General features: G+C 66.1%; 37 protein-coding genes, 1 tRNA gene and 1 pseudogene (1 of these 39 cut by a window edge). 22 read left to right on the top strand and 17 right to left on the bottom strand.

The genetic code is table 11. From position 1 onward, the window contains the following. Positions 1 to 26: 26 nt before the first annotated feature. On the top strand, positions 27 to 110 hold the full coding sequence (locus tag NGB94_RS03470) for an integrase core domain-containing protein (RefSeq protein WP_418910588.1): 84 nt from the start codon (positions 27 to 29) through the stop codon (positions 108 to 110). Between the two features lie 18 nt (positions 111 to 128). Here NGB94_RS03470 and NGB94_RS03465 read toward each other — a convergent pair whose 3' ends face one another. Genes NGB94_RS03465 through NGB94_RS03455 form a run of 3 tightly spaced genes read right to left on the bottom strand, consistent with a single transcriptional unit; the run spans position 129 to position 1,657 of the window. Then, positions 129 to 1,007 carry an SURF1 family protein gene (locus NGB94_RS03465; protein ID WP_325789104.1) on the bottom strand — a complete coding sequence of 293 codons (879 nt, stop codon included), beginning with the start codon at positions 1,005 to 1,007 and terminating at the stop codon, positions 129 to 131. Continuing rightward, positions 1,008 to 1,265, bottom strand: coding sequence for a hypothetical protein (locus tag NGB94_RS03460; RefSeq protein ID WP_325789103.1), 258 nt, complete (start codon positions 1,263 to 1,265; stop codon positions 1,008 to 1,010). It lies immediately after the preceding gene. Continuing rightward, positions 1,262 to 1,657 (bottom strand): DUF3099 domain-containing protein, encoded by a 396-nt coding sequence (locus NGB94_RS03455; RefSeq protein ID WP_325789102.1) that lies wholly within the window; start codon positions 1,655 to 1,657, stop codon positions 1,262 to 1,264. The genes NGB94_RS03460 and NGB94_RS03455 overlap by 4 nt, the downstream gene beginning before the upstream one ends. A gap of 145 nt (positions 1,658 to 1,802) precedes the next feature. Between NGB94_RS03455 and NGB94_RS03450 the strand changes: the two genes are divergently transcribed. Together NGB94_RS03450 and NGB94_RS03445 are read left to right on the top strand one after the other, a co-directional pair. Continuing rightward, entirely contained in the window at positions 1,803 to 2,531 is a 729-nt protein-coding gene (locus NGB94_RS03450) for a beta-ketoacyl-ACP reductase (RefSeq protein WP_325789101.1), read from the top strand. A gap of 119 nt (positions 2,532 to 2,650) precedes the next feature. Then, on the top strand, positions 2,651 to 3,394 hold the full coding sequence (locus NGB94_RS03445) for an SDR family oxidoreductase (protein WP_325789100.1): 744 nt from the start codon (positions 2,651 to 2,653) through the stop codon (positions 3,392 to 3,394). A gap of 19 nt (positions 3,395 to 3,413) precedes the next feature. Here the strand turns inward: NGB94_RS03445 and serB are convergent, their stop codons facing one another. Continuing rightward, positions 3,414 to 4,328, bottom strand: coding sequence for a phosphoserine phosphatase SerB (gene serB, locus NGB94_RS03440; RefSeq protein ID WP_325789099.1), 915 nt, complete (start codon positions 4,326 to 4,328; stop codon positions 3,414 to 3,416). A 114-nt stretch (positions 4,329 to 4,442) separates the two neighbouring features. Between serB and NGB94_RS03435 the strand changes: the two genes are divergently transcribed. The 7 genes from NGB94_RS03435 to NGB94_RS03405 all read left to right on the top strand — a co-directional run bounded on the left by NGB94_RS03435 (position 4,443) and on the right by NGB94_RS03405 (position 9,790). Then, entirely contained in the window at positions 4,443 to 5,231 is a 789-nt protein-coding gene (locus NGB94_RS03435) for an ABC transporter ATP-binding protein (RefSeq protein ID WP_325789098.1), read from the top strand. Between the two features lie 15 nt (positions 5,232 to 5,246). After that, positions 5,247 to 6,047, top strand: a complete 801-nt coding sequence (locus NGB94_RS03430; protein WP_325789096.1) for a sulfite exporter TauE/SafE family protein — start codon at positions 5,247 to 5,249, stop codon at positions 6,045 to 6,047. Continuing rightward, positions 6,048 to 6,854, top strand: a complete 807-nt coding sequence (locus NGB94_RS03425; RefSeq protein ID WP_325789095.1) for an RNA methyltransferase — start codon at positions 6,048 to 6,050, stop codon at positions 6,852 to 6,854. 89 nt (positions 6,855 to 6,943) lie between these two features. Further along, positions 6,944 to 7,798, top strand: a complete 855-nt coding sequence (locus NGB94_RS03420; protein WP_325789093.1) for a hypothetical protein — start codon at positions 6,944 to 6,946, stop codon at positions 7,796 to 7,798. Between the two features lie 153 nt (positions 7,799 to 7,951). Beyond that, positions 7,952 to 8,209: a type B 50S ribosomal protein L31 gene (locus tag NGB94_RS03415; RefSeq protein WP_055241121.1), complete on the top strand. Its 258-nt coding sequence runs from the start codon at positions 7,952 to 7,954 to the stop codon at positions 8,207 to 8,209. A 131-nt stretch (positions 8,210 to 8,340) separates the two neighbouring features. After that, a complete protein-coding gene (locus NGB94_RS03410; protein WP_325789092.1) occupies positions 8,341 to 9,414 on the top strand; it encodes a lipoyl protein ligase domain-containing protein in 1,074 nt (357 codons plus the stop codon). A gap of 43 nt (positions 9,415 to 9,457) precedes the next feature. Further along, on the top strand, positions 9,458 to 9,790 hold the full coding sequence (locus NGB94_RS03405) for a cupin domain-containing protein (RefSeq protein WP_325789090.1): 333 nt from the start codon (positions 9,458 to 9,460) through the stop codon (positions 9,788 to 9,790). Between the two features lie 59 nt (positions 9,791 to 9,849). Here the strand turns inward: NGB94_RS03405 and pepN are convergent, their stop codons facing one another. From pepN to NGB94_RS03390, 3 genes are all read right to left on the bottom strand, one after another. Then, positions 9,850 to 12,462, bottom strand: a complete 2,613-nt coding sequence (pepN, locus tag NGB94_RS03400; protein ID WP_325789089.1) for an aminopeptidase N — start codon at positions 12,460 to 12,462, stop codon at positions 9,850 to 9,852. A 4-nt stretch (positions 12,463 to 12,466) separates the two neighbouring features. Next, positions 12,467 to 14,143 (bottom strand): hypothetical protein, encoded by a 1,677-nt coding sequence (locus NGB94_RS03395; RefSeq protein WP_325789088.1) that lies wholly within the window; start codon positions 14,141 to 14,143, stop codon positions 12,467 to 12,469. Positions 14,144 to 14,251: 108 nt separating this feature from the next. Then, the gene (locus NGB94_RS03390; protein ID WP_325789087.1) at positions 14,252 to 15,265 is read right to left on the bottom strand and encodes a YeiH family protein; all 1,014 of its coding nucleotides are present in this window, start codon (positions 15,263 to 15,265) and stop codon (positions 14,252 to 14,254) included. A 191-nt stretch (positions 15,266 to 15,456) separates the two neighbouring features. Between NGB94_RS03390 and NGB94_RS03385 the strand changes: the two genes are divergently transcribed. Further along, a complete protein-coding gene (locus NGB94_RS03385) occupies positions 15,457 to 18,180 on the top strand; it encodes a cation-translocating P-type ATPase (RefSeq protein WP_325789086.1) in 2,724 nt (907 codons plus the stop codon). Here the strand turns inward: NGB94_RS03385 and NGB94_RS03380 are convergent. Beyond that, on the bottom strand, positions 18,152 to 19,591 hold the full coding sequence (locus tag NGB94_RS03380) for an SDR family NAD(P)-dependent oxidoreductase (protein WP_325789085.1): 1,440 nt from the start codon (positions 19,589 to 19,591) through the stop codon (positions 18,152 to 18,154). The genes NGB94_RS03385 and NGB94_RS03380 overlap by 29 nt on opposite strands. Positions 19,592 to 19,700: 109 nt before the next feature. Continuing rightward, positions 19,701 to 20,945 (bottom strand): glucose-1-phosphate adenylyltransferase, encoded by a 1,245-nt coding sequence (gene glgC / locus NGB94_RS03375; RefSeq protein WP_325789083.1) that lies wholly within the window; start codon positions 20,943 to 20,945, stop codon positions 19,701 to 19,703. A gap of 115 nt (positions 20,946 to 21,060) precedes the next feature. Between glgC and glgA the strand changes: the two genes are divergently transcribed. Continuing rightward, positions 21,061 to 22,257 carry a glycogen synthase gene (gene glgA, locus NGB94_RS03370; protein ID WP_325789081.1) on the top strand — a complete coding sequence of 399 codons (1,197 nt, stop codon included), beginning with the start codon at positions 21,061 to 21,063 and terminating at the stop codon, positions 22,255 to 22,257. A gap of 76 nt (positions 22,258 to 22,333) precedes the next feature. Here the strand turns inward: glgA and NGB94_RS03365 are convergent, their stop codons facing one another. Together NGB94_RS03365 and NGB94_RS03360 are read right to left on the bottom strand one after the other, a co-directional pair. Then, positions 22,334 to 24,430: an acyl-CoA dehydrogenase gene (locus NGB94_RS03365; RefSeq protein WP_325789080.1), complete on the bottom strand. Its 2,097-nt coding sequence runs from the start codon at positions 24,428 to 24,430 to the stop codon at positions 22,334 to 22,336. A 73-nt stretch (positions 24,431 to 24,503) separates the two neighbouring features. Further along, positions 24,504 to 25,181 carry a TetR/AcrR family transcriptional regulator gene (locus NGB94_RS03360; protein ID WP_325789078.1) on the bottom strand — a complete coding sequence of 226 codons (678 nt, stop codon included), beginning with the start codon at positions 25,179 to 25,181 and terminating at the stop codon, positions 24,504 to 24,506. Between the two features lie 85 nt (positions 25,182 to 25,266). On the opposite strand from NGB94_RS03360, the gene NGB94_RS03355 reads away from it, so the two are divergent. From NGB94_RS03355 to NGB94_RS03340, 4 genes are read left to right on the top strand one after another with little or no spacing between them, the layout of a single operon-like run. After that, positions 25,267 to 26,598 (top strand): acetyl-CoA C-acetyltransferase, encoded by a 1,332-nt coding sequence (locus NGB94_RS03355; RefSeq protein WP_325789077.1) that lies wholly within the window; start codon positions 25,267 to 25,269, stop codon positions 26,596 to 26,598. A 2-nt stretch (positions 26,599 to 26,600) separates the two neighbouring features. Continuing rightward, positions 26,601 to 27,941, top strand: coding sequence for a 3-oxoacyl-ACP reductase (locus NGB94_RS03350; protein WP_325789075.1), 1,341 nt, complete (start codon positions 26,601 to 26,603; stop codon positions 27,939 to 27,941). Next, a complete protein-coding gene (locus NGB94_RS03345; RefSeq protein ID WP_325789074.1) occupies positions 27,938 to 28,858 on the top strand; it encodes a MaoC family dehydratase in 921 nt (306 codons plus the stop codon). Before NGB94_RS03350 ends, NGB94_RS03345 begins: the two co-directional genes overlap by 4 nt. 23 nt (positions 28,859 to 28,881) lie before the next feature. Then, the gene (locus NGB94_RS03340; RefSeq protein WP_325789072.1) at positions 28,882 to 30,117 is read left to right on the top strand and encodes a kynureninase; all 1,236 of its coding nucleotides are present in this window, start codon (positions 28,882 to 28,884) and stop codon (positions 30,115 to 30,117) included. A gap of 12 nt (positions 30,118 to 30,129) precedes the next feature. Here NGB94_RS03340 and NGB94_RS03335 read toward each other — a convergent pair whose 3' ends face one another. From NGB94_RS03335 to NGB94_RS03320, 4 genes are all read right to left on the bottom strand, one after another. Next, positions 30,130 to 30,540 carry a universal stress protein gene (locus NGB94_RS03335; RefSeq protein ID WP_325789070.1) on the bottom strand — a complete coding sequence of 137 codons (411 nt, stop codon included), beginning with the start codon at positions 30,538 to 30,540 and terminating at the stop codon, positions 30,130 to 30,132. Beyond that, positions 30,533 to 32,014 (bottom strand): APC family permease, encoded by a 1,482-nt coding sequence (locus NGB94_RS03330; protein ID WP_418910597.1) that lies wholly within the window; start codon positions 32,012 to 32,014, stop codon positions 30,533 to 30,535. The genes NGB94_RS03335 and NGB94_RS03330 overlap by 8 nt, the downstream gene beginning before the upstream one ends. Positions 32,015 to 32,123: 109 nt before the next feature. Continuing rightward, entirely contained in the window at positions 32,124 to 33,419 is a 1,296-nt protein-coding gene (locus NGB94_RS03325) for a hemolysin family protein (protein WP_325789069.1), read from the bottom strand. 146 nt (positions 33,420 to 33,565) lie between these two features. Beyond that, a tRNA-Leu gene (locus NGB94_RS03320) sits at positions 33,566 to 33,649 on the bottom strand. 199 nt (positions 33,650 to 33,848) lie between these two features. Between NGB94_RS03320 and NGB94_RS03315 the strand changes: the two genes are divergently transcribed. Together NGB94_RS03315 and NGB94_RS03310 are read left to right on the top strand one after the other, a co-directional pair. Further along, the gene (locus NGB94_RS03315; protein ID WP_325789067.1) at positions 33,849 to 35,150 is read left to right on the top strand and encodes a M20/M25/M40 family metallo-hydrolase; all 1,302 of its coding nucleotides are present in this window, start codon (positions 33,849 to 33,851) and stop codon (positions 35,148 to 35,150) included. 49 nt (positions 35,151 to 35,199) lie between these two features. After that, a complete protein-coding gene (locus tag NGB94_RS03310; protein WP_325789065.1) occupies positions 35,200 to 36,351 on the top strand; it encodes an acyl-CoA dehydrogenase family protein in 1,152 nt (383 codons plus the stop codon). A gap of 14 nt (positions 36,352 to 36,365) precedes the next feature. On the opposite strand, the gene NGB94_RS03305 is transcribed toward NGB94_RS03310, so the two are convergent. Then, positions 36,366 to 36,599 (bottom strand): DUF5703 family protein, encoded by a 234-nt coding sequence (locus NGB94_RS03305; protein WP_055242232.1) that lies wholly within the window; start codon positions 36,597 to 36,599, stop codon positions 36,366 to 36,368. A 41-nt stretch (positions 36,600 to 36,640) separates the two neighbouring features. Here NGB94_RS03305 and NGB94_RS03300 point away from each other — a divergent pair. From NGB94_RS03300 to mshC, 3 genes and pseudogenes are all read left to right on the top strand, one after another. After that, positions 36,641 to 36,886 (top strand): annotated as a pseudogene (locus NGB94_RS03300) (hypothetical protein); the annotation flags it as partial. 177 nt (positions 36,887 to 37,063) lie between these two features. Continuing rightward, positions 37,064 to 37,888, top strand: a complete 825-nt coding sequence (locus tag NGB94_RS03295; protein ID WP_325789063.1) for an undecaprenyl-diphosphate phosphatase — start codon at positions 37,064 to 37,066, stop codon at positions 37,886 to 37,888. Positions 37,889 to 37,946: 58 nt separating this feature from the next. Beyond that, positions 37,947 to 39,239 carry a cysteine--1-D-myo-inosityl 2-amino-2-deoxy-alpha-D-glucopyranoside ligase gene (mshC, locus tag NGB94_RS03290; RefSeq protein ID WP_325789062.1) on the top strand — a complete coding sequence of 431 codons (1,293 nt, stop codon included), beginning with the start codon at positions 37,947 to 37,949 and terminating at the stop codon, positions 39,237 to 39,239. A 65-nt stretch (positions 39,240 to 39,304) separates the two neighbouring features. Here mshC and NGB94_RS03285 read toward each other — a convergent pair whose 3' ends face one another. Then, positions 39,305 to 40,186, bottom strand: a complete 882-nt coding sequence (locus NGB94_RS03285; RefSeq protein WP_325789061.1) for a PAC2 family protein — start codon at positions 40,184 to 40,186, stop codon at positions 39,305 to 39,307. Between the two features lie 101 nt (positions 40,187 to 40,287). Here NGB94_RS03285 and NGB94_RS03280 point away from each other — a divergent pair, with 101 nt between their 5' ends. Continuing rightward, positions 40,288 to 40,726, top strand: partial view of an HAD family hydrolase gene (locus tag NGB94_RS03280; protein WP_325789059.1) — the 5' portion only. Its footprint extends 284 nt past the window's final position; only the first 439 of its 723 coding nucleotides appear in the window; its start codon is at positions 40,288 to 40,290; its stop codon lies beyond the right edge, outside the window.

Here is a 40,726-nt window from a genome sequence, read left to right as displayed (position 1 = left end):
ACTCCAACCAAGCCCGCACCGATGCCCTGCAACCGTGGCTAGACTTCTACAACCACCAACGCCCACACAGCAGCCTCGGAGGCAAAGCACCCATCACCCGGTGTAACTAACGTGCTGTCTCAGTACACCTAGTAGCCCTGGGCGTCCAGGATCGCGTCTTCCTCTTCCTCGCCGGTGGGGCCGCGGCGCTTGCGCACCGGCCGCGTCCGGCGCGGGACGGGGGCAGCCGAGTGGACATCGTCGTCGTCCTCCCAGTCTTCATCGTCCTCTTCGCCGGCCTCGATGATGTTCCAGGCTTCCTGCCGCGCCGCGTAGCCAAACCCGACGAAAAAGAGCAGGCCAAACGCATACCACTGCAGGGCGTAGGAGAGGTGCGGGCCTTCGTCCAGCGCCGGTTTCGGTGCGGCTTCGGGCCGGTCGGCGGGTGCCGGGTCCTCACTGTCCATCAGGCCGTAGGCAGCCTGCTCCAGCGGGTACCCCACCTGGTCCTGGTACTCAGCGATGTCGATCGACGCCAGCTGGCCGTCCGGGGCTCCGCGCAGGAGAGTGGGTTCCGCGGGCTTGAGCCGGGCGGTCACCGTCACTTCTCCCTCCGGGGCAGCAGGGACCTCGTCCGGCCAGCCGGCCTCGTTGTCGCCGATCGGCAGCCAGCCGCGGTTCACCACCACGGCGGTGCCGTCTGCGAGCTTCAGGGGAACCAGGACCTCGTAGCCGGGACGCCCGCTCAGCGGACGGTTCCGGACAATCCGCTGGTTCGCTGTGTCATAGGTGCCGGTGAGCTCCACCGGGAGCCATTCGGCCGACGGATCGAATTCCCTGAAGTATCCGGCTGCTTCCTCGAAGGGGACCGGTTCCGCGGAGTAGTTCGCTTCGACCCAGCCGATGTCCTCACGGACCGCGTCGCGGCGCTCAAGCTGCCAGGTGCCCAGGAACGCGCAGACTGCCGCCAGTGCACACACCAGGGCGAACCAGCCCAGCCACCGGCTGGAGAGGAGGAACTTGTACATCTACTGGGTGTCGCTTTCGGTTCCGGCGCCGCCGGGAAGGGGCAGGGTTTCTTTCCACAGGGAGCGGACCTGGAGGTACTCTTCAAGCCAGTCGCGGTGCTCACCGCATGCCAGCCAGACCTTCCGCCGCTCCGGGGTATGGATCTTCGGGTTATTCCACAGCAGCTGCCATGCCGCGTCGGCACGGCAGCCCTTCCGGGAACACCGGGCACGGTCTTCTGGTCCGGCGCCGCCGGATAACTGGTCAAGCAGGTTCATGCGCCCGGCGCCTGCGTTCCGCGGCCGGAGGGGCCGTCGTCGTCAATAATTTCCCCGCTCAGCACCGTGGTGCCGGGGGACTCCGGAGCATCAGTTACATGCGCCTCGAGCTGCTGCGGCGGTGCCGACTCGTAGGGAGAATCCGCGCCCAAGTTCCCGCTGTCGCTTCCTCCGTTGGCGATGACGACGGCGAACCAGGGCAGCACGACGGCGCCCGCCACCACCACCCACAGCATCCAGCCGTGGACGAAGAAGAGCAGGAACAGGCACACCATGCGGATACTCATGGAAACCGTGTACTTGACCATGCGCGCATGCATCTCGTCGGTATGCGCCGAGCGGGCGTCCGTAATCCGGGGAACGGGGACGCCGCGGCGGGATAGCTTTCTCATCCTTGGGTCATCGCAGATTCATCACTGGGTCATCACTCTCCAAACAGATTTCCCTATTGTCTCACTGCTGCCGGTGAACTTGTAGTTGCCTCCCGCGCGGATAGGATCGGAATCTCACGCCCCGCCCAGAACGTAAGGATTTTTTGTGCAGAACGACTCCCAGACCCAGGCCGGCCGCAGTGTCCTCGTCACCGGCGGAAACCGCGGAATAGGCCTGGCCATCGCCAGGACTTTCGTGGAGGCGGGGGACAAGGTGGCCATCACCTACCGCAGCGGCGAAGTCCCGGAAGGGATGCTCGGGGTCAGGGCCGACGTCACGGACATGGCGTCGGTCGACGCCGCGTTCTCCGAAGTGGAAGCCGCGCACGGCCCGGTCGAGGTGCTGGTGGCCAACGCCGGAATCACCCGTGACACGCTGCTGCTGCGCATGAGCGAGGACGATTTCACCGACGTCGTGGACACCAACCTCACCGGAGCCTTCCGGGTGGTCAAGCGCGCTTCGAAGGGAATGCTGAAACTGCGCCGCGGCCGTGTGGTGCTGATTTCCTCCGTGGTTGGCCTGTACGGTTCCCCGGGCCAGGTCAACTACGCCGCATCCAAGGCGGGCCTGGTGGGCATCGCCCGCTCCCTGACCCGTGAACTGGGCTCGCGGAACATCACGGCCAACGTCGTGGCTCCCGGGTTCATCGACACGGACATGACCCGCGCCCTGCCCGAGGACACCCAGAAGAACTACCTGTCATCCATCCCGGCCGGACGCTTCGCCGCCCCTGAGGAGGTCGCGGGCGTTGTGCGCTGGATCGCCGGCCCTGAAGCCGGATACATCTCCGGAGCAGTCATCCCCGTTGACGGCGGACTGGGAATGGGACACTAGCGCGCACGCATGCCGGCGGGGTATTCCTTGGAGGTTTCCACCAAGGCCCGTGCTCGCACCGGCTGGCAGGATGGGAAGCAGAGAGCACATCTTTAGCCAATTTCCACAAAGGAGTACTTATGGGCCAGCTCGAGCACAAAGCGGCAATCGTCACCGGATCATCCCGGGGCATCGGCGCTGAAGTCGCAAAACTGCTCGCCGCCGAAGGCGCAGGCGTGGTGGTGAACTACCGCCAGAAGGCACCGCGTGCCAACAAGGTGGTTGCCGGAATCGAAGCCGCGGGCGGCCGGGCCGTTGCCGTTGGCGCGGACCTGACGTCCCCCGAAGGACCCGCCGCGCTGGTTGACGCAGCCCTCGGCTCGTTCGGCAGCCTGGACGTGCTGGTACTGAACGCCTCAGGCGGAATGGAAACGGGCGTGGAGGAGGACTACGCGCTCAAGCTGAACCGCGACGCACAGGTCAATATGCTCACCGCTGCGGCAGCGCAGATGAAGCCGGGCTCGCGGGTGGTCTTCGTGACCAGCCACCAGGCACACTTCATCAACACCGTTCCCACGATGCCGGAGTACGAGCCGGTGGCCCGCAGCAAGCGCGCCGGAGAGGATGCCCTGCGCGCCCGGATCCCTGAGCTGGAGGAGAAGGGCATCTCGCTCGTCGTGGTCTCCGGCGACATGATCGAAGGCACCGTCACGGCGACCCTGCTGGACCGCGCCAATCCCGGCGCGATCGAAGCACGCCGGGAAGAGGCCGGCCGGCTCTACTCCGTCGAGGAGTTTGCTGCCGAGGTAGCCCGCATGGCCCTTGCCGATGCACCGACCGGCCACACCGAGTACGTGGGCGGCTCGGACTACCTCAGCGCCTAGGAACCGGAACCTCCGGGAGCTACAGCTTCACGAAGTGCTGAACCACGTCCAGGCTGGGCAGGTTCAGCACAGCATCAGCGGCGGCCTGCACTGCCGGCTTGGCATTAAACGCCACGCCCAGTGCGGCCGCCGCCAGCATGTCCAGGTCATTGGCGCCGTCGCCCACCGCGATGGTCTGGTCCAGGCGGATGTCCAGTTCGGCCGCCCATTCCCGCAGTGAGCGGGCCTTGACAGCGCGGTCGACGACCTCGCCGGTAACCTTTCCGGTCAGCACGCCGTCTTCGATCCCCAGCTCATTGGCCCGCGCGAATGTCAGCTCCAGTGCGGAGGCCAGGGGAGCCAGCACCTGGTTGAACCCCCCGGACACCACTGCCACCGCGTGGCCCGCCGTCAGGAAAGCCTTGACCAGGGCTTCGGCACCCTCGGAGAGTTCGATCCGTGTCCCGACCTCGGCGATCACCGATTCAGGCAGTCCGGCAAGGGTCTCTACCCGTGCGTGCAGGCTCTGCGCAAAGTCCAGCTCACCGCGCATCGCTGCCTCGGTTACTGCCGCGACTTCAGCCTCGCGCCCGGCGTGAGCCGCCAGCAGCTCGATGACCTCCTGCTTAATCAGGGTGGAGTCCACGTCCATGACGAGCAGCTTGCGTCCGGGTTCAACCAGCGACGCCGGGACGACGGCGCTCTGCGCCGGAGCCGCACCGCCGTCCAGAGCCGCCGCGGCCGCAGAGGTGACGGCCGTGCGCAGTGCCTGAAGACCGCCGTCGTACGTTACGAACAGTTTCGAAACCACATAGCCGTCCCCCTCGGCGTTCTCCAGCTCAACGATCCGCGCGCCGGTTCCGGCAACGGCCTGCTGGACCTTCCCAAGGTACGCGTCAGCGAGTTCGCGTCCGTAGCTGACAACGCTGTATTCAGGGGAGGTTTCAGGGGACATGCGCGGATTCCGTTCTTCGTGCTGTGTGGGCGGCCGGTCTGGACACGGCAGCGCGGACATGCGGCGGCGTCGCGTTTCGCCAACGCGCCTTTCTTTAGCCTAGTGTCTACTGCTATGAGTGATGTTCTTGAATTTGCCGGAGTAAGTGTCGTCCGGGGCGGAAAAACCCTGTTGGACGGCGTGAACTGGCAGGTGAGGGAAGGCGAACGCTGGGTCATCATGGGACCCAACGGCGCCGGCAAGACTACGCTGCTGCAGATTGCGGGCGGCCGGATGCACCCGACCCGCGGCATGGCCGGAATCCTGGAAGAGGTACTGGGCGCCGTTGACGTGTTCGAACTGCGTCCGCGGATTGGCCTCGCCTCGGCAGCCCTGGCCAACCAGATCCCCGAGCATGAGACCGTCCTCAACGTAGTGCTCACAGCGGCCTACGGCATGACCGGCCGCTGGCGCGAGAAGTACGACAAACTTGATGAGCGCCGTGCCTTCAGGCTGCTGCACGACTGGGGGATGTCCACCTACATCAACCGCAAATTCGCTTCACTGAGCGAAGGCGAACGCAAGCGCGTCCAGATCGCCCGTGCCCTGATGACGGACCCTGAACTGCTGCTGCTGGACGAGCCGGCCGCCGGCCTCGACCTGGCCGGCCGCGAGGACCTGGTCCAGCGCCTGGCCAACCTGGCGGCGGACGAAGAGGCTCCGGCGATCGTGCTGGTAACCCACCATCTTGAAGAAGTCCCCCCGGGATTCACCCACGCACTGCTGATGCGTGACGGCACGGTCGTCGCGGCCGGTGCCATCGACACCGTCTTCACCGAAGAGCACCTGAGCAACGCCTTCGACCTCCCGCTGGCCGTCCAGCGGGATGCCTCCGGCCGCTACAGCGCCACCGCCCGCCGCTAACAGCGACCCGCCCGGATGTTCCTGTCTTCGGCAGGGTGGCTTCATGACGCCCTGGTACTTTTCGCCGGCCTCTGGGCCGGAACCATCAACGCCATTGTGGGCTCCGGCACCCTGGTGACCTTCCCGGTACTCGTTGCTCTGGGGTATGCACCCGTGGCCGCCACCATCAGCAATGCCATGGGCCTGGTAGCCGGCAACATTGCCGGCTCCTGGGGATACCGGCGGGAACTGGCAGGACTCGGCGGCACGCTGCTGCGGCTGCTGCCGGCGTCCATCCTCGGCGGAGTCACGGGCGCCTGGCTGCTGCTGCACCTTCCGGAGGATGTCTTCGGGACGGTGGCTCCGTTCCTGATCGTGGTTGCACTGCTGTTCATCATCTTCCAGCCCAGGCTCCAGTCCTGGGTGCGGGAACGGGCTGCACGGCTTGAGGAAACCGGAGACGTCCGGGAAGGACCCGGCCGGCCCTCGTGGCAGCTGACCGTCCTGATCTTCCTCGCCGGGATCTACGGCGGGTATTTCGTTGCTGCCCAGGGAATCCTGCTGGTGGGCATCCTGGGCATCTTCCTGCACGGAACGCTGCAGAACGCGAACGCTGTTAAAAACATCCTGGTGCTGGGCGTCAACGTCGTGGCTGCGTCGTCCTACCTGCTCTTCGCCTTCGACCGCATCATCTGGCCCGTCGTGGCACTGATCGCCGTCGGCTCGCTCATTGGCGGGTTCATTGGTGCAGCGGTCGGCCGCAGGCTGCCCCCGGTGGCCCTGCGGACCGTGATCGTGCTGCTCGGCCTCGTCGCTCTCTGGATTATGGTTTTCTAAGTGAGCCTTATCCACCTCGAATCCTCCGACGATCCCCGCGTATCGGACTACACCCGGCTGACGGATACCGCCCTGCGCCGCCTCCGTGAACCCGCCGAAGGTATGTACATCGCCGAATCGTCGAAAGTCCTGCGGCGGGCCGTCGACGCAGGACACACCCCGCGGTCCTTCTTCCTGGCGGAGAAATGGCTGCCAGACCTGCAGGACATTCTGGACCGGTTCCAGGAGGTGCCCGCCTACGTAGGAACTCCGGACATCCTTGAGGCCATCACCGGATTCCACCTGCACCGCGGCGCGCTGGCAGCAATGCACCGTCCCGCCCCGCTGGAACTGACCGGCGTGCTGGCAGGTTCACGGCGGATCGCCATCCTTGAAAACATCGTCGACCACACCAACATCGGCGCGATTTTCCGTTCCGCGGCTGCCCTGGGGGTCGACGCCGTCCTGGTCAGCCCGCAGTGCGCGGACCCGCTGTACCGCAGGGCCATCCGAGTCAGCATGGGAACGGTGTTCCAGGTGCCGTGGCTGCGGCTTGAGTCCTGGCCAGGTGCCCTTGCCGACCTCCGGGCCGCCGGGTTCGCTACGGCCGCGCTGGCGCTGGAAGACGATTCGCTGACACTCCAGGAGCTTGGCGCCCGGCGCTTTGACCGGCTCGCGCTGATCCTGGGTACCGAAGGTGACGGACTCTCGCGCAGCACCCTGGCTGAAGTTGACCTGACTGTCCGGATTCCCATGCAGCGCGGGGTCGACTCCCTGAACGTCGCAGCAGCGTCCGCAGTGGCTTTTTGGGAGTGCCGGGTTTTTTAGGCGGTCCCCACGCTTATATCCGAAGCCTGTTGGTGTCACACTGGCCGTGCACGAAGCACTGACGTCTCTCCTGACCCCGGGGGCATTCCATGCCGGCACGCAAGCACGGTTATCCGCGTATGGCCGCGCTCTGCCTTGCCGCGGCGGTCGTGCCCGTCCTCGCAGCATGCGGGCCCACCGCTGACCAGGTCAGCGCCCGGACCGAGGCCAGGACTTCCACCCCCGCACCGCCGGCACCCGTCCCGCAGCAGGCCAAGGTGCGCACGGCCGAGCCCGAGCCCACCGCCACGCCGGAGCCCATGCAGGTCAGCGTCAGCGGGGCGCAGGCCGGGATGGCCGAAAGCGTGCAGGAGGCATGCCAGTTCCTGCTCCGCCGGGATACCGGCGGGTTTGACGGTGCAGGCGACTGCGTCGCCGCCGCCATGGAAGCCGGTACCGGAGCGGAACAGAAGGTGACGACGACGGCGAGCTGGCTTCCGCCGGGGACCTACACCATGCAGTTCCGCACCGCCCCGGCGTTCGCAATGGAACTGCGCAGTGCCGACGGTGAGCTGGAAATCTCCGTCTCGGAGAACGGCAGGACACTGCGCACCGGCGAATCGACGGCCAGCGCGGATGCCTCAGGCGGCGCGGAGGAAACCTACGCCGCGGTGCTGGCCGATGCCGCTGAGCTCACCGCCAATCCGGACCGGCTGCGGGGACTCGTCGAAGGCGCCGGTCCTGCCCGGGTTGAGTACGGAGTGGATTACCTGGGTTCCCCGGCCACCCGGCTCACCGCCGTCGTCGAGCCCCAGAATCCAGGCGACTTTGCCGGGTCCATCGTCCTGACCCTGGATGACCTGTACCGGCCGCTGCTGGTGGACTATTCAGGATCCACCCGCGGCATCTCCACCTCGATCCGCGCGGAGATCAGCAGCTGGGGCAGCGGGGGAGCGCTGCGCTAGGCTGGATGCGCACGGGCCGCTGGAAGGCAGCGTGGCGTACTTTTGCGCATAACCGCCATCCTTGCGCTAAGATTGATTGTTGGCCAATTGGCCTCAAGAGCTTTGAACCCCATTGTGCCTGGCAAAATCCAGTCACCTAGAGAAGGTAATACTGTGAAGTCTGATATCCACCCCACGTACGCGCCGGTAGTCTTCCGTGACCTTGCGTCCGACACCGCGTTCCTGACCAACTCCACGGCGACGTCCTCCAAGACGATCGAGTGGGAAGACGGCAACACCTACCCGCTGATCGAGGTGGAAATCTCCTCCGCTTCGCACCCGTTCTACACGGGCAAGCAGCGCATCATGGACTCCGCCGGCCGCGTGGAGCGCTTCAACGCACGCTTCAAGGGCTTCGGCGGCAAGAAGTAGCCTTAGCGCTACCTTGGCAGCAGCCTAGAATTGAAAGGTCCGTCCGGAATGATCCGGACGGACCTTTCGTTTACGTCCATGACCTAAGCGCGCAGGGCGCAAAGGGAAGAGTTCTTCCGGGAGGATCAGAAATGAGCGAAGCACACGACGGCCGCCGGCACGGGGAATACAAGGTCCCCGGCGGCAAACTGGTCGTGGTGGACCTCGAAGTGAAGGACGGTCTGCTGGATTCAGTCTCCCTGAGCGGGGACTTCTTCCTCGAGCCCGATGACGCGCTGGACGAGATCAATGCTGCATTGACCGGGTTACCGGCGGAGAGCACGGCAGAACAGATTGCCGACGCCGTCCGCACCAGGCTGCGCCCCGACGCTGTGCTGTTCGGCTTCTCGCCCGAGGCCGTTGCCATTACAGTGCGCCGGGCGCTGGCCAAAGCCACCAGCTGGGGCGACCACCAGTGGGAGATCATTCCGCCCACCCCGCTTTCTACCCATATGCACGTGGCAATGGATGAAGTCCTGGCAGAGGAAGTCGCGGCCGGGCGGCGCAACCCGACCCTGCGGTTCTGGGAATGGGAGTCCCCGTCCGTGGTGATCGGCAGCTTCCAGTCGCTGCGCAATGAGGTGGACCCCGACGGCGCCGAACGCCACGGAGTAACGGTTGTCCGCCGGATCAGCGGCGGCGGTGCGATGTTCATGGAGCACGGCAACGCCATCACCTACTCACTCTATGTACCCCAGTCCCTGGTGGACGGACTGAGTTTCGCCGATTCATACCCTTTCTTGGACGCCTGGGTCATGGAGTCCCTCGAGCGCCTGGGCATCAAGGCCTGGTACCAGCCGCTCAACGACATCGCCACGGACCAGGGCAAAATCGGCGGTGCGGCGCAGAAGCGGCTCAGCTCAGGGGCCATGCTGCACCACGTCACCATGTCCTACGACATCGATGCGGACAAGATGGTGCAGGTGCTCCGCATCGGCAAGGAGAAGCTCTCGGACAAAGGCACGCGCAGCGCCAAGAAGCGGGTGGACCCGCTGCGGCGGCAAACGGGCCTGAGCCGGGAGGCAATCCTGGACACCATGATGCAGACTTTTGCCGAGCGCTACGGCGCCCGGACCACGGGCATCTCCGATGCGGAGATGGATCGCGCCCGGGAGAAGGTCGGGTCCAAGTTCGATACTCCGGAGTGGATCAACCGGGTCCCGTAGTTCCCGCTACCTAACCGCCCACGCGGCATCTAGACTTCCCGGCATGGAAAAGAAGTCGCTGACGGCGCTGGTCCGTAACCACCTGGAAACGGCCCGGGAGGCTTCCTCCGGCCGAAGCGCGGCCACAGTCTACGGCGGCCACGAGCACGTAATGCGCCAGACCGTGATTGCCCTTGCCGCCGGGTTCAGCCTGGACGAGCATGAGAACCCCGGCGAAGCCACGATTACCGTACTCAAGGGGCGGATTACACTGCTCTCCGACGGTGAAAGCTGGGAGGGCTCGGCAGGCGACCTGCTCATCGTGCCGCAGGCCCGCCATGCCGTCACCGCCATCGAGGACTCAGCTTTCCTGCTCAGCGTCGCCAAACGGCGGTAGTGCGGCAGTGCGCGGAGGAGCCCGGGCCGGATCCGGCCCGGGCTCCTCCGCAGCAGACGCTAGCGGGCTGCTGCCTGCGCGCGCAGCGCCCGCAGGAGCTGGTCCTGGGCTTCGATGATGATGCGGCGCAGGGCAGCGGGAGCACCGGGGTTGGACTCCAGCCATTCCTGGCTCAGTACAAGTACCGGGTGGTCGGCCGGAACGGTGTGCGGAGCCAGGTCCTGCCCGGACGGATACAGGCCGGCCACCACGCGGGATGCTATTTCGATGCTGCGCGTGGACCATACCGTGTCCAGCGCCGCGAAATAGTCCGGGATGAAGGCGTCGAGAAGCTCATGTCCGCCAATATTGAAGCCTTCAATGGTCGCTGACAGCAGCTCATTCGAGAGTACCGCCGAGTTCACCGCTGCGTCCCAGGCCGCTGCCTTGACGCCTGCGTCGGGCATGGCCGAGGCCGCCACGGTGTAACCGACCCGGCCGGCTGCCGTATTGTCACCGGCGAGTTCGGCCTTGAGTTCTTCCGTGCCGGCCGAACCCGTTCCTGCCAGCGCCTGCCACAGGCGCCAGCGCAGGTCGGTGTCCACGGTCAGCCCGTCGTACGCGACCTCTCCGGTGAGCAGGCCGCGCAGCAGTTCGTTGTGGCTGTCGGTCCGGCGGCCCAGTGCTGCGGCGGCCCTGGCCAGGATCAGCTGGCTGTCGCTGCCCGCGGGGGCGTCGGCCAGCTGGTCCGCCACGGCCGTGAAGAGCTGCTCCCGAAGCGCCCCCCGGATCTCAGCCGGGGCGTAGCGCTCTACGGCAGTCCGTGCATTGTCCAGCAGTACCTGTTTGACGCCGGCACCGGGCTCGGACGGGGCAGTCCGGATCACCAGGCGCAGGTAGTCCCGCGCGGAGAGTACGCCGTCGCGCACGCTGTTCCAGAGTGCCGAGAGGCAGATGGCCCGGGCCAGAGGATCCCGCAGCCGGGGAAGCGATTCAAGCAGGGTGGCCAGCGATGCCGGATCGAACCGGATCTTGGCATAGGTGAGGTCGCCGTCGTTGGGCAGGAGCAGGGCCGGCACCGGCTTTCCGGAAAGTTCGGGAACCTCCGTGCGCCGGCCCGCGACGTCGATCTCCACCGTTCCGGTGCGCTCCAGCCAGCCGTCCGCCGTGAAGTCATAGGATCCCAGCCGGATCCGGTGCGGCCGCGGCATCTGCTCGCCGCTGACCGGGTCGGGGGCGTCCTGCAGCACGGTGACGGAGGCGTAGGTGCCGTCCGCAGCCTTCTCCGCTTCGACCGAAAGCACCGGCACGCCGGCGGTCTCGAGCCACATCCTCGACCACTCGCTCATGTCCCGTCCGGAGGCGTCGCCGAGTGCCTCCAGCAGGTCCCCGAGGGTGGTGTTGCCCCAGGCATGCCGGGCAAAGTACCTGCGGGATGCTTCGATGAACGCTTCAAACCCGACATAGGCGACGAGCTGTTTCAGGACCGAGGCACCCTTGGCGTAGGTAATGCCGTCAAAGTTCTGTTTGGCGGCTTCCAGGTTTGGAATGTCGGCCACGATGGGATGCGTGGTCGGCAGCTGGTCCTGGACGTAGGCCCAGGCTTTGCGGCGGTTCGCGAAACTGATCCAGGAGTTGGTCCAGTCCGTCGCTTCGTCCACGGCAAGCGCTCCCATGTAGTCCGCGAAGGACTCCTTGAGCCACAGGTCGTCCCACCACCGCATGGTCACCAGGTCGCCGAACCACATGTGTGCCATCTCGTGCATGATGGTGTTCGCCCGGGCCTCATACTGGGCTTCGGTGGCCTTGGTCCGGAACACGTACGCCTCGGTGAACGTCACCAGCCCCGGGTTTTCCATGGCTCCCAGGTTGTATTCAGGCACAAAGGCCTGGTCGTACTTTCCAAACGGGTACGGGTAGGCGAACAGCTCGTGGAAATACTGCAGTCCCCGTTTGGTGGTGTCGAAGATATTGTCAGCGTCGAAGTGCTCAGCCAGCGAGGCGCGGCAGTAGGCTGCCAGCGGGACCACAAGGTCATCCCCGTCAGGCAGGGCAGTGCTCCAGGAGTCTTCGGCCTTGAAGTACGGTCCGGCAAGCACGCAGGTGATGTAGGTGGAAATCCGTTGAGTGGGGAGGAAGTCCCAGCGGCTGCGGGTTCCGTCTCCCAGCGGGGTGCGTGCCGCTTCCTGCGCGTTTGAAGCGACTTCCCAGCCGGATGGAGCTGTGACGTGGAAGGTGAAGGAGGCCTTCAGGTCCGGCTGTTCAAAGTTGGCAAAGACGCGCCGCGCGTCGGCCGGCTCGTACTGGGTATAGAGGTAGGTTTGTCCGTCCGCCGGGTCCGTGAAGCGGTGCAGGCCCTCGCCGCTGCGGCTGTACAGGGCGGTCCCCTCAACGCTGACAACGTTCGTTCCGGTGACCAGGTTGTGCAGCATGATCCTGGACCCGGTCACGGTTTCTGCCGGGTCGTAGGCCTTGCCGTTCACGACGACGGCTTCCACGCCGCCGTGGATGAAGTCCAGGAACGTGGAGGCCCCCGACTCGCTGCAGTCGAAGGTTATGGTGCTCCGTGACCGGAAACCCGCAGCGTCAGGATCGGCTGCGCTTCCCAGGTCCAGTTCGACGTCGTAGGAAGCTACTCGCAGGAGGGCAGAGCGGGCGGCTGCTTCGTCGCGGCTCAGGTTTTCGTTAGGCACCAGTTCATTCAACCACTTCCGCTGGTGATGGGGGAGGCGGCGTGTCCCGGCGGCGGTTCCGCCCGGACAGCGGCGGCCGCCGCCGGGCACGCCGCGCAGCGGCAGCCAGTTTCTGCAGCGACAGGCTGCCGAGGACGATGAAGAACGGCAGATAGAGATAGAGGAAACGCGCCCGGCCTTCGGAGAGCAGCAGGAAGACGAACAATCCGAGCAGGGCAATGCGGGCCGTTGCCACTTCCCGGGAATCCAGGGGCGGTCCCCGCAGGAACAGCCCTGCCCCGCAGAGTGCCAGAAGCAGGAACCAGGTGCCCTGCCACAGGCTCATCAGGACTCCGAACCCCGGGCGTCCCGGACCAAAGAACTCCTGGATGCTGCGGCTCAGCGGATCATCTGCGATGAAGTCGCCGGCGGTCATTCTGCCTTCCCCCCAGCTGAAGAAGGACCCGTCACCGGTGATCCAGCGCAGTTTGGCGTTCAGGAAGGCTGCGTAGCCCCAGGGGCCCATGGCCGTGACGCGTTCGCGGTAGGCGTCTGCACCGGCTGCCAGGCGTTCCGCGGGATCCGTGATCTGCAGCGTCTCTGTCCGGTCCTCCTCGTTGTACGAGCCGTAGTAGTCTCCGTTCGGACCCGGGTACTGCTGTGCGCCGACCTTGAGGAAGTGCGTGAAGGGAAGGGCCTGCTGGGCCGGGGAAACGCCATCTGCCGGGACGCCCGAACTGCGGCTCCATGCGCCGGCAGCGGCGTTCGTCCCGGCAAACGCCCCCGCAGCCACCGCCATGGACAGCACGGCAGCCGGCAGGTCCCTGCGCCACGCGGCCCGGCGAACGGACAGCAGGACCACGAGGAACGCTGCCGCCAGCACGATCAGCACGGTGGGCTTGATTCCATAGCCGACGGCTGCCGCGGCACCGGCGGCCGCCCACAGCAGCAGTCCTGCCGGGAGCCTGCGTCCGGCTGACAGGACCAGCAGGCAAAAGATGAGAATGGTGAACGGCAGGGCCGCTGTATCCGAGTAGAAGACTGTCATCCAGGGCGAGAGGACAATCAGGATGATCGACGGCACGAGGGTCAACCTGGCTGCCTGGCGCCCGCCAAGCAATGCGGCGGCAGCATATGTGAGCAGCATCCCGGCAAACAGCAGTCCGGCGTTGAGGTAGGCAACTGACTGACGCAGATCCTCCGAGCCCAGCGCTTCCGCAAATCCCAGGTACTTGCTCAGGAGCAGCATCAGCAGGAGGTTGTTCGGGTTGATTTGGAAATAGGCACGGTCTGCAGCTTCCGGCACACCCTGGTCCGCGAGGCCGTACGCGGAGTAGTAGACTGCCGCAGCGTCCCAGTCCGGGGGGAGGCGGACCGCATCGGCCAGCCTGGCCAGTACGGCGAACACGGCCGCCCAGCCCAGCACTGATGCCAGGACACGCATCCAGCGGCGGGTGAGCAGTCTGTCCAGCAGGTTCAGGAGCCGGGGCACTGCCAGTGTCAGCGCGAGGACCACCGTGCCGGCCAGGACCGCAGCCCAGGTCTCGTAGCGCGTGATGCCGTAGGACGGAACAATGAGGTTGGAGAGAAGCAGCCACAGCACCAGTACGCACCACAGCAGCCCGGCCGTACGGGGCAGAGTGCCGGCTCGTATGGACCGGGTTCCGGTGGTGACTTCCGGGATGAACGCTGCGTGAGCCATGACGCCCCCTTGTGGTCCGCAACGGGTGGATGCCGGGAAAGTCTGAGACTATGCGTGCCCGCGGCGCCCGGCAACGGGGCCGGGCGCTGTTTCGGCGAAGCGGGGCGATCAGGCCGCCGGGACGAGCAGCACGGCCAGCCCCAGGCCGGCCGCCACGATGATAGTCCAGGAGATGAGGGAAGCAGCGGCAGCCCGGCCTCCGGTGCGCATCAGGCTGCGGAGGTTCACCGACGCACCGAGGCCAAAGAGTGCAGCAGCGAAGAGCAGCTCCTGGAACAGCGCTGCAGTTTCCAGCAGACCGGCCGGCAGGAGGCCGGTCGTTCGAAGCGCTACCGCCGCGACGAAGCCCGCGACAAAGAGCGGAACCAGCGGAGGGAACTTTCCGCCCGCGGAATTTCCGGCCCGCCTGCGGTGCTCCAGGCCCGCCAGGGCGCTGACCGGAGCGAGCATCAGCACGCGCACCAGCTTCACGACGACGGCAAGCGCCAGGGCCGCGGTACCGCCGGTCTGCGCTGTCGCAACAACCTGTCCCACATCATGCACGGAGGCGCCGGCAAGGAATCCAAACCTCTCCGGTGACAGTCCCAGTACCGCGCTGAGCAGCGGCAGGACGGCGATCGCAAGGGTCCCGCAGAGTGTGACCATCGCGGCTGGAACCGCAGTCTGTTCCGCCCGGATCCCCCTGGACGCCGCCACCGCTCCGACTGCGGACACCCCGCAGATCGAGAAACCGGCGGCAACGAGGACCGGTTCTTCGCCCGGGAGGCGGAATGCGCGGCACACCAGATAAGTCGCCCCGAATGAAAAACCGACGAGCGCCACTATGAGGACAACCGTCAGCCAGCCAAGACCGGCGATGTCCAGCAGGGAGACCTTCAGGCCCAGGAGGACAATCCCCAGCCGCAGGAATCTCTTGGCCGCAAGTGCAAGCCCGGGCCGCCAGGGACCTGCGGCCAGCCCGGCCGGACCAGGTATGTTTCCGGCTGCCAGGCCAATAACGACGGCCGCGGTCAGTACCGGAACGGCCGGAACCACACGGTGCAGCAGCAGGCAGAACACGACGGCCGCGGCGGCTGCTGCGAGGCCGGGAAGATTGGCACGGAAGGCGGTGGGCGCTGGCATCCTCCCACCTTCGCCGAGAAGCCTCGCCAGCGCCAACTCCGCAGCGCGCCGTTACCGCCCCGGCACCCCGTTGGTAGACTGATGCGGACCAGTTCGCGAGCCGAGCACAGGGGTATCCCATGCAGCATGGCAGCAGCTCCGGGTCCGGAACACCGGCGGCCGGCTCCTCACGTTCCCCGTCGGATTCCCCGGTGCCAGACCCCTGGACCCGTCCCGGCCCGGACGTCGCCAGAGCCCTGGGCACGGATCCGGCGACGGGCCTGAGTGTCTCAGAGGCAGAACGCCGGCTGGAGGCGTACGGGACCAACCAGCTTGCCGGCAAGCCGCCCGTTCCGGCGTGGCGGAAGATTCTGGCCCTGCTTTCGGACCGGCTGATTCTCGTCCTCCTTGCCGCCGCAGTGCTCAGCGCCGTCGTCTCCCGCGAGCTTGAAACGCCGATCGTCATCCTTGCCGTGGTCATCCTGAACACCTGCCTGAACTATGTGCAGGAACGCCGGGCGGAGAACAGCCTGGAGGCGCTCCGGCGGACGGATGTGGGAACCACGCGGGTCCGCCGCGGCGGCGCTGTCTCCACCCTCCCGCGTACGGAGCTGGTGCCGGGGGACATCGTGCTGCTGGAGGCGGGGGACTCGGTACCGGCGGACGGCAGGCTGCTCGAAGCCGTCCGCCTGCAGGCCGCTGAGGCAGCGCTTACCGGAGAGTCGCAGCCGGTCAACAAGGATGCCGCCTCGCTGCAGGCCGCCGATGCCCCGGTGGCTGACCGGCACGGGATGCTCTACATGGGAACAGACATCAGCCGCGGCCGGGCGGTGATGGTGATTACGGGCACGGGCATGGACACCCAGATGGGCAGGATCGCCCATCTGCTCGGCAGCACCCGGGATGAGAAAACCACGCTGCAGCGCAGCATTGACCAGGTCGCAGCCCTGCTGACCTGGATCGCCCTGGGCGTCGTGGCGCTGGTCTTTGTCCTGGGCCTGCTCCGCGGGGAGGACCTGAACACGCTGCTGCTGACCTCCGTATCCCTCGCGGTGGCCACGATCCCGGAAGGCCTGACCGCCGTCGTCGCCTTCACCCTTGCCATGGGAGCCTCCCGGCTGGCCGCACGCGGCGCCATCATCAAGCAGCTCTCCGCTGTGGAGACCCTCGGCGGAACCTCCCAGATCTGCACGGACAAGACCGGCACGCTGACACTGAATGAGATGACCGCCCGCCGGATTCTCTCCGCCTCCGGCCGCAGGTTCCGCGTCACCGGCACCGGCTACGGGGTGGAGGGGAAGATCCTGAGTCCGGACGGCGGGGAGGTGCCCGCACTCACCGAGGCCTATCTGGCCATGGTCCTGTGCAACGACGCATCGGTGGCCGACGGCGTGCTCACCGGCGATCCGACGGAAGGCGCGCTGGTGGTGCTGGCCGAGAAAGCCGGAATAGATGCGGTTGAGGCGCGGGCGGAGCATCCCCGGGTCGCCGAAGTTCCCTTCGACTCCGAATACAAGTACATGGCCACGTTCAATGCGAACGAGCGCATGCCGGACTCGCTCTGGTGCAATGTAAAGGGCGCCCCGGGCATCGTCCTGGACCTCTGCGACCAGATAGCGGGGGAGAGCGGCCCGGAGCCGCTGACACCGGCGCACCGGGAGCTGCTGCTGGGAGAGGTCGAAGCCATTGCCGATGCAGGCCTGCGTACGCTGGCCGTGGCCGGCCGGCCCTTCGGGGCCCTCCCGCCCACGGAACCCGAGCAGCTGCGCCGGGCAGTCTCAGGTCTGGTGCTCTACGCCGTCGTGGGCATCATGGACCCGCCGCGGAAGGAGGCACGCGAAGCCATCGAGGAGGCCCGCGCAGCGGGAATCCAGGTGCACATGATTACCGGCGACCACCTCGTCACCGCTTCCGCGATCGCCAAGGACCTCGGTATTCCAGGAGAGGCTGTGCCAGGTTCCCGGCTGGACACACTCAGCGACGCAGAGCTTCAGGAGCTCGCACCGAAGGTCGGTGTGCTTGCCCGGGTTTCCCCGGAGCACAAGCTTCGCGTGGTGGAGGCGCTGCAGGCTGACGGTTCCGTGGTGGCCATGACCGGTGACGGCGTCAATGATGCTCCGGCACTGAAGCGGGCGGACATTGGAATCGCCATGGGGATCACCGGAACCGATGTGTCCAAGGGTGCCGCCCGGATGATCCTGACCGATGACAACTTCGCCACCATAGTTGCCGCTGTCCGGGAGGGCCGCGGGATCTACGCGAACATCCTCAAGTTCGTCCGGTTCCAGCTGACTACGGCGTGGGGATTCGTGCTGATCTTCCTCGCGGCTGCCACGTTCGGCTTCGCCGGGGGAGCCCCGTTCACGGCCATCCAGATCCTCTGGGTGAACATCATCATGGACGGTCCGCCGGCCCTGGCCCTGGGGGTTGATCCGACCGACCCGCGCGTGATGCAGCAGCCGCCGCGGAAACGCCGGGAGCCCCTGCTCACCGGGCAGCGGCTGGCTGCCCTGTTCGTGTCCGGCGCCGTGATGGCGGCGGGTACCTGCTGGGTACTGCTGCAGGCGCCGTCGCTCTTCCCCGAGTCAGCGGCGGCGAGCGGCAACTTCGCCTCCACGATGGCCTTCACGACGTTCGTTTTCTACCAGGTCTTCAACCTGCTCAATGTCCGCAGCGAAACCTCCTCGGTGTTCTCGCTGCAGACGTTCACCAACCGGGCCGTCTGGTTCTCACTCGGCGCCGTAGTGCTGCTGCAGGTCCTGGTGGTCCAGCTCGGTTTCTTCGAGGACCTCTTCGACACGGTTCCGCTCAGCTCCGACCAGTGGATGCTCTGCCTGGGCGTGGCGGCCACCATCATCGTTGTCTCTGAGCTCAGCAAGGCCGTCGGAGCACTCCGCCGCCGAACCGCTACCAGGGAGAGGGCCGGTAATCCTTGAGGAAGACACCGTGCAGGTCCTCGCCCGCTTCGCCCATCACGATCGGGTCGTAGACGCGGGCTGCGCCGTCCACCAGGTCCAGGGGTGCGTGGAAGCCTTCTTCAGCCAGACGCACCTTGGTGGGGTGCGGGCGTTCGTCGGTGATCCAGCCTGTATCCACGGCCGTCATCAGGATGCCGTCGGTTTCCAGCATTTCCCCGGCACTGGTGCGGGTGAGCATGTTCAGCGAGGCCTTGGCCATATTCGTATGCGGGTGTCCCGGACCCTTGTAGCGGCGGGCGAACTGGCCCTCCATGGCGGAGACGTTCACGATGTACTTGCGCCGGGCCGGGGAGGCCGCCATGGCCGGGCGAAGCCGGTTGACCAGCAGGAACGGAGCAGTGACGTTGCACAGCTGCACTTCGAGCATCTCCAGCGGCTCAACCTGGTCCACTACCTGGGTCCAGGAATTGATCGGGGCCGTGTCCGGGACCAGGCCACCGGCGTCGATCGCTGTGCCGTCGCCCAGTTTCGCCAGGGACGACGAACCCGCCGTCAGCGCCAGGGAGGTGACAGCGTCGCCGGCCAGGACCGGATGTCCGGCGACGGAGCCTGCCAGCGCCGTCGGGTGGGCGTTGTAGGTGTTGCCGAAGGTCACCAGTTCCGGCATGGGCCTGTTCGAGGGCAGCTCTTCGAGCTCGGCGTCCATCAGCGGCTGGTAGGCGTTGGAACTGCGGCGCACGGTCTGCGCAGCGTTGTTGATGAGGATGTCCAGGGGCCCGTCGGCCGCAACGGCGTCGGCCAGGGAGATTACCTGGGCCGGATCCCTCAGGTCGATGCCCACAATCTTGAGCCGGTGCAGCCAGTCCGCGGAGTCTTCCATCGCAGCGAAGCGCCGGGCAGCGTCCTTGGGGAACCGGGTGGTAATGGTGGTGTGGGCGCCGTCGCGCAGCAGCCGCAGCGCAATGTACATGCCGATCTTGGCGCGGCCGCCGGTCAGCAGCGCGCGCCGTCCGGTGAGGTCCGTCCTGGCATCGCGCTTGGCGTGGCTGAATACGGCGCATTCCGGGCACAGCTGATCGTAGAAGGCATCCACCAGGGTGTACGGCTGCTTGCAGATGTAGCAGTTCCGCGGCTTAAGCAGCGTTCCTGCGGACGGACCATGCGCGGAGCTGCGCAGCTGCGCGCCCCTGGTCTCGTCGTCGATGCGGTCCGGAGCACCGGTGGCGGTGCGGGCGACGACGGCGCGGTCCGCCTCAGCGACGGCCTCCCGCTTGGTCACCTTCCGGTGTTTCTTGACGGCCTTGAACATCTTTGCCGTGGCCCGGCGTACGGCCACGTGGTCCGGATGGTCCTCGTCCAGGGCATGGATGGTGGAGAGGACCCGAAGGCAGGTGCTGAGGTCTTCGGGGGTAAGGTCTGTGCTGCTCATCGAGTCGTTTCTGCGGTGGGTCCGCCGGGAGTAGTCACGGCGGAGGGCAAACTGGTGCACCTCGACCTTACCGCTAACCCGCCCGGCTCCCGTTATTGCGCGGCGCGCATCACTGGACCCGGACTGTCTGTCCTTTGCTCAGCACCGTCAGGCCGGACGCCGTGACCGTGTACCCGCGGGCCAGGTCCAGTTCGCGGTTGACGCCGATGGTTGCCCCCGGCGGGATTTCGACGAACTTGTCCACGATCGCGCGCTTGACCACGGCCCCTTCACCGATCCGTACCCCGTCCATGATCACGCTGTCTGTCACGGTGGCGCCGGAGTCCACGTAGACGTCGTGCCCCAGGACGGAACCGCTGACAGTGCCGCCGGAGATAACGGCGCCGTTGGCGACGATCGAATCCACGGCTGTTCCGGGCGCCGCAGTTGAATCCCGCACAAACTTCGCCGGCGGGGAAATGCTCTGCCGGGTGTAGATGGGCCACTGCAGGTTGTACAGGTTGAAGGACGGCACCGGGGAGATCAGGTCCATGTGCGCGTCGTAATAGGAGTCCAGCGTGCCGACGTCCCGCCAGTACCGCTGGTCCCGATCAGTGGCGCCGGGAATGATGTTTTCGGTGAAGTCGTAGACGTTGGCTTCGCCGCGTTCCACGAACCAGGGAATGATGTCTCCGCCCATGTCGTGTTTGGTAATCAGGCGTTCGGCATCGATCCGAAGCGCCTCCACCAGTGCGTCGGTGGTGAAGACGTAGTTGCCCATGGAGGCCAGGAAGCTGCCGGGATCATCGGGCAGCCCCGGGGTGCTGGACGGCTTCTCTACGAACGCCGCTATCTGGCCCGGATCACCCGGATCCGTTTCGATGACGCCGAACTGGTCCGCCATGGCCAGCGGCTGCCGCACCGCGGCTACGCTGCACGGGGCACCGGAGGCGATGTGCGCCTCCACCATCTGGGAGAAGTCCATCCGGTAGACGTGGTCCGCGCCAATGACGACGACGATGTCCGGCCGGGCATCGTCGATCAGGTTCATGGACTGGTACAGGGCGTTGGCGCTTCCCAGGAACCAGCTTTTACCCACCCGCTGCTGCGCCGGAACGGAGGCGACGTAGTTCTGCAGCTGGGTGGAGAGGCGCCAGGTCTCGGAGATGTGCCGGTCCAGGCTGTGCGACTTGTACTGGGTCAGCACCACGATCTGCAGGTAGCCGGAGTTGACCAGGTTGGAGAGGGCAAAGTCGATCAGCCGGTACTTGCCGGCAAAGGGCACCGCTGGTTTGGCCCGGTCAGCGGTCAGCGGCATCAGCCGCTTACCCTCGCCGCCGGCGAGGACGACGGACAGGACTTTCTTCGGTGCCATGTGTCTGCTCCTGACTGCTCCCGCCATGCGGGAAATCTGTTAAGCCGTTCCTGACTGGGAAGCCTGCTGACCAACACACTAGATCACTGCGCGTGATGTGCACTACGTTGATCAAGTGCGAGTAGATATCGTTTCCAAGGAATTCCCCCCGGAGATCTACGGCGGAGCCGGAGTGCACGTCGCGGAACTGAGCCGTGTGCTGGCCAGCCGGGCTGACCTGCGGGTTCACTGTTTCGGCGCGCCTAGGGAGGCTGACTACCACGGCGCCCGGGTGCGTGCGTACCCCGTTCCGGCCGAGCTGGACGGCGCCAATCCCGCCGTCCAGACCCTCGGCACGGACCTGGACATGCTCCAGGGGCTGGAAGGCACGGACCTGATCCATTCGCACACCTGGTACGCCAATATGGCCGGCCATCTGGGTTCACTGCTGTACGGGGTACCCCATGTGCTGAGCGCGCACAGCCTGGAGCCGCTGCGCCCCTGGAAAGCCGAGCAGCTCGGGGGCGGATACGCGCTGTCTTCCTGGGTGGAGAAAACCGCGTACGACGCCGCTTCCGCCATCATTGCCGTGTCCGAAGGGATGCGGAAAGACATTCTGCGCGCTTATCCGGAAGTCACCCCGGGCAAGGTCCGCGTGGTGCACAACGGGATCGACACCGATGCCTGGCACCCGGACCATGATCCGGACGGGGTACGTGCGCTGGGCATCGACCCGGATGCGCCGTCGGTTGTGTTCGTGGGACGGAATACCAGGCAGAAAGGCGTCCCCTATCTGCTCCGGGCAGCCGCCCTGCTGCCGCCGGAGGTCCAGCTTGTCCTCTGCCTGGGTGCAGCGGACACGCCGGAGCTCGCTGCCGAGACTGCAGAACTGATCACGGAACTGTCCCGCTCCCGCACCGGCGTCGTCGTCATTGAGCGGATGCTGCCGCGCGCCGAGCTGATCAAGGTACTCAGCTCTGCCACGGTCTTTGCCTGCCCCTCGATCTACGAGCCGCTGGGCATCGTTAACCTCGAGGCGATGGCCTGCGGCACGGCAGTAGCAGCCAGCGCCACGGGCGGCATACCCGAGGTGGTGGACGACGGCGTCACCGGCCTTCTCGTGCCCCTTGACCAGGTACAGGACGGCACGGGCACGCCGCTGGATCCCGACGCGTTCGTCCGTGATTTTGCCGCTGCCCTCACCGTGCTGGCCACGGACCCTGACCGGGCACGGGAGATGGGGGAGGCCGGCCGGCGCCGTGCCTCCGAGCACTTTTCCTGGGAGGCAATCGCAGAGCAGACCCTGCAGGTCTACCGCTCGGTCCTTCCCTAGCTGCACAGGCAGACCCTGAGGGACCCGGCACCGGTTGTTCCGGTGCCGGGCCCCTCAGGGTCTGCCTGTGCAGGTGCTAACGCTTGGCCTTCGCCGCCTGCTTCCGGCGCTGGATCAGGATCTTCTCGTCCACGGGTGCGGTACCGGAGGCCCGCAGCAGCCGCTGGTATTCCATCGACTCGTCCTGCCGCTGCTTCTCGGCACCGCTCGCGATGGCTGCCCGGAGGTGCTCCGGGCCGTATCCAAAGGCGTTCACCAGGTCCATGGCGTGCGGCCGGATCCTGGCGAGCAGGCGGTTGATGTATTCGCCAAGAGTGCGGGCCCGCTGCGAGGAGAGCCGTCCGTGCATCAGGTACCAGGCCAGGTTCTTTTCGATCAGTCCCAGCCCGAAGAGGTCGCGCAGCCACGTGACGACCTGCCGCGTTCCTTCGTCCTCGATGCGCTCCAGGCCCCGGGTGAAGGCCTCCCACTGCAGCAGTTCGGCGTGGGCGCGTGCGGCTTCGATGAGGTCGTGCTGGTTCCGGTTGAAGACCGCAGCGGCCTCAGCCTTGGGCAGCTTGCGTGCCTTCTGCAGCTCGCCGGCAACCTCGGCCACCATGGTGGCCACCCGGTCTGCCAGCAGGTCGTGCTGGGCCCGCGGATCGCGCAGGGCAATCGCGGACTTCTTTTCGGAGCCGGTGTCCGCAACCGTCTGCACTATCTGGCGCAGGCCGGAGCGGTGGACGGTGCGTTCCGTTGCCTGGCCCACCACGTACCGGGCCAGGACGCCGAAGTCGGCGCCCTGGAATTCCTTGGCGTAGTCGGCCAGCAGCCGCTTGGCGACCAGCTGCAGCAACACCGTGTTGTCGCCCTCGAAGGTCACGTAGATGTCCAGGTCGGACCGCAGCGCCGTGAGCCGGTTCTCGGCCAGGAACCCGGCGCCGCCGGTGGCTTCGCGGCATTCCTGGAGGGTGTCCAGTGCATGCCAGGTGGAGAGGGACTTCAGGGCCGCGGCGAGGGTTTCAAGGTCCTGGCGGTTCTCGTCGGTGTCGTCGGCTCCGGAGAACACGTCGTCGAACTTGGACAGCAGCTCATCATGCGCGAAGGACGCGGCGTAGGTGGTGGCCAGCAGGGGGAGCAGGCGGCGCTGGTGCTGCTGGTAGTCCATCAGCACCTCTTCGACCGTGTCAGACGCGCCGTTGAACTGACGGCGCTCCGTGGCGTACTTGACGGCGATGTTCAAGCCCAGCTTCGAGGCGGCAACCGCGGCGCCGTCCAGGGAAACCCGGCCCTGGACGAGGGTGCCGATCATCGTGAAAAACCGGCGGCCCGGGCTCTCGATGGAGGACGTGTAGGTGCCGTCTTCAGCCACGTCGCCGTAACGGTTCAGCAGGTTGGTACGGGGAACCCGGACGTTGGAGAAGTGCAGCCGGCCGTTGTCGATGCCGTTGAGGCCGCCCTTGACGCCGTCGTCCTCTCCGCCGACGCCGGGCAGGAAGCCGTTCTCGTCACGCAGCGGAACGTAGAAGGCATGCACGCCGTGGTCCACGCCCTTGGTGATGAGGTGCGCGAAGACCACGGCGGCCTTGCCGTTGACGGCAGCGTTGCCGATGTAGTCCTTCCACGCCGCGCGGAACGGGGTGTTGATGATGAACTCCTGCGCCGCCTCGTCGTACTCGGCGGTGGTGGCAATGCTGGAGACATCCGAGCCGTGTCCGGTCTCGGTCATGGCGAAGCAGCCGGGGATCTCCAGGCTCATGATGCCCGGGAGCCACTTCTCGTGGTGTTCGCGGTTGCCCAGGTGCAGGACTGCGGAGCCGAACAGGCCCCACTGCACGCCGGCCTTGATCTGCAGCGACGGATCGGCCACCACCAGTTCCTCGAACCCGGCAATGTTCCCTCCGTGGTTGTCCTGGCCGCCCACGTAGGAAGGGAAGGCACGGTGCACGGCGTCGGCGTCGACCAGGACCTTGAGCTGGTCCATCACCCGGAGGCGGTGTTCGGTGTGCGAGAGTCCGGCGGGGGTGTGGAGTTCGTCCGATCCGGCCAGCTTGCGGGCCTGCAGGCGGATGTCCTGCCACTTGCCCAGCAGGGCGCGGCCCAGCGCTTCAACGTTGACTGTTGCCGAGTCGTCTTCGCGGATGACGGTGCTGGCGGGGAGCTGGCGCTGCGGGGTAGAGACTGATTGCGTCATTGCGTGTCCTTACTGGTCGGCGTTCGGCGGTGCGGAGGGTACTCCGCGGCTGCCGGGCGCAGTGGTGGGTTCTTTAGGCTTCGCGGGTTTGGCGGCCGGGGGTGTCCCAGCCAATTCCGTCAAACAGCCAGGCAGTGAGCTGGTCCGTCATTTCGGCTTCTGAGGGCCTGTCCGGGGCGGGGGTGGCAAGCCAGCGCTCACCGGCGGCCCGCACCATGCCCAAAGCTGCAATGGGCCAGAAGCCGGCGGCGGCCTGCGTCAGGGAACCGGTGTCATGCCCCTCCAGGTATGCCTGCACGGCGTGGTCCATCATTTCGCTGATATTGGCGAAGAAGTGCGACAGCGCGACGGCGACGCCGGGTTCGCTGATGCCCGGGGCCTCACCGGCGGAACCGGTGACAAAGGCGTACACGTTGGGGGAGGTCTGTGCCATCTGCAGGTAGGCGGAAACCATGGCCCGCAGTCCGGAGCGCGGCGAATCGGCGCTGCGGCCAGCCGCGAGGATCTTGTCCTGCATCTGGTTAATGACCACCTCGCCCATGGCCTGCTGCAGCCCGGACTTGTCCCCGAAGTACCGGTAGTACACAGACTTCGAGGTTCCTGACGCAGCGGCGATTTCCTCCATGGATGCCTGCGCGCCGAGGGTGTGCACGGCGCGGCGTGCGGCCTTGATGAGGGCGCTGCGGCGCTCGATGCGGTGCGCTTCCCAGCGGACGGAACGGCCGTCCGGTGCGGGTGTGTCTTGTTTCACTGCGGTGTTCACGATACCCAGCGTATCAGGTACGGTGGGTTACAGTAATTCCTGTCACATATTGATCCCCCAAGGAGACGCCCGAATGGCTGCACAACCCACGTCCGCCCCGGCACCCGCCCCCGGCGCCGGTCCCGCCGTCCGCAACGCCGTGGTTATTGGCGGCAACCGCATCCCCTTCGCCCGCTCCGGCGGCGCCTACGCCCACAGTTCCAACCAGGACATGCTGACCGCGGCCCTGGACGGATTGGTAGCCCGCTTTGGCCTCCAGGACGAACGGATCGGCGCCGTAGCAGCCGGAGCCGTCCTGAAGCACTCCCGGGACTTCAACCTCACCCGCGAAGCCGTCCTCGGCTCAGCCCTGTCTCCGGAAACTCCCGCCTATGACGTCCAGCAGGCCTGCGCCACCGGACTGGAGACCGTCGTGTCCCTCGCCAACAAGATCAAGCTGGGCCAGCTCGAGTCCGGAATCGCCGGCGGTGTCGATTCCGCTTCCGACGCCCCGATTGCAGTCAGCGAAGGCCTGCGCCGCGCCCTGCTGGATCTCTCCCGTGCCCGCTCGACCAAGCAGAAACTTGCTGCCATCGCAAAGATCCGCCCCCGCGACCTGGCACCCAACGCTCCTACCACGGGCGAACCCCGCACCGGCCTGTCCATGGGCGAACACCAGGCACTGACGACCGCCCAGTGGAAGATCACCCGCGAAAGCCAGGATGAGCTGGCCTACAACAGCCACCGGAACCTTGCCGCCGCCTACGACCGCGGTTTCTTCGACGACCTGATCACCCCGTACCGCGGGCTGTCCCGTGACTCGAACCTCCGCGCCGACACCTCCCTGGAGAAGCTGGCAAAGCTGAAGCCGGTCTTCGGCCGCTCCCTGGGCGATGAAGCCACCATGACGGCGGGCAACTCCACCCCGCTTACCGACGGCGCCTCGGTGGTGCTCCTCGGTTCCGAGGACTATGCGCGGGAGCATGACCTCCCTATGCTCGCCAACATCGTCGACGCCGAAGCCGGCGCGGTCGACTTCGTGCACGGCCGCGACGGACTGCTGATGGCCCCGGCCTTTGCCGTCCCGCGCCTGCTGGCACGCAACAACCTGACCTTCGCAGATTTCGATTTCTTCGAAATCCACGAGGCCTTCGCCGGTACAGTCCTGAGCACCCTCGCAGCCTGGGAAGACGAAGAATTCTGCCGCACCCGCCTGGGACTGGACGCACCGCTGGGCAGCATCGACCGGAGCAAGCTCAACGTCAACGGTTCCTCGCTGGCAGCCGGACACCCGTTCGCCGCCACGGGCGGCCGCATCGTCGCCTCCCTCGCCAAGATGCTCGCGGAGAAGGGCTCCGGCCGCGGACTCATCTCCGTCTGCGCCGCCGGCGGCCAGGGCCTCGTAGCCATCCTGGAGGCCCGCTAGCCATGACGGATACCTACCTGAACCTCGTCAATTCCGGCATCACCAAGGAGATCGCGAAGAAGCTTGGACTGCCCCGGCCAGCCGTGCTCCGCCGGTTCGATCCGTCCAAGCCCCTGGTTCCGGGCCCGGTACTGGTCCTGGGCAAGGGCGAAAGCGCAGACACCCTCGCATCCCTGCTGCTGTCCTGGCAGCTGGATGTCCGCCGGCATGCCACCCCCAAGGAAAAGCTGGGTGCCATCCTGATGGTGCTCGACGAAGCCGCAGCCCCCGAAGACCTGGGCGCGGTGAGCCTCGACGCTGGTGCCAGCCTGCGCGACCTCGCTCCGGGCGGACGGATAGTGACCGTTTCGCGGCCTGCGTCCGAGGCCCAGGATCCTGCTGCGGCAGCGGCCCGGCAGGGCGTCGACGGTACCCTGCGTTCCCTCGCCCATGAACTGCGCGGCGGTGCGACAGCCAACGGGATCGTGCTGGCCAACGGCACCGATGCCTCCGCACCGTCCGTTGCCGCTGCCCTGCACTTCCTGCTCTCAGGCCGCAGCGCCTACGTCAGCGGCCAGTTCATCAGCGTCGGCTCCGACGCCGGGGAGCTGCCGCAGGACTGGAACACAACGCTCGCCGGCAAGACCGCCGTCGTCACCGGTGCCGCACGCGGTATCGGTGCGTCGATTGCCCGGGTGCTGCACCGGGAGGGTGCCAACGTCATTGTGGTGGACGTGCCGGCTGCCGGCGAGCAGCTGGCCGCCGTCGCGAATGAAATCCACGGCACCGCACTGCAGGTGGACATTACCCGTGACGACGCCGCCGACCGGATCCTGGCGCATGCCGCCGAGCGCTACGGCAAGCTGGACATCGTCATCCACAACGCCGGAATCACCCGTGACAAGCTGCTGGCCAACATGGATGCCTCCCGGTGGGACTCGGTGATCGCGGTGAACATTGCGTCGCAGCTGCGGATGAACACGCGGTTCCTCGAGTCGGAGACCTTCAGCCCCGACGGCCGGATCGTATCGCTGGCTTCCACCAGCGGCATCGCCGGAAACCGCGGGCAGACCAACTATGCCGCGTCCAAGGCCGGCATCATCGGCATGGTCCGGGCAACAGCACCGCTGCTGGCTCCGCGCGGCGGATCCATCAACGCCGTCGCGCCCGGTTTCATCGAAACCGACATGACGGCGCGGATGCCGGCGCTGACCCGGCAGGTGGCACGCAGGCTCTCCAGCCTGCAGCAGGGCGGCAAGCCTGTTGACGTGGCAGAGACGATCGCCTTCCTGGCCTCGGACGCCGCTGCGGGCGTCAACGGACAGGTGCTGCGGGTGTGCGGACAGAATATGGTGGGGGCATGAGCGTCCAGGAACTCGAAGCTATTCCGGCGCTGGGCCGCCTCTACCTGACTGCAGCCTCAAACGCCGCACGCAGCCGTCTCTCCCCGGCCTCGGCACCAAAGGACCTCCCGGCGGCCCGGCACACCGTGCAGCATGCCCGGGTTGATCTGGACAACCTCACCAGCTTCCAGCGGCTGGTTCTGCACAGCGCCCAGGACACACTGCCTTCGGGCTACGTGCACACGTTTGCGTTTCCCGTGGCGATGAGCGTCATGGCGCGGGAAGACTTTCCGCTGCCGCTCCTGGGGCTGGTCCACCTGCGCAACGAGGTCCGGCACCTGCGTCCGATCCACTACTCGGAGCCGCTGTCCGTAACGGCCTGGGCGGAGAACCTCGCCGGGCACCGCGCCGGCACCCAGGTGGAGCTCGTCGCCGAGGTCCGTTCCGGGGACGAGCTCGTATGGACCGGGCGTTCGGTCTACCTGGCCAAGGGAGTTTATCTTCCCCGTTTTGACCGGCCGGGTTCCGCGGGGCAGCGGCCGGAGTTCGTGCCGCCGAATCCCACCGCGCAGTGGCGGCTGGGACCGGATGCCGGACGAAACTACGCACGGGTATCGGGCGATTTCAATCCGATCCACCTCAGCGCCCTCTCCGCACGCGCCCTGGGCCTCAAGCGGTCGATTGCGCACGGCATGTACATGGCGTCCCGGGTAGTGGGTGAGACAGGCCCGGCAATGCAGGAACCGTTCGAGTGGAATATCGAGTTTGAGTCACCGGTTTTCCTCCCCGCGACGGTAAGTGTCCGGATCTCCGAATCCGGCACCCCGGGGGATCGCGGAGCAACCACCTTCACCGGGTGGAACCAGCGCAGCAGGCGCCGGCATTTCCACGGCTGGGCACGTCCGCTCGCTGCCGGGGCACCAACCAGCCAGGACTAGCGGCGGCTGCTAAAGTTCCGGCCATGAGAACAACTTCGCGCCTGTCTGACCGTGCCCGGGAACTGGACTCTGCTGATCCGCTTGCGGGGATGCGGGAAAAGTTCCTGGGCCATGACGACGCCGGCGTGCCTGCCTACCTGGACGGGAATTCCCTGGGCCGGCCGCTGGCCGCCACACTGGACCGCCTGAATGAGTTTGTGCGGAATCAGTGGGGCGGCCGGCTGATCCGCGGCTGGGACGAGGGGTGGCTGGCACTGCCGCGGCAGATCGGTGACGAGCTGGGCCTGCAGGTGCTGGGCGCCGCGCCGGGCCAGTGCATCGTGGCAGATTCCACCACGGTCCTGCTGTACAAACTGGCCCGCGCCGCGGTCGCCGCGGGTGGAGACCGGACCGAAATCGTCCTGGACCGGGATAATTTCCCCACGGACCGCTATGTCATGGAGGGCATCGCCGCCGAGTGCGGCCTTACCCTGCGCTGGGTGGGAGCTGATTACGACGGCGGGGTCCGGCCCGAGTCGGTTGCCGCCGCTGTCGGGCCGCAGACTTCCCTGGTGGTGCTCAGCCACGTCGCGTACCGCTCGGGTTTCATCGCAGACGTGCCGGCGATCACGGAGCTTGTTCACCGGACGGGCGGCAGGGTGCTCTGGGACCTCTGCCACTCCGCCGGTTCTGTTCCCGCGGAGCTGGATGCCTGGAACGTGGACTATGCGGCGGGCTGCAGCTACAAGTACCTCAACGGCGGCCCGGGTGCTCCGGCCTGGGCTTATGTGGCGGCCCGGCACCAGAATGATTTCAACCAGCCCATCCGGGGCTGGCTCGGGGCAGGGGATCCGTTCGGCATGGGCCGGGACTTCGTTCCGGCTCCCGGAATCCAGCGGGTGGTCTCCGGCACCCCGCCCATCCTGGGGATGCTCGCCATGCAGGACATGATCGCCCTCATTTCCGAAGCGGGAATGGACGCCGTGCGGGAGAAATCCGTCCAGCTCACGTCCTTCGCCGTACAGGCGTTCGATGAGGTCCTCGCCCCGCTGGGCGCCGTCCTGGCTTCTCCCCGCGATCCGTCGCAGCGCGGCAGCCACATCACCGTTGACCACCCTGCGTTCAAGGACGTTACAGCCAGGCTCTGGGAGCAGGGGATCATCCCCGACTACCGGAATCCCAACGGCATTCGGCTGGGGCTGTCGCCGCTCTCCACGTCTTTCGCAGAGACCTGGACAGGGATCGAGGCCATGGCCGCAGATCTCAGGGCCGGTTCATAACAGCCGGGAAAACTATTGTCCGGCTTTGACGCAGAGGACCGGGCAGGGCGCCTCCAGGAGCACCCGCTGGGCGGTGCTTCCAAGGATCAGCTTTCCCACCGGTGTGCGGTGGCGCAGGCCGACGACGATCAGCCGGCCGTCGTTCAGCGCCGCTGCGGAGAGAATCTCCTCGGCCGGGTCGTAGTCGCCTTCCGGATGGATGATCATATAGTCCGCCCCGGCTGCCTCCAGCTCCGCCGTGATGGCGTCAAGCTCACCGGATGCGTCCTCTCCATGGCTGTGCCCGTGTCCCAGCCCCCTGCCGGTAGTGCGCACGTTGACAAGAACCAGCCTGTCCTTGAACAGGGCCGCCTCGCGCCGGGCGTGGGCAAGGGCGGCTGCGCCCTCCGGCGCCGGGACGTAGCCGACGATGACGCTAGCCATGGAGTTCCTCCGGATCAGTAAAGCGGGTGCGCTTGGCCTTCACCCCGCGGTTCCACAGCCAGGTGAAGAACCAGAGCACGACGCCGATGGCCAGCAGGATGCCGGCGATTGAATACTCGATCGGGTCCTGCGCCCACGGACCTACCAGGAAGGCGCAGCTCAGTGCCCCGATCCAGGGCATGATCCCGGGGGACCTGAACGTCTTGCGTCCCGGACCATGCCCGCCGGCGGGATCTTCGCCCTCCACCGGATCGGGCGGGGATTTGCGCAGCACCAGGCACGCTATGTTCACGACCGTAAAGACACACAGCAGCAGCAGTGCGGTCGTCCCGCCAAGGGCGGAAACCGTATCGGCGCCCATCACGTTGGTAACGAGGACGATCACGCCGATTGCAATCAGTGTGGTGAAGACAACCGATGCCCACGGGGTCCGGCGTCCGGGGAGCACCAGCGCCAGCGGGCGCGGCAGCACCTCCTGCTTGGACATGCCGTAAAGAAGGCGGCTGGCCATGAGCATATTGATCAGCGCTGTGTTCGCTACCGCGAAGATCGACAGGAACGGGTAGAAGACGTCGATGGGGAAGTCCGGCGCGCCGGCCTGCACCACCTCCAGCAGCGGCGTCTGGCTCTCCGAAAGCTGTCCCACGGGGACCACCGCAACAGCTGCTACGGACACCAGAAGGTAGATAAAGACCGTTATGCCCAGGCCGGTGAGCATCACCTTGGGAAAAATGCGCGCCGGGTCGCGGGTTTCCTCGGCCATGTTCACGCTGTCTTCGAATCCAACCATGGAAAAGAAAGCCAGGGACGTTGCTGCCGTCAGAGCAAGGAAAATGGATTTCCCGCCCTCCGTTTCAAAGACCACAGTCCGGGAGAAATCCACGTTTCCCTGCCCCATGGCCCAGAAGCCGATTCCAATGACGATCAGCAGGCCGGTGAGCTCCACGACCGTCAGGAAGACGTTGAATTTGATGCTTTCGCCTACGCCCCGGAGGTTGATGAGTGCCAGGAGGACCATGAATCCAACGGCTATGGCCGTGACGCCGAACTGTCCCCAGCCAAGACCGAACCCCACCAGGAAGTTCTCGGCGAGGAACTTGGCCGCGGTTGACGCGGATGTGATGCCCGAACACAGGACGGCGAAGGTAACCAGGAACGTCAGGAAGTGAATACCGAAGGCCTTGTGCGTATACAGCGCGGCTCCTGCCGCCTGGGGGTACTTGGTCACCAGTTCCAGGTAGGACAGCGCGGTGATCGTGGCGACGGCGAAGGCGATGAGGATAGGCGCCCACGCCGCCCCGCCGATTTCCCCGGCAATCCGGCCCGTCAGCGCATAGACGCCCGTGCCCAGGATGTCACCGACGATAAACAGCAGCAGCAGCTTGGTCCCCATCACCCGCTTAAGCTGTGGACCGTCTCCGGACCGCGGCACGCCGCCGGTAGCCGTTCCCTCGCTTCCACCGGGTGAGCTCATGCCCGGTATTCTGCGCGTGTCCGGCACAGCCCTGCAATGCGCAGGACAGTTTTCCGGTCACCGGGCCGGTAATCGTCTGTTACGGGCGCGGGCGGGCGCAGCCGGACAGCTAGCTGGAGGCCGGATCGGGGATCACACGGACGGACCGGATGCGGTGGTGTTCGACGTCCTGGACTCGGAGCTTCCCTCCGGGAGCCGCGACGGTATCGCCAGGGACAGCCATGCGTCCCAGCCGTTCCAGGATGTACCCGGCTACGGTTTCGTACTGGCCCTCCGGCAGCGCAATCCCTGTGAGCCGGTCAAATTCCTGCAGGATCAGTCCGCCGTCCACCACAAGCTCACCTTCCAGATCCAGATGCCGGTCCTCGGGGTCCTTGCCGGTGTCGTACTCGTCGTAGATTTCCCCGACAAGTTCCTCCACCAGGTCCTCGAGCGTCACGATGCCGTCGGTTCCGCCGTATTCGTCGGCGACGACGGCGATGTGGCTGTTCTCCCGGCGCATCCTGGACAGGGTGGGAAGCACGGTGGCGGTGCCAGGCAGGAAAAGGATTGGTCGGACGATATCGCGGAGCCTGGTCCGGGAAGCAGAGCCGGGGTGGCCCAGCAGATCCCTGACATGGACAAAGCCCAGGACGTCATCGGGGGAGTCGGCGATTACGGGGTAACGCGAGTACGGCAGGACGTGGACTGCTTCACGTGCCTGGGCAACCGTCAGCTCCGCCTGGAGGAACTGGACCTGGGGGCGGGGCCGCATGACTTCCTGGAGCAGCCGCTGCCCCGCACCGAAGACGTCCGCAAGGATGCTCCGGCTTTCATCTGCCAATACCGGGCTGGCCTTCACCATTTCAAGCAGTTCCTGCTGGGAGATGGGCACGTTCTTCAGGTTCGGGTCCCCGCCCAGGGCACGTACGACGCCGTTGGTCGAGACGGAGAGCAGCTTGATGACCGGACGCATCACGGTGGCAAACACTGACAGCGGAGGTGCCAGGGCCCGGACAAACCCCTCCGCGTTCTGCATGGCGAGGCGCTTGGGCACGAGTTCGGAGAACACCAGCGACAGGTAAGCCACAACCAGGGTCATGGCGATGAAGGCCGCAGTCTGGGCCGCTGCGGCATTAAGCCCCCAGCTCTCCAGCACGGGGGAGACGGCCGGAGCCAGGGCTGACGCACCGTACGCGGCGGAAAAGAAGCCGGAGAGGGTGACGCCGATCTGGATTGCGGAGAGGAAGAGGTTGGGATTACGTGCCAGGGAGGCAATTTTCGCTCCCCTCCGGCCTGATGCCTCCAGGCGGAGCATCTGCCCCTCGCGGAGCGACACCAATGCCATTTCCGCCCCGGCGAACAGCCCGCCCAGCAGGACAAAGAACAGCACCAGGATCACATTAAGGAAGCCGCTGCCGTCCATACTGCGAGGGTACCAAGCCGGTGCGGGCACCACAGGGCTGGCAGTCAAGGCAGGTGTGATGAGGTCCACATATGCAGCTGCTGGTTAAAACCAAAACACCCCGGTCCGCAGACCGGGGTGTTTCGCGATGTCCAGGACATCTGTTGTGCGCGGAGGGGGACTTGAACCCCCACCCTCAATAAGAGGACTAGCACCTCAAGCTAGCGCGTCTGCCATTCCGCCACCCGCGCTTAGGTGTCTTCCGAAGAGCGGTTTTTGTTCCGTTTCTTCGTTTGCAACGGGAAAAACTCTAACACGGTTTCCACGTGAACAACGAATCGGCGTTTTGCGGGCCAACTATTACGGGACATGCGCCGGAACAAAGATCCACCCGGAGACCCGCGAATGGCTAGGCTGGGCCGTAAAGCTGCCCAGCAAGGAGAGAGCCGCATGAGCATCCGCGCCGAAGACGAAGTAGCCCGCATCTGCCGGGACCTGATCCGCATCGATACCTCCAACTACGGAGACGGGTCCGGTCCGGGGGAACGAGGGGCAGCAGAGTACGTTGCCGCCCTCATCGAAGAGGTTGGACTGAAAGCGGACGTCTTCGAATCCGCGCCGGGCCGGGCGTCAGTGGTCACCCGGATGTCCGGCACCGATTCCTCGCTGCCCGCACTGGTGGTCCACGGTCACCTGGACGTGGTGCCCGCCCAGAAGCAGGACTGGACAGTGGACCCGTTCAGCGGCGAAGAGCGTGACGGCCTCATCTGGGGCCGCGGCGCCGTCGATATGAAGGACATGGACGCCATGATCCTTGCCGTGATGCGGGAGATGGCCCGCACCGGCACCCGCCCGCGGCGGGACATCATCTTTGCTTTCTTCGCTGATGAGGAAGCCGGCGGAACCTACGGCGCCGGGTGGGCCGTGGAGAATCGTCCGGAGCTGTTCGAGGGAGCCAGCGAAGCCATTTCCGAGGTGGGCGGTTTCTCGGCAACCATCGGCGGACGGCGGACCTACCTCCTGCAGACCGCAGAAAAAGGCATCTCCTGGCTGCGCCTGAAAGCCCACGGCCGCGCCGGACACGGCTCGCAGATCAACACCGACAACGCCGTCACCCGCCTCGCCGGGGCCGTTGCACGCATTGGCTCCTACGAATGGCCGATTGAACTCACGGACACCACCCGCGCTTTCCTGGACGGCGTCACGGAACTAACCGGCGTCGAGTTCGACCCGGAGAACCCCGAAAAGCTGCTGGCGGAGCTCGGGACGGTGGCACGCTTTGTCGGTGCCACCCTGCAGAACACCGCCAACCCCACGCTGCTGGAGGCAGGCTACAAGCACAACGTCATTCCCGGCACGGCTGAAGCGTTCATCGATGCCCGGACACTCCCCGGACAGGAAGAACAGCTGCTGGAGATCGTGAAGTCGCTGGCGGGCGAGGGCATCGACGTCAGCTACGAACACAAGGACGTGTCCCTGGAAGTTCCTTTCGCCGGCAATCTCGTGGACTCCATGGTGGCGGCGCTGCAGGCTGAAGACCCCGGTGCCCCGGTGCTTCCCTACACGCTGTCCGGCGGCACCGACAACAAATCCCTCTCCCGCCTGGGAATCACCGGATACGGGTTTGCACCACTGCGCCTGCCCGAGGACCTGGACTTCACCGGCATGTTCCATGGCGTGGACGAACGGGTACCGGTCGACTCGCTGAAGTTCGGAACGCGGGTTCTGGGCCGGCTGCTGCGGGGCTCATAGGTCCCTGCCCCGTCCCCGCCCCGAGTGTTAGTGAAAGGAAACTGTTTTGATGTCCCCCGAAGAAATCCTGCCGCCCGCCCTCCTTGAAACGCTGCGCGGCCGCGCAGCGCAGTATGACCAGGACAACGCATTTTTCACGGAAGACCTCGAGGACCTGCGCAGCGCCGGATACCTGACGCTCTTCACGCCGAAGGATGCGGGCGGCCTGGGCCTGGACATCCCCGCCGTCGTGAGGTGCCAGCGCCGCCTGGCCGCGGCCGCCCCGGCAACCGCCCTGGCCGTCAACATGCACCTGGTCTGGTGCGGCGTGGCACACCTGCTGTCCCTGCGCGGGGACAATTCCCTGTCCTTCGTCCTTGACGAGGCAGCCAGGGGCGAGCTGTTTGCGTTCGGCATCTCCGAACCGGGCAATTCAGCGGTCCTTTTCGATTCGAAGACCGAGGCCGTCCCACAGGACGGAGGCGGGTACGCCTTTACCGGCCGCAAGATCTTCACGAGCCTGTCCCCGGCGTGGACCCGGCTGGGCATCTTCGGCAAGGACACGTCCGGCCCCGGCGATCCCCAGCTGGTTTTCGGCTTTGCCGACCGCAGCACACCGGGCATCACGTCCCTCGATGACTGGAACACGATGGGCATGCGGGCCTCGCAGTCCCGGACCACCATCCTGGAGAGCGCCGCCGTACCCGCCGAACGCATTGTGCGGCACACTCCCGTGGGACCCCACTCGGATGCTTTCGTATTTGGAATCTTCAGCCTCTTCGAGACACTTTTGTCCGCGGTCTACGCCGGCGTCGCCGAGCGGGCACTGGAGCTGGCCGCAGCTGCCGCGGAGAAGCGGAGCGTGCAGGGGCTGCCGGCCGCCCAGGATCCGCATACCCGCTGGCGTGTGGCGGACGCAGCCATCCGCCTGGACGGGGTGGTCCTGCAGCTCGACGCCGTGGCACGCGACCTTGAGTCGGGCACCGATCACGGTGCTTTCTGGTTCCCCAGGCTTTCCGGCCTCAAGCTGCGCACTACCGGCACCGCCCGGGGGATTGTCGAAACAGCCATGCAGGTGGCCGGGGGAGCGGGCTATTTCAGGGGCAGTGAACTCGAACGGCTCTACCGCGACGTGCTGGCCGGGATGTTCCATCCCTCAAGCGAGGACTCGGCCCATGACTCAATGGCCAGGTCCGTGCTGGGTCCGGTGGCTGAGGGCTGACATCGGGTCCCGGGCTAGACAGTGCGCGTCACCCGCATGATCTTCCGGCGCAGCCAGTATCGATGTGTTCCGCCGCGGTAGATGCGGGTCCGCTGCAGCTCCCACTTGCCGTATTCGGCGTGATCGGTGATGAGCCTGCGGGCATCCGGAAGGGACTCATGGGGTCCTACGGAGAGGACAAGATACTCATAGTCCTTGGCGGGAGCGGTCTTGAACGAGACGTCCGGTCTCAGAATTTGTTCTCGCATTTCCATCCCATTTTGCCTCCTTTGGGGCTAACGTCTAGTCCATGACCATAGATCCGCGCGTTGCACTCCAGTCCCTGGTTGCTGCCTTCGAAGAGCACCTCGCTGCTGCCGCCGCACGCCGCGGAGAAAAAGACCCGGCCGTGGAAGACGCGTACCTCGCCATCGCCGACGCCTTTGAGGTCTACGAAGAGGTCCTCTACGACGCCTACGGTGAAGTGACGCCGCTGGAGATCTACGACGACGAAGAAGCGCCGGACGAGGATCTCCTGGACGAAGATGAAGAGCTGCTCCGCAGGCCCGGCTTCGGAGTGGACAGCGAGTCGTACCCTTCCGGCACGGACACCGATTCCGGGAGCCCCGTGCCGCGCCCCGGCGGGTATCCGCAGACCCACAGCGACCGCTAGCCGCGCAGCCGGCGGCCACGCCTGGCATGCGGCAGGGCCGGTGTGCCCTAGAGTCGTAGGGTGAATTGGTTCGAAGCGATTTTCCTGGGCTTTCTTCAAGGCCTGACAGAGTTCCTGCCCATTTCTTCCAGCGCACACCTGCGCATTGCCGGAGAACTGCTTCCGGGGGCACAGGATCCCGGAGCGGCCTTCACGGCCATCACCCAGCTGGGAACCGAGACCGCCGTCGCTGTCTACTTCTGGAAAGACATCGTCCGGATCGTCAAGGCCTGGTTCGGGTCGCTGGCCGGACGTGTTCCGCGGTCTGACCCCGATGCCCGGATGGGCTGGCTGATTATCGTGGGAACCCTGCCGATTGTGATCCTTGGCCTGCTGTTCCAGGACCAGATCGAATCAACGTTCCGCAGCCTGTGGATCGTGGCGACCATGCTGATCGTCTTTGGCGTGATCCTCGCCGTCGCCGACGCCGTAGGAAAACAGCAGCGCACCCTGGACAAGCTCACCTATAAGCACGGCATCCTCTACGGTTTTGCCCAGGCGCTGGCCCTCATCCCCGGAGTCTCCCGTTCCGGCGGAACCATCACCGCCGGCCTGCTCATGGGGTATACCCGTGAAGCCGCCGCGCGCTACGCATTCCTGCTGGCCATTCCGGCCGTTTACGGCAGCGGCCTCTACCAGCTGGCCAAGTCCTGGGGAGACACGGGACCCTACGGCGGCGCAGAGACCGCACTGGCCACCGTGGTGGCCTTCGTCGTCGGATTCGTCATCATCGGCTGGTTCCTGCGCTACGTGTCCACCCGCAGCTACCAGCTGTTCGTCTGGTACCGCATTGGGCTCGGCGTGGCGATCTACATCGCCCTGGCCTTCGGTGTGCTGCAGCCCTGAGCTGGCTTCCTGCCGCCGCGGAAATGAACCAAGCCTGCCAAGTAAGTAGAGTGAATACGTGATCGCCTGGAAATCCCGCCCCCTTCCCGAACTGCCCGGACAATCCCCGGAACTGGTCCTCTTCGACACCGCGCTGCGCCGCACGGTACCTGTTGTCCCTGGCCCCGAGGCCGGCCTTTATGTCTGCGGAATCACCCCGTATGACGCCACTCACATGGGACACGCCGCCACCTATGTGGCCTTCGACCTGCTGAACCGACAGTGGCGGGATGCCGGGCACACCGTGAACTACGTCCAGAACGTCACCGACATTGACGACCCGCTGCTGGAACGTGCAAATGCCACGGGCGTTGACTGGACCGTACTGGCCAAGGAACAGACACAGCTCTTCCGTGAAGACATGGAAGCCCTCAACGTGCTGGCGCCGCGCAGCTATATTGGAGCCGTCGAATCCATTGAGTGGATCGTGCCGGTGGTCGAAGACCTCCTGGAGCGGGGAATCGCCTACCGCGTGCCGGGCACCGGAACCGAGCCCGACGGCGATGTCTACTTCTCCGTAGACGCCGCAGCAGCGGCAGCGCAGGACCGCGCTGACGCCTGGCACCTCGGCCAGGTGTCCAACCTGACGCCCGACCAGATGATGCCTGTTTTCGCTGAGCGCGGGGGAGACCCGGAACGGCCGGGGAAACGCAACCCGCTTGACGCCCTGCTCTGGCGGGTGGCCCGCAAGGGCGAACCGCTGTGGCCCGGCGGATCGCTGGGGGACGGACGCCCCGGATGGCACATCGAATGCTCGGTGATCGCCCGCAGGTTCCTTCCCGCCCCGTTCACAGTCCAGGCCGGCGGGTCGGACCTGGTGTTCCCGCACCACGAGATGAGCGCGGGCCACGCCTGGGCCTGCTCGGGCGAACCGCTGGCCCAGCACTATGCCCACGCCGGCATGGTCGGCCTTGACGGGGAGAAAATGAGCAAGTCCCTGGGCAACCTCGTCCTGGTGTCGAAGCTTCGGTCCGAAGGCGTTGATCCGGCCGCCATCCGCACTGTGCTCGCCGGGCACCACTACCGCTCGGACTGGTTCTGGACCGCCGAAGACCTGGCCCGCTCCGAAGAACGGCTCCGCCGTTACCGGCAGGCACTGCCCCTGACGGACTTGGAATCGGCCGAACAGCTGCTCAAGCAGATCCGTCTGTCCCTGGCCGACGACCTGAACGCCCCGGCAGCACTGGCGGCTGCTGACGACTGGGCAGGCCGCCTCCTCGACGCCGGAACTGCTGCGCCTGCTGCTGCAGCCGACGGTGCCGATCTGGCCGCGTCAGCCTTCGACGCGCTCCTGGGCATCACGCTCCGCTAGCTGGCTGGTTCCGGGGCTGGACTCCGCATCCTGATGCCCGCCCCGGAACCGGCAGATGCCGGGATCTAGTCCCGGCGGCGGCGCTTGAGGTAGCGCTCGAATTCGCGGGCGATCGACTCTCCGGTAGCTTCGGGAAGCTCAGCGGTGTCCTTGGCTTCTTCGAGCTGGCGGACGTACGCGGCGATCTCGGGATCTTCGGTGGCAAGTTCGTCCACGCCGCGTTCCCACGCCTCTGCTTCCTCAGTCAGCACCGAAGTGTCGATAGGGACCTGCAGCAGTTCCTCCATCCGGTGGAGGAGCGCCAGCTGGGCCTTGGGTGAGGGCGGCTGGCCCACGTAATGCGGTACGGCTGCCCACAGCGAGAGCGTGGGGATGTCTGCCAGTGCCGCCACCTCGGCCAGTACTCCAACGATTCCAATAGGACCTTCATACTCGGAAGGTTCCACATCCAGGTGAGACCGCAGGTCCTCCTCTTCGCAGGTGGCGGTAACCGGGATGGGCCGGGTGTGCGGGACATCCGCGAGGAGGGCGCCGGCAAGCACCAGGCAGTCCACATCCAGTTCCTTGGCGAGGCCGATGAGCTCGGCCGTATACGCTCGCCACTTGTACGAGGGCTCCACGCCGGTCACCAGGATGAGGTCCAGGTTGGATCCCGGCACCTCCGCCCGTGAAATCCGGGTGGTGGGCCACTTGATCCGCCGCTTGCCCGAGGAAGTCCGCTCTATCGCGGGCCGGGTGAACTGGAAGTCGTAGTACTCGTCGGCGTCGATCCCGGCAATCTTCTCGCTGTCCCAGTAGAGGGAAAGGAAGTTCAGCGCATCGGAGGCCGCTTCACCGGCGTCGTTCCAGCCTTCGAAGGCAGCAAGCATCACGGTCACCCGGTCGCCGGTGCCGCCGGCGAAGAAATCCTGAAGGCCCGCTGCCGGACTGTTTTCGGTATTACTCACGATTTCACCTTATGCCCCCGGCTGCGCACTGTCAGTCCCGCGCGCCGCCGGAGACCGGGCGCTGCGCAAGGATCCAGCGGCGTGCCACGTAGACTGGCGTTATGCCCCTGCCTGGAATTCCCGTCCCGCCGAACGTGCCCGAGTCTGCCCTGCAGGCCGTGTTCTGGGACCTTGACGGAACGATCGTGGATACCGAACCGTACTGGATCCAGGCAGAAAAGGACCTGGTCCGCGAACACGGCGGCACCTGGACGGACGAGGACGCCGTCGAACTCATCGGCCAGGCGCTGCCTTATTCCGCCCGGCGCCTGCAGCAGGCAGGTGTCAGCCTCAGCGTTGAAGAGGTCATCTCGGCGCTGACCGGAAAGGTCGCCGCCCGGATGACGCAGCAGGTCCCGTGGCGCCCGGGTGCGCGCGAGCTGCTCGAAGAGCTCGCCGCGGCAGGCATTCCGTGTGCCATGGTGACCATGTCCACCGGTCCGCTGGCGAAGCTTGTTGCAGGCCACCTCCCGGAGGGGACCTTCCGCCTGCTTGTGACGG

The sequence above is a fragment of the Arthrobacter koreensis genome (assembly GCF_035792275.1).
GTDB classification, from domain to species: domain Bacteria; phylum Actinomycetota; class Actinomycetes; order Actinomycetales; family Micrococcaceae; genus Arthrobacter_B; species Arthrobacter_B koreensis_A.
The sequence above is the reverse complement of the archived record's forward strand: the minus strand, read 5'-3'. Positions and strand labels throughout refer to the sequence as shown.

Coding starts and splice junctions, on each gene's coding strand:
- NGB94_RS03465 (WP_325789104.1), bottom strand. CDS start 1,007: ATGTACAAGTTCCTCCTCTCCAGCCGGTGGCTGGGCTGGTTCGCCCTG.
- NGB94_RS03460 (WP_325789103.1), bottom strand. CDS start 1,265: ATGAACCTGCTTGACCAGTTATCCGGCGGCGCCGGACCAGAAGACCGT.
- NGB94_RS03455 (WP_325789102.1), bottom strand. CDS start 1,657: ATGAGAAAGCTATCCCGCCGCGGCGTCCCCGTTCCCCGGATTACGGAC.
- NGB94_RS03445 (WP_325789100.1), top strand. CDS start 2,651: ATGGGCCAGCTCGAGCACAAAGCGGCAATCGTCACCGGATCATCCCGG.
- serB (WP_325789099.1), bottom strand. CDS start 4,328: ATGTCCCCTGAAACCTCCCCTGAATACAGCGTTGTCAGCTACGGACGC.
- NGB94_RS03435 (WP_325789098.1), top strand. CDS start 4,443: ATGAGTGATGTTCTTGAATTTGCCGGAGTAAGTGTCGTCCGGGGCGGA.
- NGB94_RS03430 (WP_325789096.1), top strand. CDS start 5,247: ATGTTCCTGTCTTCGGCAGGGTGGCTTCATGACGCCCTGGTACTTTTC.
- NGB94_RS03420 (WP_325789093.1), top strand. CDS start 6,944: ATGCCGGCACGCAAGCACGGTTATCCGCGTATGGCCGCGCTCTGCCTT.
- NGB94_RS03410 (WP_325789092.1), top strand. CDS start 8,341: ATGAGCGAAGCACACGACGGCCGCCGGCACGGGGAATACAAGGTCCCC.
- NGB94_RS03405 (WP_325789090.1), top strand. CDS start 9,458: ATGGAAAAGAAGTCGCTGACGGCGCTGGTCCGTAACCACCTGGAAACG.
- NGB94_RS03395 (WP_325789088.1), bottom strand. CDS start 14,143: ATGGCTCACGCAGCGTTCATCCCGGAAGTCACCACCGGAACCCGGTCC.
- NGB94_RS03390 (WP_325789087.1), bottom strand. CDS start 15,265: ATGCCAGCGCCCACCGCCTTCCGTGCCAATCTTCCCGGCCTCGCAGCA.
- NGB94_RS03380 (WP_325789085.1), bottom strand. CDS start 19,591: ATGAGCAGCACAGACCTTACCCCCGAAGACCTCAGCACCTGCCTTCGG.
- glgC (WP_325789083.1), bottom strand. CDS start 20,945: ATGGCACCGAAGAAAGTCCTGTCCGTCGTCCTCGCCGGCGGCGAGGGT.
- NGB94_RS03365 (WP_325789080.1), bottom strand. CDS start 24,430: ATGACGCAATCAGTCTCTACCCCGCAGCGCCAGCTCCCCGCCAGCACC.
- NGB94_RS03355 (WP_325789077.1), top strand. CDS start 25,267: ATGGCTGCACAACCCACGTCCGCCCCGGCACCCGCCCCCGGCGCCGGT.
- NGB94_RS03350 (WP_325789075.1), top strand. CDS start 26,601: ATGACGGATACCTACCTGAACCTCGTCAATTCCGGCATCACCAAGGAG.
- NGB94_RS03345 (WP_325789074.1), top strand. CDS start 27,938: ATGAGCGTCCAGGAACTCGAAGCTATTCCGGCGCTGGGCCGCCTCTAC.
- NGB94_RS03340 (WP_325789072.1), top strand. CDS start 28,882: ATGAGAACAACTTCGCGCCTGTCTGACCGTGCCCGGGAACTGGACTCT.
- NGB94_RS03335 (WP_325789070.1), bottom strand. CDS start 30,540: ATGGCTAGCGTCATCGTCGGCTACGTCCCGGCGCCGGAGGGCGCAGCC.
- NGB94_RS03330 (WP_418910597.1), bottom strand. CDS start 32,014: ATGAGCTCACCCGGTGGAAGCGAGGGAACGGCTACCGGCGGCGTGCCG.
- NGB94_RS03325 (WP_325789069.1), bottom strand. CDS start 33,419: ATGGACGGCAGCGGCTTCCTTAATGTGATCCTGGTGCTGTTCTTTGTC.
- NGB94_RS03315 (WP_325789067.1), top strand. CDS start 33,849: ATGAGCATCCGCGCCGAAGACGAAGTAGCCCGCATCTGCCGGGACCTG.
- NGB94_RS03310 (WP_325789065.1), top strand. CDS start 35,200: ATGTCCCCCGAAGAAATCCTGCCGCCCGCCCTCCTTGAAACGCTGCGC.
- NGB94_RS03305 (WP_055242232.1), bottom strand. CDS start 36,599: ATGCGAGAACAAATTCTGAGACCGGACGTCTCGTTCAAGACCGCTCCC.